The sequence below is a fragment of the Ruegeria sp. CH8 genome (genome assembly GCF_056536985.1).
On sequence record NZ_JBQFQR010000020.1, the window covers coordinates 1 to 57,069 of the forward strand.

Below are 57,069 nucleotides of genomic sequence, written 5' to 3' on the forward strand. Positions count from 1 at the left end.
ATTTGGGAGCGCGTTTGCCAAGGCGCCGGTCACCCAAACAGTGGACGACTTTTGCTCCGCCCAATGGCAGACTTTCTCACCGCCGTTGACAACTCAGTAGACCCTAAATAACACTTTATGCAGTTTTTAAGAACGTTAGTTCAGGTGGCTCACTAAATTCAAACTTCTAATCCAGAGACTTACGCTCAAAAAATTGTCTTCATCTTTTCGAAAATGGCCGTCGATAGTACGTTAGTGGCCTGTTCTACGAAGCACGACACCGGCGGTTTTCACGAGAATAGTTAGATCTTTGCGCAAACTCATAGTCTCATGGTATTCTTTGTCGAGACGAACGCGTTCGGCGTACTGCACATCGTTTCGACCCGAAATCTGCCACAATCCAGTTATTCCCGGGCGTAAGGCGGTGTACGCAATCTGGTTCTCACCATAAAGTTCAAGCTCGCTTTCGACGATGGGTCTTGGGCCAACAAAGCTCATGTCACCTCTTGCGACATTCCAAATTTGAGGAAGTTCATCTAGGCTTGTCTGTCTTAGAAATGATCCTGTAAACGTAATCCGGGGATCTGATCGCAACTTTCTTGCTTCATGCCACTCAGCTTTGGCTTCAGCGTTATCTTCAAGATAGGCTGCCAGCTTAGTTTCGGCGTCTGGCACCATTGTGCGAATCTTCCAACACATGAATGGTTTTCCGTCACGACCAACCCTTGCATGACCAAAAAATGCCGGGCCTCCATCAAATCGAACAATAAGTGCCAGCATGAGAATTAAAGGTACAAAAACTGGAGCTAGTATTAAGGTAAGGAGAATGTCCAGCGCCCTTTTGTTGTTCGCCGAATTGGCGTGATACAATCTCAATCGACCATGGTATGGGCAATCGATGGTTTGGGGCGATTTTTCTTCGCGAATAGTCTGGTACTCCGGCATCCGGTCAATCCATATAGCTATTCAGAATTGAATTTTCACAGCAACAATTCCCTAGAAGTTATTTCTTTTATTGCCCTCGACAACCCACCTCGCCAACAACGATTGCTTGAATCTTCGGTCATGCTACTTGATTCTGCGTTCAACGCTTGAAACATAAGGCAATTTTGGAATATTTGTACGAAAATTGAGCAATCTTATGATGCTTCGTGAAGGTGAATTCCAAATTCACTATTAATGTTAGTGGCTTGCTTGCAATTTACATGGTGGCAATTTTTTGCCGATTGCTTAACTTCTTTATCACGATACAAAAAAGGTCACGTTTGTTGGTCTTGTCAGAAGAACTTGGGTTAAGGTGGGCAGGGTGCTCTCGTATCCTTCGCGAATGAGTAAGCAATCGCAATTCAAGTGCTTCGCACCGCTGCTCTCGCCGAGTGGCGCAAGCCCGGTGCGGCATAAAGGGCAGCGATCTTGGCCTAGCTGAGACTGGTTCGAATTTGTCTGACAGTACCCAAAATCTATCCTGTCTTTGATGTCGTTTACTTCTGCGGTGTCCACGAAGAATTTCATGAGCTTCCCTAATCGAATATGGAGTGGTTTTGGTCACACCTGAACCCGTTCGGAGTAGCTGCTTTGACGGATGGGTGTATCCAAAGCATGGCTTCAGAAGACGTAGCGCATCCCGAATTCGGTGTAATTCTGGTTCAGTGTGATATCCGCTTTTCTGCTATCACGGATGACGTGTTCCGCGTTGGGCAGATCGTTCGTTTTCGCGCGTTGCAGCGCGGTTTGCGGGTCAAAGCCATGATTGATCCACCGATGCTGTAGCCGGTTTTCGAGTTCCTCCAATGTGGGGCTGACAAAAACCGTTGCGGCGTAAACATCTGCCAACGTCCTCCACGGGTCGCTATTCATCAAAAGGTAGTTCCCTTCCACAACCACAATCGGAGTTTCAGGGTGAACCGCAATCGCATTGGCGATGGCCAAGTCCATTTGGCGGTCGAATTTAGGATGAAAGGATTCATGCTGCGCGGATTGAAGCACTCTGATTGCAGCACAGAACCCAACTGCGTCGAAGGTTTCCGGCGCGCCTTTGCGGGCCAGCAAGCCTCGTGCTTCCAGCACGCGATTGTCCAGATGATAACCGTCCATGGGTACCAACGTGGCTAAAGGAACCGCAGAGCTTTGTTGCACGTTCAGCGATTGAACGACGGTTTCTGCCAAAGTCGACTTTCCGGATGCAGGGGGGCCGGCGATTGCGACAATCGTCCGAACCCCAACCTGCCTCCGGGAGGAAATCAGGTCACAAACGCGCTTTGCATCCTGATCAATCACGCGGCGTCCTCTTTTGGGGGTTCCTTGGCGCCGGTCATGAAGGCCACCGCATCGGACATCGTGTAATCCTTGGGGTCGATCGTGCACAGGCGTTTGCCCAACCGATGTACGTGGATGCGATCGGCGACTTCAAAGACATGCGGCATGTTGTGGCTAATCAGAATGATCGGAATACCACGCGCCCGCACATCTTGGATAAGCTCAAGCACTTTGCGGCTTTCCTTGACCCCCAAAGCAGCCGTGGGTTCGTCCATGATGATGAACTTCGTCGCAAATGCAGCAGCACGCGCAACGGCTACGCCTTGGCGCTGGCCGCCAGAGAGAGTTTCGACCGCCTGATTGATCGACTGTACAGTCATCAGCCCAAGCTCGGTCAGTTTTTCACGGGCGAACTTCTCCATCGCGGGGCGGTCGAGCTGGCGCAGGTATTTGCCCATGAACCCTTGTTTGCGGATCTCGCGCCCCATGAACATGTTGTCAGCAATCGACAGGGCAGGGGACATGGCAAGCTGCTGATAGACGATTTCGATCCCCATGTTCCGGGCGTCGATCGGCGAAGTGAAGTTGACCTTTTGCCCTTCGATCAGAATCTCGCCCTCATCCGGGATCGTGGCGCCGCAGATCGCCTTGACGATGGAGGATTTGCCCGCGCCGTTATCCCCGATCACCGCCAAGATTTCGCCCTGGCGCAGTTCAAAGTCGGAATGGTCGATGGCGGTGACGTGGCCATAGCGCTTTACGATCCCGCGGCCCTGGACGACTGGAGTTGTGTCTGACATCAGCCCGATACCTTTCTGATCCACTGGTCGACGGCGACCGCCGCGATGATGAGAAGTCCGATGAGCAGGAAGGTCCACTGCGCATCTGCGCCCAGCAGCCTCAGACCCAGAGTAAACACGCCGACGATCAAAGCTCCGAACAACGATCCCAGAATGGAGCCTCGCCCGCCGAACAACGAGATACCCCCGATCACAACAGCGGTAATGCTCTCAATATTGGCCAATTGGCCGGAGGTCGGCGAGACCGATCCGATGCGCCCGATTAAAGCCCAGCCCGCAAAGGCACAGATCAAACCGGACAGCATGTAAACGGACATCAGGGTTTTGTGGACGTTTACGCCGGAAAGTTCGGCAGCCTCCGGGTCGTCTCCGACTGCATAGACGTGCCGGCCCCAAGCCGTGTGTTTTAGCGCGTAAGCCAGCACGAAAATTAGAACGAGCATAAACATCACGCCAACTGTGAAGGTCGCGCCGCCGATGCTGAATTTTGTGCCAAAGAATTGCAGGAACGGGGCGTTGGCCTCGATATCCTGACTGCGAATTGTTTCGTTTGCGGAGTACAGGAAGTTTGTCGCCAGTACGATCTGCCACATGCCGAGCGTGACAATAAACGGCGGTAGCTTTACGCGACTGACCAGCCATCCATTGAGAGCCCCGATCAGGGTTCCCATTGCCAGCCCGCACATCACTGCAATGGGCACGGGGATGCCGTAGCGGAAGGTGAACTGACCCATAATGACGGATGAAAACACCATGATCGCACCGACGCTTAGGTCGATGCCGGCGGTCAGAATCACAAGGCTTTGTGCCGCGGCCACGATGCCCACGATCTGAACCTGTTGCAGGATCAGCGTCATCGCAAAGGGTGAGAAGAACTTTGAGCCCAGTAGCAGGCCGAAAATTACGATAGCGCCAACCAGAACGATCAATGGCACAAAGGATGGATTGACGTGGAGAAGATGCTGCAACTTCCCCAGAACACCACGCCGGTGATCTTCAAACTCCGCAACTGTCTCTGACGCGTTGGCGGCGGTTTCGAATTCCTGGGCGTTTTGGTTTGCTTCGGACATATCTCCCCCTTTTCGTGGCTGGCATCGCGTCCACGAAATCAGTTTACAGGAAGTTTCGGTTTGCTGGTGAAAGGATTGATGAGGCGCTGCTGCGCGCCTCACCCAATAGAGCTGTATTTAGCCCCAGCAGAGATTCAGGCCTTCTGCGACCGACAGCGACTCAACCCCATCAACCGGCTGGTCGGTGATGAGCGCCACGCCCGTGTCATAGAAATCTTTGCCGGGTGTGTTTTCGGGCTTCACGCCCTCTTCGGCCCATTTCTTCACGGCCTCAACACCAAGCGAGGCCATCAACAGCGGGTACTGCTGGCTTGTCGCCCCGATCACACCAGCTTCGACGTTTTGGACACCGGGACACCCGCCGTCGACCGAAACGATCAGTACGTCGCTTTCACGCCCGATAGATTTCAGCGCCTCATATGCGCCCGCAGCGGCCGGTTCGTTGATCGTGTGAACAACGTTGATGGATGGATCCTTTGCCAGAAGGTTTTCCATCGCGCGGCGCCCGCCTTCTTCGTTGCCGTCGGTCACGTCACTACCGACCAGACGCGCATCGGTTTCGTCGCCGATGACGTTCGGGTCCGCCAGGTCCACGCCGAACCCGTCGAGGAAACCCTGATTACGCAGAACGTCCACTGTCGGCTGGCTGACGTTAAGATCCAGCGTCGCGATCTTGGCATCGGCTGCGGCGTCGCCCATTTTGGCCTTTGCCCATTGACCGATCAGTAGCCCGGCCTTGTAGTTGTCCGTCGCAAATGTCGCGTCCGCCGAGTCAATCGGGCTAAGCGGCGTATCCAGAGCAATGACCAAAACCCCCGCATCCCGTGCCTGTTTGACCGCAGGAACGATCGAGCTGGTGTCGGATGCCGTCAACAGAATGCCTTTTGCGCCGTCGAGTATGCAGGTTTCAATGGCCTGAACCTGAGTTTCATGGTCGCCATCAACTTTACCGGCAAACGCCTTGAGCGTCATGCCAAGCTCTTCTGCCTTGGCAGTTGCGCCTTCCTTCATCTTTACAAAGAACGGGTTGGTGTCGGTCTTCGTGATCAGGCAGACGGTTTCCCCCGCCGCTTGAGCGGTTGCCGCAGCCATTGTGAGCGCGGTCGCAGATACGGCAACCTTGAATAGATTTTTCATATTGTCCTCCCAGTAAAATGTTGTTGCCCCGCGTGGCGTTCCTGCGGGACGCGCCTCCATCCTCCAATGAAGGTCGTATTCAAGAAACTGTGATTCTAGCCCTTCTGTCAATTAATAAATAAAGTTTATTTATTAATTTGCATCGATATCTTTCCATAAGAAAACAAGGTGTTTATGTTCAGGGTTATGGAGAAAGAGGCTCTTAAGGTACTGACCGGAGGCGTAAGTCAAAGCGGCGTACGCGATCATAACGAACGCCTGATTCTGACAGTTTTACAACGTCATGGACCCGCGGCAGGCGCGGACGTCGCGCGTCTGACGGGCCTCTCTCCTCAGACCGTATCCATCATTTTGCGCAAGCTCGAAAAAGATGCGATTCTCAAGCGTGGAACGCCACTGCGCGGGAAAGTGGGAAAGCCATCAATCCCAATGGAGCTAAACCCGGAAGGCATCTTGTCGGTGGGTATGAAGATCGGCCGGCGCAGTGCTGACCTGCTTTTGATCGACTTTACGGGCAAACCACGTCGCCAGCTCTCTACGACATATGACTATCCTCTGCCCGAGGCCGTTTTCGGGTTTCTGGAAACTGGCTTGGAAACGTTGCTGTCCCATGAGCCTCACAGGCTACGCGACCGGGTTTGCGGCATTGGGATCGGGACTCCGTTCGAACTGTGGAAATGGCACGACCTGTCTGGGCTTGCGGCCAAGAAATTCAGGTCCTGGAAAAACGTGAGTTTCTTTTCCGAGGTCGCCAAGTTCAGCGACCTGCCAGTTTTTGTGGTCAACGATGCGACGGCTGCCTGTCACGCCGAGCATCTTTATGGGCGCGGGGCCGAATATCGCGACTATTTTTATTTCTTCATCGGGTCAATGATCGGCGGCGGGGTCGCGCTGAACAGCACCGTGTTTGAGGGCAACCAGGGAAATGCAGGTGCCTTGGGCGCGATGCGAACGACCGGGCCTTTAGGCGAAAGCCAACAACTGATCGATACTGCCTCTCTGTTCCTGCTCGAAGACAGGTTGATCGAAGCCGGTGTCGATCCCCAAATCCTCTGGAAGAAGCCACAGGATTGGAGCAGCATTTCACGATTTGTCGAGCCCTGGATTGGGACCACGGCACAGGAACTTGCTAAGGCTGCCTTGTCTATTTGCGCGGTCATCGACTTTGAGGCGATTTTCATAGACGGCGCGTTCCCATCAGAAGTGCGCGAAGAGTTGGTTGCCCGGGTTCGTCGTTACCTCCTCAACCAAGACAAGCGCGGATTGATTCCTCCGGTCGTAGAAGCCGCAGCAGTTGGGGAAAACGCCCGAGGCATTGGAGCGGCAAGCAGCCCGATCTTCCGCCAGTTTCTATTGAACACCAATGCGGGGCTTTCTGGGATGTAGCCTAAGCTCATAGGGGTTAAGTCCTAGTCAAAAAGGAACCGCTCCTACTCAACGTGGAGGCTTTAGAACGGTCGCTTTGACGCAGCTGTAGTATTGCATCCAATTTGGCACCATAGGACCGTTAAGGGCCGAAATCTGCTTGTGGAATGCAAATAGTTGTTTCGGCATGTTCGTTCATTGCTTTGCGTTCTCAAACCACTCGGTCATTTTTGTTTGGCCTGAACATCCAAATGTCGGATTAGAACTCTTGGGATGGACGGATAAAACCTACTGTGATCCTATGCTGTCGCAGTTCATGGGCACTCAATGCGATCAACTTCGTATATTGTAGGTACTTTGGTAGCCATTGCCGCCAGCATTGGCCTTTATTTGGTTTCTTACCAGTACTTTGTTTCGGAGGAGCTTTCGAAAGCTCAGGGCCGGCTCTCTCTCTATCAAAGCTCGGTAAACAGCGAACTCGAACGATTTTCCCACCTCACATACGTGCTGTCACAGGATTCCTTTGTAATTGGAACAGCAGAAGGAGCCGGCACCGGTACTCTAAACCGACGCCTCGAGGATTTTGCAGATCAGGCGGGGCTGGATGCGATCTACCTGATGGACGAAGACGGGATCACGATTTCCGCATCGAACTACCGCGACACTGGGAGCTTTGTTGGCCAAAACTACGCTTTCCGTCCGTATTTCCAAACTGCCGTTTCTGGTGAACAGAGCCGCTTTTATGCCATCGGGGCAACGACCGGTCTGCCGGGTTACTTCATTGCAAATGCGGTTCTCGACAACCGGGGATCTTCTACTGGTGTCATAGCGATTAAGATCGATTTCTCTGATCTTCAGGTCAGTTGGAAAAACTCGGGCGAACAGGTACTTCTGGCCAATGAAGACGGTGTCGTTTTGCTTTCATCGAACTCGGATTGGCTGTACCGCGTCCTGACGCCATTGTCTGAACAGCAAAAAGAGAGGATCCGAAACGCCAGACAGTTTCCGGGACAAGATTTGGGTCCGTTGGATTGGGCTGAATTGCCGGGGGATCAGGCCAGAATTGCAGGGACGAAACGCCTGCATCTTGCAGCTGCGGATTTACCCCATGGCTGGTCGCTTCATTATTTTGCAAGTGACGATCAGGCCGTTGCACGCAGTTGGCTTGTAACAGCAGTTTTTGTCCTTTTGGCGGGGCTCACATTTATCTTTTTCCAGATACAACGCGCAAAGCGGGTAAGCGCGGCCTTGGTGCGGTCCGAAGAGGAAGAAGCAAAGCTGCGCGAGGCAAATCAAAGGCTCGCCATCGAAATCGACGACCGCAAGACAGCCGAGCGGAGCCTCAAACGCACCCAAGGCGAGTTGGAGCGCGCAAGCCGACTGGCGGCTCTGGGACAACTATCCGCGTCGGTCACGCATGAACTGGGCCAGCCCATCGCTGCGATGCGCAATCACCTGGTGGCAGAAGAGATCTCATCTTCCAGTGAGTCCAAGCTGCCGCAAAAAATCGGAAGCCTCGTGGACAGGATGGAAGGGATCACGCGCCAATTGCGTTTTTTTGCACGGTCAGAGAGTGAAGCGTTCGACGACGTAGACTTATGCACTTCGGTTGACGCAGCGTTGGCTTTGGTTGCGCCAAACATCGAGCAGGGCAAGGTGAAAATCTCAATTGATGCGTCGACTGGACCGGCCATTATCCGGGGCAGTGCCCTGCGGATCGAACAGGTCATCACTAATCTTTTGCGCAATGCCATAGATGCTATGGATGAAGCGGATGGGCCTGAAATCCATATCGCCGTCATGACTTCTGATGATGAGGTCGTGTTGGAAATTCAAGACAACGGTCACGGGTTGGGCGAGGCAACGCTGGCTGAGTTGCAAGAGCCATTTGTAACCACAAGAGAGAGCGGGAGAGGCATGGGCTTGGGACTGGCTATCTCCACCAGCATTGTCAAAGATCACGACGGCACAATGACGGCCCGAAATCGTAATGGCGGCGGAACAATTTTCCGTGTCACCTTCCCGATTGCCCCAATTACGGAAGAAACGGACGAATGACTCAGCAGCAACCCTTCAAAGTTCTGGTCGTTGATGATGACAAATCGATGCGACAATCTCTTATCGAGTTGCTCGAAGCCGCTGGCTGGACTGTTAGCGCCCTGTCGCGCGCGACCCACGTGACTGAGTATCTGGCCAGCGCGTCGCCCGATGTCATTCTGTCCGATGTGCGTATGCCGGGTATGTCGGGGCTTGAATTGCTGGCCAGTCTGGACAGGCATGTAGCGCCTCCGGTGGTATTGATTTCGGCACATGGTGACATCCCGATGGCGGTTCAAGCCATACAGGAAGGGGCGTACGGGTTTATCGAGAAGCCATATGAACCACGGCGATTGCTGACGGTGCTGAGGCACGCGGCTGAACAAAACCGAATGCGGAAAAGCAATGCCCGCCTCAAAGACCGGCTGTTCAAACTGTCAGGCCTTGACCGCATCCTGCTGGGCCAAACAGGCGCCATTACAGACTTGCGACAAGAAATACTTGATCTTGCTGATACCTCGGTTGCGGTTTTGTTGCAGGGGGATACGGGCACTGGGAAGGAACTGGTTGCCCATGCTTTGCATGATTTGGGCCGCTCGCCGGAGGCACCGTTTCTGGCGCTGAATTGCGCCGCATTGTCGGCCGATACGTTTGAAGCGGAAATGTTCGGCGTCGCAGGTGAATCCGACGGAAGGCTTGTGGCGGCATCGGGTGGGACCTTGTTTCTGGATGAGATCTGCTCGTGCCCACCAGCGGCGCAGGCCAAGCTACTGAGGGTCATCGAAGATCAGCAGGTGCTGCCGGTGGGGGCTGTGTCGCCAGTGCCAGTAAGCTTCAGGGTCGTGTCAGCGACCAACGAGGACGTTGCACTGGCAGCCGAGGAAGGTCGCCTGCGTCAGGACCTTTTGTTTCGACTGAATACTGTTGTCCTGTCTTTACCTCCGCTACGTCAAAGACGGGATGATCTGGTTCTGTTGGCAACGCATTTCTTGAACGAATACGCGCAGGTTTATGAGATAGACGCGCCAGAACTCGATCAGGACGATTTGGCCGCGCTGCTTGCACATGACTGGCCCGGTAATGTGCGTGAATTGCGCCATGTCTGCGAACGGCGCATTTTGGCGGCCCGGCGTGGAGGAGGGTCGGTGGCGCAGGCCATCCAGAGCGATCAGCACTTCGACGAAGTGCCGGATACGCTGCGCGAAGCGGTTGCTGCTTTTGAACGCGAGCTCGTCGGCAAAGCCATCAAAGCGCATAAAGGCCGCATGGATGCCGCCGCCGAAGCGCTTGGGATTGGCCGCCGGACGCTCAACGAAAAGATCGTCAAACTCGGCCTCGATAAAGAGGCACTGTTATAGCTGAGACAACTCTGCGGATATCCGCAGGGAAACAGAAATTCCACGCGCATTTTCCTTCATAGGCAGGCTGCCGCGCATCCTGAATACTCCACCCAAGCGAATTGCGTGATCTGGGAGGAGCCATTATGCGCAAACATCTTAACCGGGCGGCCATTGCTGCCCTGTCGCTAACCGTTGCATCCGAAGCACTGGCCGTCGAATGGAACGTTTCCCTGTGGGGCAAGCGGCGTGCCTTCACCGAACATGTCGAGAAACTTGCCGAACTGGTGAACGAAAAGACGGGCGGTGAGTTCACACTCAACATCAGCTATGGTGGCCTTTCGAAGAACAAGGAAAACCTCGATGGGATTTCAATTGGCGCGTTTGAAATGGCCCAGTTCTGTGCTGGCTATCACCGCGACAAGAACCCCTCGATCACTGTCTTGGAGCTGCCGTTTCTGGGTGTGACATCACTGGAGCAAGAGGTCGACTTGTCAATGGCCGTTTATCAACACCCGGCCGTTGTCGAGGATCTGGCCCGCTGGGACGCAACTCTGCTGATGCCGTCGCCGCTGCCGCAGTACAACCTTGTTGGTGTCGGTGAAGCACCCAAATCCCTAACCGATTTTGAAGGTCTGAGCGTTCGGGCAACAGGTGGTATCGGCAAGGCGATGGAGACGGTCGGGGCAGTTCCGACCTCGATGTCTGCATCCGAGGTGCGTCAGGCAATGGACAGCGGCATCGTCAAAGCGGTCAGCTTTGCGCCACACGCGCATATGTCCTTTGGTACCATTGAAAATGGTACGTGGTGGACGACGAACCTCAACCCCGGCACCGTCAACTGCCCTGTCGTGGTGAACACGCTGGCGCTGGAAGATCTATCTGACGAACACCGCGAAGCTCTGCTGGGATCGGTGGATGAGGCACTGGATCACTACGTGAGCCACTACCAGACCAAAACGATGGAAGCGTGGGGCCCTGAGTTGGATCAGCGCGGCATCGAACGGGTCACTTTCAGCGATGAAGAAATCGCAGCGTTCAAAGAAGCCGCTGCCGCACCCGCGGCCGAGGCCTGGATTGCAGAAAACACCGAGCGTGGCCTACCAGCACAAGAGCTCTATGACCTTGTGACTGGGAAGATCGCAAACGGCAGCTAATCCACTCACAACCCGGCGTCGGCCAAGCTGGCGTCGGGTGCCCTTTCCCCTGACAGCGGAGTATAACGATGGCCGGGTCATCCCTGGTGCTGTCCGACGACAGCCGTCTCAGCATTCTCGATCAACGCCTCTACAAATTGGAAAGCTTTCTGGCTCTGATCAGCGGTCTTGCAGTTTTCTCGCTGATGGTCATGGCCGTGGTCTCCGTTGGTGGTCGGAATTTCGCCAATGCGCCACTTCCCGGTTACGTGGACTGGATCGAGCAGGCCATGCCGTTGATCGCCTTCATGGGGATTTCCTATGCGCAGCGTGATGGCGGCCATATCCGAATGGACATGGTTGTTGGAGCGCTTAGAGGCCGGACACTCTATATCGTTGAGTTCATCACCACCGCTGTCATTCTGGCGCTCATCGTTTTGCTGATCTGGGGGAGTTGGGCGCATTTCGCACGCAGCTTTGACTTTGGTGCTCCCCTCTGGAGCCGCGACAGCTCCATCGACATAGGTATCCCGTTGTGGCCCGCAAAGCTGTTGGCCCCCGTCGCCTTCAGCGTGCTTTGCCTGAGGCTTGTTCTACAGCTCTGGGCTTACGGTCGCGCGATCCGGCACCCCGATCAGGCACCTATTGCCGTCCCACTAATAGCCGATGCAGCCACTCAAGCTGCAATGGAAGCCGAGCATGTCTCGGGCCACGACAACTGAGGTTAAATCTGATGGAACCCATTGATATTGGTCTGATCGTCTCAGGCGGTATGCTTGTTCTTGTGGTGTTGGGGATGCGTGTGGCGTTTGCCGCCGCGACAGCTGGCATGGTTGGTCTAATCTGGATCTTTTGGGCCAAGTTTGGGTACGACCCGGCGCGGTTCGGCAAGGCTGTGACTGTGGCCGTCAAAACAGCGGGGCAGGTGCCGCACTCCAAGATTTCAAGTCAGGCGTTGAGCCTTATCCCGACTTTCATCCTGATTGGCTACCTTGCCTATTACGCGGGCCTGACCAAGGCACTGTTCGAGGCGGCTAAGCGATGGCTGGCTTGGGTTCCGGGCGGCCTGGCGGTTTCGACCGTTTTCGCAACCGCTGGGTTTGCGGCAGTATCCGGGGCCTCGGTCGCCACTTCCGCTGTGTTCGCCCGTATCGCCATCCCCGAGATGCTGAAGATCGGCTATGACAAGCGCTTTGCTGCAGGTGTCGTCGCTGCAGGCGGTACGCTCGCCTCGCTCATTCCGCCTTCGGCCATTCTGGTCATCTACGCGATTATTGTCGAACAGGACGTGGGCAAACTGCTGTTGGCCGGATTCATCCCGGGCATGTTCTCGGCGGTAATCTATGGCTTGCTGATCATTGGCATGGCTGTCGTGATCAAAGGATTTGGCCCCGCAGTCACGGGATTTACGTGGAAAGAACGTTTCCTTTCGTTGCCGCCCGCATTGCCCATCGTGATTGTCGTCGTCACCATCATCTTCTTTGTCTATAACCCGTTCGGAGGTGATGCTTGGGGAACGCCAACCGAAGGCGGCGCAATTGGAGCATTCGTGGTGTTCCTGATGGCGCTGTATCAGGGTATGCGCTGGTCCGAACTCAAAGACGCCCTTTTGGAAACCGCCAAGCTGAGCGTCATGATTTTCACGATCATCTGGGGCGTTTTGGTCTACGTTCGTTTCCTTGGTTTCGCTGAACTGCCAAGTGCATTCTCCGACTGGATTACCTCGCTTGAGATGTCTCCGATGCTAATCCTGATCTGTATTCTTCTGGCTTACGCTGTACTGGGCATGTTCATGGATGCGATAGGTATGCTGCTGCTGACGTTGCCGGTAGTTTACCCCGCCGTCATGGCGTTGAATGGTGGTGAAGCCGTAAGCGCAGCTGAGAGTACCTTCGGTATGTCCGGGCCTATGTGCGCTATCTGGTTTGGCATACTGGTTGTCAAAATGGCTGAGTTTTGCCTGATCACCCCACCTATCGGGCTGAATTGCTTTGTAGTGGCTGGTGTGCGTGATGACTTAAGCGTTCAGGATGTTTTTAAAGGTGTAACGCCTTTCTTTCTGGCGGATGCTGCAACCATAGCGATGCTCGTTGCTTTCCCTGCTATCGTTCTGTGGCTTCCCGGACAGGTTTGAATCGCATGGGATGATTTTGGAGTGCGGTTTGCCGGAGCAGCTAAGCCCTGCATCAATCAGCTGCGCTGCAGAATACATGACGGTCTTGTCAGAAGAACTTTGCTTGAGCGGGGCAGGGCGGTTGCGTAGCTTTTGCCCATGACCAGACCTGCCTCTTTCAAATACTTTAAAACCAGTCCTGAGATCATTCGTCTGGCAGTGATGTTGTACGTTCGGTTCCCATTGTCGCTTCGAAACATGGAAGACCTATTGCACGAACGCGGAATTGAGGTGAGCCACTAAACCGTCTGATATTGGTGGAACAGGTTTGGCCCGATGTTTGCTGGTGAGATCAGACGGAAGCGTGTTCAGCAACTGCGCGCGTTCTCCAAATGGAAGTGGCACGTGGACGAGGTTTTCGTGAAGGTGAATGGCAAACGGCATTATCTGTGGCGGGCTGTTGATCACGAAGGCGAGGTTCTGGAAGCCATTGTCACCAAACGCCGAAACAAAGCTGCAGCACTGAAATTTCTCAAGAAATTGATGAAGCGACACGGTGAAGCGGAAAACGTCGTCACCGATCGCTTCGCATCGTATCGGGCCGCTCTCAGAGAGCTTGGTGCACCCGAAAAACAGCAGACGGGCAGGTGGCTCAACAACCGCGTTGAGAATTCACACCTTCCTTTCCGACGAAGCGAACGCGCCATGCAACGTTTCAGGCGCATGCGAAGTTTGCAGAAGTTCGCCGCCGTCCATTCCTCCGTCTACAACCACTTCAACCAGGAAAGATCTCTCACCAGCCGAGACACATTCAAGCTGACGTGCACCGCCGCTCTTGCCGAGTGGCGTTAGCTTTGTTCCGAATAGGTTTGCGGTTTCCGCGGCAAACTGAGACTGGTTCGAATTTGTCTGACAGCACCCAGGTGAGACCAAAACGGGCTTATGTCTGGGACGGTAGTCAGTCAAACGGGCGGAATCCAGTAATTCTCTGCACTCGCGAGACAAATGAAACCCGATTTTGGATGCTGACATTCAAAATACCGGAATTCCGAGCCGCTTGTCGACCTTGAGTCCAGGGTTGCCAATGTTCCACATTCCGCAATTGTCTGCACTTCGCTGATCGCTCTCACTTTAGACAAGCAGATGTTTGGTCCACGACTTACGTCGTAGCTCAATCATTCTGCTGGTTTGCCAACCTGTCCAAGACCAGCGGGTCAAATTCGGGAACGCGTACACGTCGCCGGCCTGGTTCCACGGCGCGCAAGGGATCTACGGCGATAACTTCATCTGCTGCTCTGCGCGCAAGCTCCTGATAAACGCCAGTCCCGCGGGTCTTCCAGTCGATTTCGGACTCTGTCAATGAGCGTAAGACCCGCGCTGGAGCACCCGCGATCATCTGCTTAGGTTCAAAGATGGATTTTGCTTTTACAAAGCTGAGCGCGCCAACAATGCACGACTGCCCGATCCGCACCTCATCCATGATGACGCTGTTCATTCCAATCAGAACGTTCTCTTCCAGATGGCATCCGTGCAGAACAGCGCCGTGGCCGACATGACCGAACCGTTCAACAACGGCGTCCTGCCCTGGGAAGCTGTGTAATACGCAGGTCTCTTGAATATTGGCGCCTTCTCCGATGACAATTCGCCCAAAGTCACCGCGCAGTACGGCCGCCGGACCAACATAGCAGCCCTCTCCAATGATTACGTCCCCAATTACAACGGCATCCGGATGCACAAATGCCGACGGAGAAACAACAGGAACGACACCGTCGAATGCATAAAAACCACCCATGCTTCTAGCCCTCTGACCCGCCTGCTGACGCTGCTTCGAACCGTTCCGCGAACTCTCGACGCAAGCAACGGCGTAGCCTTGCGGCTTGCTGTCTGCGCTTGCCTTGTTCTGTTTCCGGTTCGAGTGTCGGCACCGGTGCAGGGTTGCCATCATCATCCACGGCAACCATGGTAAAGTAGCAAGAGTTCGTGTGACGACGCATCCCACTGCGGATGTTTTCCGCCTCGACCCGAATTCCAACCTCCATAGAAGTTCGGCCGGTGTCATTTACATTGGCCTTAAACGTCACCAATTGCCCGACACGCACCGGCTCTTGAAAGGTGACCTGATCAACACTCAACGTAACACAATACAAGCCCGAAAACCGCGATGCGCAGGAAAAAGCGATGCGATCCAGAAGGTTAAGAAGCGCCCCACCATGTACTTTCCCACTGAAATTCGCCATGTCGGGGGTCATCAAAACAGTCATTTCTAGTGTCGGATTACCCGGCATCTGATTGTCTCCTCAATCGATATGGCAGTCGTCTAGAACTAGGCCTCACCGTGGAAACCAATGATAAACTGTTCAGCGAAAGAAGTGTGCTTGACGCCTACAGCTTTCGAATGCCGTGGACCGTCAGCGTGCAGACCAGATCAGCGTAGTCTTCGCGAGCCTTGGTTCCGGCTCCCGTATTCCACATGTAATACCAGTTCAGCATTCCGAAGACTGACATTGTGGCCCCGCGCAACTTGGCCTTGTCATCACCCAATGTCTCTGGAGACAGTTCCCGCAGGATATTGTTGATGAAGTTGACCATATCGCGCTGGTACTCGCGCAGTTTCTTTTGCTGGTCGTCGGCGAGGGCGTTCATACCGCTGATCTGAACCCGGTGCTCGTCATCGGCACCCTGATAGGCGTACAGGATTTCGCGTACGGCTTTTCGCAGTTTCTCTTCAGGTTCAAGCCCGTCGAAATCAACGTTGCAAATGCGGTCGCGCAGATCACGAAGATAGGTCTCAAGGATGTCATACAAGATGGCATCCTTACTGTCGTAATAGTGGTATATGTTCGCCTTGGAGATCCCGCACTCCTTTGCCAATAGGGTCATCGAGGCGCGATCAAACCCCTGATCCGCAAAAATTTTCGCAGCTCTTTTGAGAATCTGTTCCCGCTTCTGGTCGTGGTCTTTGGCGATTGTCCGGGCCACGGCTTATTCCTTGTCGCGGTTGTCGATGATGCGCTTCGCCTTGCCCTGAGAGCGTTCGACGTCACCTGGATCACCTACAACAATTTCTGTAGAAACGCCAACAATGTCCTTGATGCGCTTGGTTAGCATTCGGGCCGCAGCCGTTCTGGACATCTCGTCGGTCGAGTCTGCTGACGCTTCGACAAACACCCGCATCGCGTCCATTCGGCCGGATTTGTACAGTTCGATCTGATAGTAGGGGGCCAGACCGCCCGTTGCCATGACTTGCTCTTCGATCTGGCTTGGGAAGACGTTAACGCCCCGCAGGATCATCATGTCGTCGCTGCGGCCAGTAATCTTTGCCATCCGGCGCATCGAACGCGCCGTTCCGGGCAACAGACAAGTCAGATCGCGCGTGCGGTAGCGGATCATTGGCAAACCTTCTTTGGTCAAAGTGGTGAACACCAACTCGCCGGTTTCGCCGTCTGGCAGAACTTCACCTGTGGTCGGATCAATGATCTCTGGGAGGAAGTGATCCTCCCAGATCACGGGACCATCTTTTGTTTCGACGCACTCGCTCGCGACGCCGGGGCCCATGATTTCGGACAGGCCATAGATATCGACCGCGTGCATATCGAACGCGGCTTCGACTTCTGCGCGCATCGCGTCTGTCCAGGGCTCTGCGCCGAAAACACCGACCTTGAGAGAGCTTTTCTTGGGGTCGAGCCCGGATTTGTGAAACTGTTCAAGAATGTTGAGCATGTACGACGGGGTCACCATGATCCCGTCGGGCTGGAAATCGGTAATTAAGCCAACTTGCTTTTCAGTTTGCCCGCCGCTCATTGGTACAACGGTCGCACCCAAGCGCTCGATCCCGTAATGTGCGCCCAGACCGCCGGTGAACAGGCCATAGCCATAGGCGTTATGCACCATATCGCCTTTACGCAAACCGGCTGCCCGCAGCGACCGCGCGCCAAGATCCGCCCAGTTGTCGATATCACCCTTAGTATATCCCACCACTGTCGGTTTGCCCGTCGTGCCAGATGACGCATGCAATCGGATCAACTCACTGCGTGGCACCGCGAAAAGGCCGAAGGGGTAGTTGTCGCGCAGATCGTTTTTGTAAGTGAACGGGAACTTCGAAAGATCCGAAAGCTGTTGCAAATCATCCGGATGGACACCAGCCTCATCAAAGCGCTGCTTGTACATCGGAACGTTTTCATAGGCATGTCGAACCGACCATTTGAGGCGTTCAAGCTGTGTCGCTCGGATTTCGTCAATCGAGGCGATTTCGATCGGGTCCAATTCAGCTGTGTTGGGGGACAGGTCGTCCATTGCGTTGCTCCTCCAGCGTATTTCTATTCGTCAAAATTCTGACCACCGATCGCGCGGGACATACCCCGGAATTCGGCGACAATGCTGTCATCTTGATTGGTTATGCGTACGTCATAGACACCGCTACGACCTGCAACGACGGTTTCTGTGGCAGCAGCAGTCAGGCGGTCCCCCAATCGCCCGGGCGCTAGATAGCTCATCATTGTATGTTGGCCGACGGTTGCCACGTTGCGACTGTTGCAGGCAAAGGCAAACGCGCTGTCTGCAAGAGCGTGGGTGACGCCGCCATGGCAAATGCCATGCCCGTTGCAGTGATGAGCCGCGACGGTCAGTGCCAGAACGGCGCGACCTTCGTCGACTTCGACAAGTTCCATGCCGAACCATTTGCTGGCCTGATCATTCGCCCACATCGCAGCGGCAGATTTGGCGGCGCGCTCTTTCGGGGTCATTGTCATTTGCCCTGAAAATTTGGCGCGCGTTTTTCAAGAAAGCTGGATACGCCTTCAGCATAATCCGCGCTTTCCCCGCAGATTTTCATAGCGTCCGCCTCGATTTCTAGGTGATCAGAAAGGGCGGTGGTCGCAGCGGTTTGGATGCACTGCTTGGTTTTGCCCAGCCCAACGGTCGGACCATTGGCGAATTGGTTTGCCATTGCGCGGGCTTCGGTCATCAACTGCTCATCGGGCAGGGCTTTCCAGATCAGGCCCCAGTCTTCTGCTTGTTTTGCTGGCAAAGGTTGTGCCGTAAGCGCCAATCCTTTGGCTCTGGCCTCTCCCAACAGGCGGGGCAGATGCCAACTGCCGCCAGTATCAGGGATCAGACCGACCTTGGCGAAACTCTGAATGAACTTGACGCTTTCGCCTGCCAAAACCATGTCGCATGCCAGTGCCAAATTGGCCCCGGCCCCGGCAGCGACTCCATTTACCGCGCAAATGACCGGGAAGTTCAGCGATCGGATCAAACGCACCAAAGGCGCATAAAAGGTCCGCACGGTTTTGCTCAGATCAGGCGGGCCGTCCATTTTTGATGGATCACGGTCGCCAAGATCCTGTCCGGCGCAAAAGCCGCGCCCGGCACCCGTCAAAAGGATGGCGCGTGCGCCGTTATCTCTGGCGGATTTCAGCGCGTCCTGTAGCGCGTTATGCATCTCATCATTGAAGGAGTTCAGCTTGTCGGGACGATTCAGGGTAATCTCAACCCAGTTCCCGTGATCTTCTACAAGAATCGTATCGCTCATGACTGTCCTGCCAGCTGCCGTTTCAACTTTATCATTGCATTAACCGAACGGTTGGTCAATATATAAACACGTCTCGAATCTGGAACGCTTAAAGGGCACATCCATGTCTCACACGTCACTTGTGAATGTTGAACTCAAAGGCGATGTTGCTTGGGTCACCGTTGATAATCCGCCCGTGAACGCGACTTCGAATGGTGTAAGGCAGGGGCTTGCGGATGCCGTAGTTGCGGTCAAAGACGCGCGTGTGGCAGTGCTGCGATGCGCTGGCAGGACCTTTATCGCGGGCGGCGACATGTCCGAATTCGACAAGCCGCCGGTCGAACCGCATTTGCCCGACGTTGTTCAGATGATCGAAGAAAGTGAGGTTCCCTTCGTCGCGTGTATGCACGGTAATGTTCTGGGTGGCGGGTTCGAAGTTGCCATGGCGTGCGCATGGCGGATAGCGGCACCGGGCACGGGATTTGGACTGCCAGAAGTCAATGTTGGATTGATCCCCGGTGCGGGTGGCACGCTACGTCTGCCGCGCCTTGTGGGGATGGAGGCGGCGATTGACCTGGCTTGCACGGGCAAGGTGCTGAAGGCTGAGGATATGTTGCATCTTGGTGCTGTGGATTTGGTGGCTGACAACCTTGAAGATGCGGTTAATAGATTTGTGGCCGAACTACCGGACCGCCCTGTGCCCGTCAGTCAACGCACTGTCTCTGATTTCGCACCTGATTTGATCGATACTTCTCGGGAATCGCTGAAAAAACGCGCCAAAGGACAGCAATCACCGCTGGAAAGCTTGACAGCGCTAAGCTGGGCGAAAATGCCTTTTTCCGAAGCGCAGCCAATGGAGCGCGCGCGTCATTTGGCGCTTCGCCAAAGCGCGGAAAGCCGCGCTCTCCGTCACGCGTTCTTTGCGGAACGAGGCGTGTCCAAGCCCATGTTGATCAAAGATGCCAAAGCGCGCGACATTAGCCGCATCGCGGTTGTTGGCGGCGGCTTGATGGGTGCCGGGATCGCAACCGCAGCTTTAAACGGTGGGCTATCGGTCACGCTGATCGAGCGGGATCCTGAGGCCGCATCAGGGGCTCGCGACCGAGTTGAGGGCTTGTTGAATGGCGCCGTCAAACGCGGAAAGATGACCGAGACACAATTCCAGAATTGCCTGTCTAGATTTCGCTCCGTCGACGGCTATGCCGAGGCAGCGGACGCGGAATTGGCCGTCGAAGCGGTGTTTGAGGACTTATCGGTAAAACAGCAGGTCTTTGCCGAATTGGCACAGAACATGGATGCCAACGCAATACTTGCCACCAACACGTCTTACCTGGACCCGATTGAAATCTTCTCGGGCATCGAAAATCAAGCGCGGTGCATCGGGCTGCATTTCTTCAGCCCGGCCCATGTCATGAAATTGCTAGAGATTGTGCACACAACCCATACGGCACCCGAAGTGGTGGCAACGGGATTTGCGCTGGGGAAAAAGCTGCGCAAGGTTTCGGTCCTGTCGGGTATTTGCGACGGGTTCATTGGTAACCGAATGCTGGCCGCCTATCGCCGCGAGGCTGATTACCTGCTGGCCGACGGGGCGTTGCCCTATCAGATTGATAAGGCGATGCGAGACTTTGGAATGCCCATGGGGCCGTATGAGTTGCAGGATCTGACTGGGCTGCAGATCGCTTGGGCAAACCGAAAACGCAATGCTGCCACGCGTGACCCAAACGAACGCTATGTCACCATCGCGGACCAACTGTGTGAGAAGGAGCGGTTCGGACAGCGCGCTGGCAAAGGCTGGTACCAGTACGAAGAGGGAAATCGCAAGCCGATCCGAGACCCCGAGGTTGAGGCTTTGATCGAGGGCTATTCTTCAGCGCAGGGTATTGCCCGCCGGGTCTTTTCGGCCGAGGAGATATCGTCTCGCCTACTGGCCGTATTGGCTAATGAGGGTGCTCTGATCATCGAGGAAGGCGTCGCCGAAAACTCTGAAGCGGTCGATATGGTTCAGATTCACGGCTATGGTTTTCCGCGTTGGCGAGGAGGGCCAATGAACTATAGCAACGAAATCGGAATCAGCGTGTCGCGGGCGGTTATGTTGTCTGTGGCGGAGGAAAGCCCTTCATCCTGGATCGTCGCGGCTCAAGCAAAAAATCTTTCACATGTTGATGGTTGCAAAAGTAACCATTAGCGCTTTCGGAATGCATGTTTCACAGGGAGGAGACAAAACATGAAACTCACTAACTTGAGCACTTTGTTGGCTTCGGCTGCTTTGGCCATTTCGGGCACCGTGGCGCTGGCGGCGGACTATACGCTGACTATTTCCAGCTGGGCGCCGCCAACCCACGGCATCAACGCCAAGATGTGGCCGAAATTCGTCGAGATGGTAGAGGAAGCCACAGACGGGCAAGTCACCGCCGAGCTGAAACTGGGCATTGCACCGCCGCCGGCGCAGATGGACTTGATTATGGATGGCGCTGCAGATGCCTCGATCATTTTCCACGGCTACCAGCCAGGTCGCTTCATCACCACCAAGATGATTGAACTGCCCGGATATGAGGGTTCGGCCGAGGCAGCGTCGGTTGCCTATTGGCGTGCCTATGACAAGCACTTGAAAGCTGCCGATGAACATCGCGGAGTCAAAGTGATCGCGCTGCACACGCACGGACCGGCACAACTGCATTCCAGCAGCCCTGTGACCACGCTGGACGAAGTGTCTGGCCTCAAGGTTCGTATCCCCGGCGGTGTGGGCGGTGATGTCGGAACGGCGCTTGGTGCAACCGGTATCCAGGTACCCGCGCCGAAAGTGTACGAAACGCTGGCCTCAAAAGCAGCGGATGGTGTTGTGATGCCATTTGAATCGCGCAAGGGGTTCAAGCTGACTGAAGTGGCCCAGAACGTCTACGAAGTTCCCGGTGGCCTGTATCGCGGATCCTTCGCGTTCATTATGAATGAGGACACATTTGCAGATCTGCCTGCCGAACTGCAGCAGGCGCTGGACGAAAAGGTTTTCGGAGAACCATTGAGCCGCGAAATCGGAAAAATCTGGGATGAGATTGATGCGATCGGCCGTGAAGCGACCGAGGGCACCGAGGGCAATGCGATCAACGAAGCGTCTGCTGAAGACCTAGAAAAGTTCAATGCGATCGCAGTTGATGTGCGCGCCAAGGTCATTGACGAGGTCAACGGAACTGGCGTCGACGCTCAGGCCGCATATGACATGATCGTAACCGAAATGGTTGCGCAATAACGTCACCCGGATGGCGGTGTCTAACCGCCGTCCGTTTCGACCCGACGGGTACCTAACATGCAATCTCTCGTAACATTCGCGCGCCGCATCAGTGTTTTTCCTACGCTGATCGCGTGTGTGGCGCTCTTTATCCTCATGGTTATGACGTTCTGCGACGTTGTCCTTCGATCCGTGTTCAACGCACCGATTGAGGCGGCGACCGAACTAACGCGCATTCTGATGGCGATCCTCGTTTTCTCGGTTCTTCCGATGATCTCCGCCGGCAAGGGCCAAATTGCCGTTGATCTGACGGACGGATTGTTTTCGCGCTTCCGTCTAAGCCGTGCACGGGATGCAATTGTCTATCTGACCTCAGGCATCATCCTCTTCTGGCCAATTCAACGGGTTTGGGTTCTGGCCGAGCGGGCGCGAGACTATGGTGATGTTACCGAATATCTGTCGATCCCGGTTTTCTATGTCGGCTGGTTCATTGCCGCATCCACTGCCATCACTGCTGTCGCGATGATCACGACCGGCCTTCTGTACATCTTTGCCCCCCATACTTTGTCGGAGCACACTCAATGACCGCTGCGCTGATCGGTTTTGCCCTAGTTCTTATTCTGGTACTCCTGCGCTTGCCGATTGTATTCGCAATGGGCCTCGTCGGGACGCTGGGTTTTGCATTTGAACGCGGGGGCAGTATTTTTTCGGAACGCGGCCTTAAGGCGGCAATGTCAATGGTCGGCCGCCAGATCACGGACACTGCTCAGGACTACGGCCTTTCGGTTATCCCGCTGTTTATCCTAATGGGATTGTTCGTGAACAAGGGCGGGCTTGCGCGCGAACTTTACGCCGTATCGAATGCTTTTCTGGGGCATTTCAAAGGTGGGATCGCGATGGCTACGGTTGCCGCCTGTGGTGGGTTTTCGGCCATTTGCGGCTCGTCTTTGGCGACGGCGGCAACGATGTCCAAGGTCGCCATGCCGGAAATGCGCCGCTACCAGTATTCGGATGATTTGTCGACCGCGTCGATTGCGGCAGGTGGTACGCTGGGTATTCTGATCCCTCCATCCGTGATCCTTGTTATCTACGGTTTGCTGACCGAAACATCTATCGGCAAGCTGTTTGTCGCCGGTATCCTTCCCGGTGTGCTTGGCATCCTTCTGTACCTGTTTGCAGTTCGCTGGACCGTCTGGCGCAACCCGGAATCTGGACCTGCTGGTGAGAAACACGGTTGGGGCGAAAAATTGACAGCGCTGCGTTCAGTCTGGGCGGTGTTGCTGTTGTTCTTTCTGGTTATCGGCGGGCTTTATGGTGCGTTTGACTTCCACCCGCTGAACCTGACGTTCAGCCCGACGGAAGCAGCTGGCATGGGCGCTATGGGAGCTTTTCTGATCGCCCTGTCGCGCGGTGGATTGACTCTGAGTTCGACCTTCGAGGTGCTGAAAGAGACGACATATACGGCCGCGGCCTTGTTCTCGGTTCTGATCGGCGCTCAGATCTTTTCGAACTTCATCAACCTCGCTGGCCTGCCTGAGGCGCTGATCGGATTGGTCACGGCCTATGACGTGGAGCCTTTCGTAGTGATCCTGATGATCCTGGGTATCTACATCATCCTGGGTTGCGTGTTTGAATCGTTGTCGATGCTTTTGCTGACCGTGCCGATCTTTTTCCCTCTGGTGACGTCAATGGGCTATGACCCGATCTGGTTTGGTATCGTGGTTGTTGTCGTGACGGAAATCAGTCTGATCACCCCGCCGGTCGGTTTGAACGTGTTCATTCTGAAAGGTGTGGTGGGGGATGTTTCGACGGCAACGATCTTCAAGGGTGTTACTCCATTTTGGATTGCCGACATCTTCCGTCTGGCCCTGATCGTTTTGGTGCCGTGGTTGGTGCTGGTTCTGCCCGAGCATATGGGGGCGATGGGTCACTGATGTTCTCACTGACCGCGCTTCCTGACGGGTTTCACGAGAATCCCTATCCAGCTTATGCGGCACTACGCGAGGATACACCGGTTTGCCCTCAGTCTGACGGCTCGGTGATCCTGTCGCGGTACGAGGATCTGGACCTAGTCTATCGAGATACGGCCCGGTTTATCTCGGACAAAAAACCGGTGTTTGGTCCGAAATACGGGGTCGACAGCCCGCTGTATGAACACCACACCACCAGTCTGGTGTTCAACGACCCGCCTCTGCATACGCGAGTCCGAAAGGTGATGGTCGGGGCGATGAACCCTCGTGCCTTGGCCCAGATGGAGCCGGGTTTGATCCAGCTTGTCGATGACTTGCTGGACCAAATGCAGGCCAAGGGCACGGTCGAGTTGATCGAGGATTTTGCCGGGGCGATCCCGATCGAAGTCATCGGCAACCTGTTGGGCATTCCCAGATCCGAACGCGGACCGTTGCGGGACTGGTCTCTGGCCATTCTTGGCGCCCTGGAGCCGCAATTGACGCCTGAGCAGGAAGAGTGGGGCAATCGCGCAGTCTTGGAGTTCAAGGCCTTCTTGGGGCAAATCGTCGATGATCGAAGAGCTAACCCAAGCAATCCGGAAACGGACGTCCTGACACGGTTGATGCAAGACGACCCGGACGGCGGCCTGACTGAGGTTGAGCTGTACCAGAATTGCATCTTCATTCTGAACGCGGGGCACGAGACCACGACAAACCTGATTGGCAATGCGCTGGACTTGCTGGATCGGCATCGAGACAAACGGGCCGAATTGCTGAACAGGCCCGATCAAATTGCCACGGCGGTGGACGAGTTCCTACGTATGGAAAGCCCGAACCAGTTTGGTAATCGCCTGACCACCGAAGATGTAACACTGCATGGGCACACTATTCCGGCGGGCACGGATGTTCATCTGTGCATTGGTGCCGCCAACCGCGACCCAAGGCAGTTTGACCGTCCAGACGACATGCTTCTGGACCGCCGACCCAACAAGCACCACGCATTTGCCGGTGGTCCGCACACCTGCATCGGTCTGACTCTTGCTCGGATGGAGGGCAAGATAGCGGTCAGTCGGTTTCTGAATCGCTTTCCAAACTATCAGATTGCAGATGGCGCAAAACGCGGGGGGCGGATTCGCTTTCGCGGCTTCGCTGCGTTACCGGCACAGGTTTGACGTGACTCAACAAGAAAATGAATCGGTCTTTTTATTGACCGACCGTACGGTAAATATTATAACTGCCATAACCGCGCGCATAGGGCCGCGTAGATCATCTCAGGACTGAGGAGAGACTCATGACGATCCAACAGATTTCAAGTTTCGCGGCCGGTGAGTGGATCGCGCCGGGCGAAGGGGCCCGCAACATTGCCAGTGCTGTGACCGGTGAGGTGATCGCGACCGCAGGCAACAATAGGTTGGATGCGCAGAGCATGTTGGACTATGCGCGCAACGTTGGTGGTCCGGCGTTGCGTCAGATGACCTTTCACGAGCGCGCCAAGATGCTCAAGGCATTGTCGGTGCACTTGGGGCAGCACAAGCAGGTCATGTATGACCTGTCTTTCAACACGGGGGCGACGCAGTCGGATCATCTGATCGATATCGATGGTGGGATCGGTACGATGTTCGTGTTTGCATCGAAAGGTCGCCGCGAAATGCCCGACGGTCACGTGTATCTGGATGGTGACGTCGAACAGCTGTCGCGTAATGGTACGTTTGTAGGTCAACACATCTGCACGCCGCTGCAGGGTGTGGCGGTTCATATCAACGCATTCAACTTTCCAGTTTGGGGTATGTTGGAAAAGCTGGCTCCGACATTGCTGGCTGGTGTTCCAGCCATCGTCAAACCGGCGACGAATTCCTGCTACGTGACCGAACTGTGCGTGCGGCTGATGCTGGAGTCAGGTATTTTGCCTGCCGGAGCGCTGCAGCTTGTGTCGGGTGGTCTGGGTAACATGTTGGATCGCCTGACCATGCAGGACGTGGTCAGCTTTACCGGCTCTGCCGATACTGCGCTGAAACTACGTTCTAACCCTGTCATTCTGGAGAACTCCGTTCGTTTCGTTGCGGAGCAGGACAGTCTGAATTGTTCGGTGCTGGGCAGTGACGCCGAACCGGGGACGCCGGAATTTGACCTGTTCATCAAAGAAGTTCAGCGCGAGATGACCGCAAAAGCAGGTCAGAAATGTACCGCAGTCCGCCGGATAATTGCGCCCGAGCCTCATGTGCAGGCCGTGATTGAAGCACTTTCCGCACGGCTGGCAAAAACAGTTATAGGCGACCCGAAACTTGAAACCACACGCATGGGCGCGCTGGTCTCGAATGGCCAGAAACAGGATGTTTTGGAAAAGGCAGCGATCATCGGCCAAGAAGCGGAGCGTGTATTTGGGAACCCGGACGACTTTGCCGTGCATGGAGCGGATGCTGAAAAGGGGGCTTTCCTGCCACCGATGCTGTTCCATTGCGCCAAGCCGGATGCAGCAAAGCGTGTTCATGACACCGAAGCCTTCGGCCCGGTCAGCACGATCATGGGGTACCGCGACACTGACCACGCAATTGAGCTGGCGAACAAGGGGCAGGGGTCTCTGGTCGCTTCGGTTATTACCCACGACCCTAATGTAGCGCGCAAATTCGCCATGGGTGCCGGGGCGTATCACGGGCGGCTTTATTTCAACAACCGCGACTCTATGAAAGAGTCCACGGGCCACGGCTCGCCCTTGCCGCATATGGTCCACGGCGGTCCGGGCCGCGCAGGTGGTGGAGAGGAAATGGGCGGCGTGCGGGGCGTAATGCACTATATGCAGCGCACGGCCATTCAAGGATCGCCCGATCTGTTGACCGCGATTGGGTCGAAATGGGTCACGGGCGCGACAGAGATCGAAGGTCCGGCTCACCCCTTCACGCGTCGCTACCACGATCTGGGAATCGGTGAGACAATCCACACGGAGCCGCGGACCGTCACGATCGAAGACATCGAACACTTTGCGGAATTCACTGGCGATACGTTCTATGCGCACACGGATGAGGCCGCCGCGAAACGCAACCCGTTCTTCCCGGGCCGTGTCGCGCATGGATACCTGCTGTTGTCCTTCGCTGCCGGATTGTTCGTCGAACCGAACGAGGGGCCGGTTCTGGCCAATACGGGTCTGGACGGGCTGCGCTTCATGAAGCCGGTCGTGGCAGGGGACAGCATCAAGGTGCGCCTGACCGTCAAGTCAAAGACCAAACGCAACGATCAGTATGGCGAGGTTCGCTGGCACGTCACGATGACACAACAGGATGATGACCTTGTTGCAGAATACGAGCTGCTGACAATGGTAGCCTACTGAACGTGCCGGGCCGGATGGTAATCCGATCCGGCCCGCCTATACTGCGATCATGAAAGACGCTTCTTCAGACTGGTTCGAATGTTGTGTTGGTCATTTGACCTCCGAGGGTTCTCTGCGGGTGTGGTCGGTGCTTGTCACGATCTTTGGCGATCTGGCGCAAAGCAAATCGGATCAAATAAGCGGATCATTGATTACTGCGTTGACGAGCCTTGTCGGCATCAAGGCAGAAGCGACCCGAGTGGCTTTGCACCGATTGCGCAAAGAGGGATGGATCGAAAGTACTCGTGTCGGACGCGCGAGCGTCCATCGGCTTACAGAATATGGTCGAAATCAAAGCGCAGCTGCTGCGCCGCGCATTTATGCTCGCGAAACGTCCAAGCCAGACATCTGGCATGTGCTGATTTCAAGCAACTCGGAACCATCCCGAAAGGAATTGGCAGATCAGTTGCTGGCCGGGGAATATATTTCAGTGAACCCGTCTACAGCGATGGCAGCAGGGCCGATGCCAGGCGATCTGGAAGAATTGCTTGGTTTTGAGACCAACGCGATTTCGGTGCCCGATTGGCTGCGTGAGTTGTTGGGACCGGAGCCGCTGAAAACCGCGTATGGTGAATTTTGGAAATCAGTCCAGGCCATCGACGAATTGTTGCCGCCGACCGGCGTGGATGATCCGATGAAAACGGCGGCGCTGCGTGTTCTCATTGTCCACAATTGGCGCCGCATCATTCTGCGACACCCGGTCTTGCCGGCAGATTTTCTACCAAGTGACTGGAAGGGTCCCGCCTGCCGCGAGGCAGTTTCCAAGCTTTTGGACAGGTTGCCTCGACCGCTACTCGCAATTCTGGAAGCAGAGCTGACTACTTAGGGTCTGGTCCAAATTCCTTTCTGACATTGCGAAGAACGCAGGTTTGGTTTTCTCGGCAAGCTTACTATTTATATGTTACGAAGTAGGTCGGATGGATCAATTTTTGGTAACATGATACTTGCCTCGAATCGGCGAAAACATTATAAACCGACCATACGGTCTATAAATGGACGCGAACGTACAGGAGAATTCACTGATGGATGCATTCATTTGCGACGCGACGCGCACTCCGATTGGTCGGTATGGTGGTGCGTTGTCGTCGGTCCGCACGGATGATCTGGCGGCCATCCCGCTGGCTGCCCTGAAAGAGCGGAACCCTCAGGTCGATTGGTCTAGCGTCGATGATGTCATCTATGGGGATGCCAACCAGGCCGGTGAAAGCAACCGGAACGTGGCGCGGATGGCGGCATTGTTGGCCGGATTGCCGATTGAAGTTCCGGGAACCACCATTAACCGCCTGTGCGCCAGCGGCATGGATGCAGTTGGAATGGCTTCCCGAGGTATCAAAGCGGGTGACTATGATCTGGCTATCGCAGGTGGGGTCGAAAGCATGTCCCGCGCACCCTTTGTGATGCCCAAGGCGACATCTGCCTTTACGCGTAGCAATGCGGTTTACGACACCACCATTGGCTGGCGATTTGTGAACCCGAAGATGAAGCAGGACTATGGTGTCGACTCGATGCCGCAAACCGCAGACAACGTTGCCGACGACTATGGCATCAGCCGAGCGGACCAGGACAGTTTTGCCGCGCGCAGTCAGGCCCGATGGGCAGCCGCGCATGAGGCGGGTCTGTTCGCGGATGAAATCACTCCGGTCTCGGTCCCACAGCGCAAGGGTGACCCGATAGTGCTCGATACTGACGAGCATCCCCGCCCGGGAACAACGGCTGAAAAGCTGTCGGGCCTCAAGGGTGTGAATGGCCCGGACAAAACGGTTACGGCGGGCAATGCATCCGGTGTCAACGACGGCGCCGCAGCCATATTGATGGCCAATGAGGCGGCTGCTGCAAAGAACGGACTTACTCCCATTGCACGGGTTGTGGGCATGTCCGTTGCCGGCGTCGCGCCGCGCATCATGGGTATTGGCCCTGTTCCGGCCAGCCGCAAGGTTTTGGCGCGTGCCGGGCTGACCATCGATCAGATGGATGTGGTAGAGTTGAACGAAGCCTTCGCATCGCAAGGGTTGGCAACACTTCGCGAATTGGGCCTGGCTGACGACGCGCCGCATGTGAACCCGAATGGCGGTGCCATTGCCATGGGGCACCCGTTGGGCATGTCCGGAGCACGGCTGGTGTTGACCGCTGCCTATCAACTGCGCCGGACAGGGGGGCGGTTCGCGCTCTGCACTATGTGTGTGGGTGTCGGCCAGGGCGCAGCCTTGATCCTGGAACGGGTTTGATAGGGAGAGAACTGTTTTGACTGAGGCGATCCAGATAATCGATCACAGCGAACGGGTCGAGCGGCTGTTCGAGCCGTATCAAGATGTTCTCGGAGACGACTACAAGGCTTACCGAGGTCATGTTTATCGCGTGATTACCTACGCCATGCACTTCCTCGGCGGTGATGACACGCATCGTGCGTTGGTCGAGACGGCCTTCGTCTATCACGATATCGGACTGTGGACCAAACACGACCTGGCTTACCTGGAGCCCTCCGAAGAACTGGCGCTTCGGGACAACGCCGAAAATGGTTGGGGATTGGATCCAGAGTTGCTCCGCAACGCCATTCATTGGCACCACAAGGTTACACCCTACCGCGGGCCGCATGCCGACGTAGTCAACGCCTGCAGAAAAGGTGACTGGATAGATGCGACAGGGGGCAAGGTGCGCAAAGGTCTGTCGCGCGATCAAGTAGCCCAAGTCGAGGTCGCTATTCCCAGCTATGGATTTGCTGACGTTTTACAGCGTTTGGCAAAGGACCTTGGTGGTACTGCATTCAAAGGAAACATGCGGGTGTTAAGCCACGTATTCAAAATCTGATCCCATCCGACAGGAGGAAATACGATGTACGCACAAATGGTTAAGTCTGAGGCCACAAACGATGATCCTGAAAAGCTAGCCGAATTCCAGGCAAAGATTGACGCGGACATCAAGATTGAGCCGAAGGACTGGATGCCGCAAGGGTATCGCAAAACCCTGATCCGCCAAATTGGTCAGCACGCCCATTCTGAGATTGTTGGACAACTGCCTGAGGGCAACTGGATCACGCGCGCGCCCACATTGGAACGCAAGGCTATCCTGCTGGCCAAGGTGCAAGATGAGGCTGGACACGGGCTTTACCTTTATTGCGCGGCGGAAACACTGGGCGTCAGCCGGGACGAGTTGACCGAGATGCTGCTGGACGGTCGGATGAAATACTCGTCGATCTTCAACTATCCCACACTGAACTGGGCCGATATCGGCGCGGTCGGCTGGTTGGTAGACGGTGCCGCGATCATGAACCAGGTGCCGCTACAGCGTACATCCTACGGGCCCTACTCACGTGCCATGATCCGGATTTGCAAGGAAGAAAGCTTTCATCAGCGTCAGGGGTACGATGCCATTCGCAAGATGGCAGAAGGGACACCCCAGCAGAAGAAGATGGCACAGGATGCCTTGAATCGCTTTTGGTATCCGTCGCTGATGATGTTTGGCCCCTCGGACAAGGACTCGGTGCATTCGACCCAATCCATGGCCTGGAAAATCAAGATGAATACCAATGACGAACTTCGTCAGAAATTCGTCGATCAGACGGTGCCGCAGGCTGAATTCCTTGGGCTGACCGTCCCTGATCCGGACCTGAAATGGAACGAAGAACGCGGCCACTACGACTTCTCGGAACCGGACTGGTCCGAGTTCTTTGATGTCATCAAAGGCAACGGGCCTTGCAATACAGATCGCCTGGCCGCGCGAAACAAAGCCTGGGACGATGGACAATGGGTGCGTGATGGTTTGCTGGCCCACGCAAAGAAGAAACGCGCTGGTCAAGTGGCCGCTGAATAAGCCTGACCTGAGGAGGAAACCCGATGAAAAACGAATGGCCCCTGTGGGAAATCTTTATCCGCGGTCAGCACGGTATGAGCCACCGCCATGTTGGCTCGCTGCACGCTCCGGATGCGGAAATGGCGATTAAGAACGCCCGCGACGTCTATACGCGCCGCAATGAAGGCGTCTCGATCTGGGTGGTCGAAGCGAACAATATCTCGGCCTCGTCACCCAGTGACAAAGGCCCGCTTTATGAACCCAGCGAAAGCAAGGTGTATCGTCACCCGACATTTTTTGACATCCCAGATGAAGTGGGGGCGATGTAATGACCCGCGACGAAGCTTTCCTGCAGTTTCTGCTAAGAATGGGTGACAACACACTCATCCTTGGTCACCGCGTGAGCGAGTGGTGCGGCCATGCGCCTGTGCTTGAAGAAGATATTGCACTGGCCAATACCGCGCTGGATCTTATCGGCCAGACCCAGATGTGGTTGGGTCTTGCCGGCGAGATCGACGGCAATAAGAGCGCTGATGACCTGGCGTTCCTGCGCGATGCCTGGGATTTCCGCAACGTTCTGATGGTCGAAGTTCCGAATGAAGACTTCGGCCGGACCCTGATGCGCCAGTTCCTGTTTGATGCGTGGCATTCGATCATGCTGGGGCGTCTGATCAAATCGTCAGACGAACGTGTTGCAGCAATTGCAGCCAAAGCCAGTAAAGAGGTTGCCTATCATCTGGAACGCTCAAGTGACACGGTTGTCGGATTGGGCGACGGAACGGCTGAAAGCCACGACCGGATGCAAGCGGCACTGGACTATCTGTGGCCTTACGTTGGTGAGATGTTCGTCGGTGACGAGGTGGATGCCGAGATGGCATCGGCTGACATAGCGCCCAATCCCGCCGAATTGCGCGCTGAGTTTAACGCTTTGGTCCAGCGGGTTTTGGCAGACGCGACACTCACAATCCCTGAAAGCGATTTCGCGCATAAGGGCGGGCGGACCGGGCAGATGCATACTGAACATCTGGGGCACTTGCTGACTCAGATGCAATGGCTGCAACGCGCCTATCCCGGCGCAAGCTGGTAACCTGACCATGAATCAGGTGCCGACAGACCAGATTTGGGAATGGCTGGATGCCGTTCCCGACCCTGAAATACCCGTCATTTCAGTGGTCGATCTTGGTATTGTGCGCGATGTACGCTGGGATGCCGGAACACTGAAGGTGAAGGTTACACCAACCTATTCCGGTTGTCCGGCGACGTCCGTCATTAGCATGGATATCGAAACAGCGTTGCGGGATCACGGGATTGAGGATCTGCGGATCGAAACCACCATCTCGCCCGCCTGGACTACCGATTGGCTCAGCGACAAGGGCCGCGCACGGCTTGAAGAATATGGCATCGCCCCGCCGCAACCGGCGGGCGGCCCGGAACGTTGCCCGCATTGTGGCAGCAAGGCGGTTGAGAAGGTCAGCCAGTTTGGCTCGACCCCATGCAAGGCGCACTGGCGCTGCACCGACTGTCTGGAACCTTTCGATTATTTTAAGTGCATCTGAGGAGGAGCACCGGATGGCACGTTTCCACGACCTGAAGGTCACCGATATCCACAAAACGATCCGTGATGCGGTGGTTTTGACGCTGGAGCCCGTAAACGGCGCAGCGGAAGAGTTTGACTTCACTGCGGGTCAATACCTGACGTTCCGCCGCGAATTTGAAGGCGAAGAGCTGCGCCGGTCCTACTCGATCTGCGCAGGCAAAGACGACGGCGTATTGCAGGTTGGTATCAAGCGTGTCGATGGCGGGGCGTTCTCTGGCTGGGCCAACACAGAGCTAAATGTCGGGGACATAGTCCAGGCCATGCCGCCGATGGGCAGTTTTCATGCTCCGATCGATGCGAATGCCGAAAAGCAATATCTCGGTTTTGCCGGAGGGTCGGGCGTTACACCCGTTCTGTCGATCCTCAAAACAACGCTCTCACGTGAACCCCAATCGCGGTTTACGCTGATCTATGCCAACAAGGGTATCAACACGATCATGTTCCGCGAAGAACTGGAGGACCTCAAGAACCTCTACATGGGTCGCCTCAACGTGATTCATATTCTCGAGACGGATTCCCAGGAAATCGACCTGTTCACAGGATTGGTGACACAGGAAAAATGCGCCGAGTTGTTCAAGCACTGGGTCGACATCGAAAACGTCGATACGGCGTTTATTTGTGGACCTGAACCAATGATGCTTGGCATTGCGGCTGCCCTGCGCGAACACGGGCTAGACGACAGCCAGATTAAATTCGAACTGTTCGCCAGCGCGCAGCCAGGCCGTGCAAAGCGTAAGGCAAGTTCTGAGGATGCCAACCGGACGGACAATCAGACCAGCGCGTCCATTACGCTGGATGGCTCTACCCAGACTCTCACGGTTCCCAAGGACTTGTCCATTCTCGATGCAGCTTTGGAGAATGCAATGGACGCCCCATACGCGTGCAAAGCCGGTGTATGTTCGACCTGTCGCTGCAAGGTGCTGGAAGGAGAGGTTGAGATGCTCGCGAACCACGCGCTTGAGGACTACGAGGTTGCGAAGGGCTATGTGCTGAGCTGCCAAGCCTATCCCGTAACAGACCGTGTGGTCGTGGATTTCGATCAGTAAAGGAGAGGTAGACATGACCGACACTATGACTCTTGACAGCTATCTTGCCGCGGGCGGCGTGCTGACCAACCCTTCAAATGTCCCACCGCGCTATCGCGCTGAGTTGCTGAAACTGATGGCAACCTTTGTGGACAGTGAACTGGCAGGCGCTGCCGGTTTCGCTGACGTAATAAACCTCGGGCCGGGAATTAAAGAACGCATTGCTGCCGCTAAGATCGTGCTTGAAAAAACGGATCATGCAAATCGTGTTCTTAACATTATGGGAGAGTTCGGAGCCGACACGGAACGCTACGTCAATCATCATCCGTGGACGGCCCGGTTAAGCCGGGATGCGGATATCGGAGCAACGCGTTCCGAACATGATATGCGCTTGGCTGTGTTCAACTATCCCTTCTCGGGTTGGACGGACGCTGTGATCATGAATTTGCTCATGAGCCGCGCCGTCGCCGAACAACTGGCTGAGTATTCTACGATTTCCTACCAACCTCTGGCCGAAGCGTTCCGTTCAATCGCACCGATCGAAGCTCATCATGGCGAATTGGCGATGGAAGGCGCAATTAAGTTGATCGAACGAGGCGAAGCTGAGCATATGCAGGTCTCGGTCGACTATTGGTGGCCTCGCGTCGCGGTGTCTTTCGGGGGCGACGATCCGAAACGGTTCGAGTTGTTAAAATCGCTTGGTCTGCGGCGGAATAAAAACAGTTCCCTGAGGGAGCGCTGGAGCCAGACGATGGATGACACGCTGAAGACTTTGGGACTGAAAACGCCTTTGTAGATCATTTGATTGGACTGAATTTGGGCCTGTCCTCTAGTCTGAGGCGAGGCCCACGTTTTTGGGGTAACAAGAAAGATTAGCAACGTAGGGGGCTTTATCAAACAGGGGTCCGGCGACTGATCATGATGTGCCATTCGGTAGCATTTCAGATTGTCGACTATCCGGGGGCTCAGAAATCCGCTCAATGGGGAATGAAAGACCTGTTGGATTATGCGAATACACAGGCCGAAAATCTTCGATCCTCGCTGTTCACAACTGAGATCGCGCCGCAACCAATTGGCCGACCTGGGGTTATCGTCTTTCCCCCTGCATTGTCTTCAGACCCACCCAAACTCCCGAGTGGGTGGCAGGATCGACTAGTAGAGCTTCACCGGCCCGGTACCGTTTTGGCGTCAGTTTGCTCTGGGGCTTTCCTGCTGGCAGAGACCGGATTGCTTGATGGTCGGCGCGTAACCACGCATTGGCGTCACTCGGCCGTGTTCCATCGGACCCATCCAAGCGCAATAATCGATACGGACCGTCTCTTGGTAGACTTGGGAAGCATTGTGACAGCAGGCGGTGTAATGGCATGGACCGATCTGACTTTGCATATGATTGAACGAATAGCTGGGCGTAAACTCATGCTGGATGTGGCCAGTACGGCCAAGTTGTCTGACCTTCGGTCAAGACCGATGCCAGAGCCTCGGACATGTTGACAGAGGTCAGACCCAGAACAGTGGCAAACAGAACAGCCAATGCTATCGGCGCCACCTTTATATCGCGAGAAGCGGCGTAGAACAGGCCGACATAGCTGATCACGGCGAACGAGATGATCTTGTCCTGATACGCATAGAAAGGCGTGTCATAGTAGACGAACAGAATAGGCAGCTTGATTCCAAAGAAATGAGCTGTGGCCATTGCGATGAAGTAGGCCACACAGGCCAGCAGGTCGAGGCATAGAAGGTTGGGCATCATGATATCCTAATCTTGGTTATGCTCCCTACATGCCCTGCAACGCACAATGAAATCAGAGGCGATATTGCCATCAATTGGGCTGATTCCGCTAAACCCGCCGAGCTTGCAGAATACAAAACGCTTTGCTGAAAACTCACATCACGGATACTCTTTAAGCTAATTCTGTCACAGCAAGCACGACACCCATGAAGCCACAGCCAGACAGCGCATATTTTAAACCGCTTGTGCGGACGAATTTACGTTCACGATCTGTAGAGGGGTTTTCTAGGGATCTGGAAAAGATCTGTGGGCAGTTTGCTGTCGAGTCCGGTATTGCCACGCGTGGACGCATTGACGGGGATATCTCCACTTTGCCGGTCTCACGTTTTGAGACGGCAATCGTATCGCTTGACGCTCAAAGGGTTTTTCGGGACGAGCGTATGATCCGAAAAGATCCCGGTGAGCACTTGTTTCTGCTCATCCAGGACAAGGGAAACTGCCGCATCCACCAAAATGATACATCAGTTTTGCTAGGCCCGGGCGACATGTATCTGGTCGACAGCGCGAAACGGTCCGAGTTTGTTTATGACGGGATAAACTCGCGTCAGGTCTCGATCCATTTACCACGTGACGAGATGGTCCATAGATTCGGTGAGATTTGCACCGGTGGTATCGCAGTAGACCGTAACGACCCCCTGTTTTTCGCCATACGTGCCGTGTTGGCCAAGATATTTACCGAGGAAGCCGCTGTAGCCCCGCAATTGGGCGAAGCCTTTCTGAGCTTGTTAGGTGCGTATTTCCGCTGTGTCAGCCATCAGGAAGACCAACGCGGGCGAGAAGCAAACGCGGTCCTCTCGCGCGCTCTTCAACTGATTGAACGGAACGCGACAGACCCTGCATTTGGGCCTCAGGCTTTGGCCGACGCGTTGCAGGTTTCCCCCCGGACACTTCAGCGTCATTTCGGAACTATTGGGGAAACCGCCAGCAAACGCCTTATGTCCGTGCGGCTTGAAACAGCGAAAGCCCGGCTAAAAGAGGTGAACTCTGACGTAGGGCGCGACACGATCGCTGCAGTTGCTTACGATTCCGGTTTCAACGACCTGTCGCATTTCTACAAGGTCTTTCGGGAACGATTTGGTGTCTCACCGGGAGCGGTGCGGAAGAATATGTCGTCCTAAACCATAATATTTGGCGCAAAACCCCAAGACTCGACCGACCGGTCGGATAATAATTCTCCCCAGCCTTGTTGCGTTCGCGCACGGGCATCGCGATTTAGGGAGGACAAGCCGTGATCGAATACGATCTGACTATCGGGGGTCAACCGGTATCTACCGCCGCCAGCTTTGACGTATTGAACCCGTCAACCGGTGAAGTTGCAGGGCGTGCGCCCAACGCAACAATCGCCGATCTGGACACTGCTGTTGCAGCTGCGAAAGCTGCTTTCCAAAGTTGGTCAGCCAAAACGGACGAAGAACTGCAAGCCGCATGCGAGGCTGTTGCGCAGAAGATTGGAGAACATTCCGAGGAGCTTGCACAGATCATCACAGCTGAGCAGGGAAAGCCGCTGAATGGCCTCGGGTCGCGCTGGGAAATGGGCGGGGCAGGGGCCTGGGCAGGATATACTGCCGGGCTGTCCCTGCCAATGAAAGTGCTGCAGGACAACAACGAAGGCCGCGTTGAATTGCACCGCAAGCCGCTGGGCGTTGTGGGTTCGATCACGCCTTGGAATTTCCCGGTGATGATTGCGATCTGGCACATCATGCCAGCGTTGCGTACCGGCAATACCGTTGTCGTCAAACCCTCGCCACTGACACCGCTTTCAACGCTGCGCCTTGTTCAGATCATGAACGAAGTACTGCCTGCGGGCGTCGTGAACGTGATCACCAGCGATGACAAGGGTGACAATATCGGCGGGGCCATGTCAGCTCATCCCGATATCCGCAAGATCGTCTTTACCGGCTCCTGTGCGACGGGGCAGAAGGTTATGGCCTCGGCAGCGGAAACCATGAAACGCCTGACGCTGGAACTGGGCGGCAACGACGCAGGTATCGTTCTGCCCGACGCAGACCCGCAAGCGACTGCCGAGGGTCTGTTCTGGGGTGGTTTCATCAATAACGGCCAGACCTGCGCTGCGATGAAGCGCCTCTATATCCACGAAAGCATCCATGATGAAGTTTGTGAAGCGCTTGTCGCCTTTGCGCGAAGCATCCCGGTGGGCGATGGGATGGATGACAGCGCAATCTTGGGCCCGGTTCAGAATAAGTTGCAGTTTGACAAAGTCAGCCGCCTGGTTGCCGACGCAAAAGACCGCGGCCAGGTACTGCTGGGAGGCGCGCCGGGCGACGGGTTGTTCTTCCCTCCCACGATCATAGCAGGGCTAAAAAATGGCGATCCGCTAGTCGATGAAGAACAGTTTGGCCCGGCGGTGCCAATCATCAAATATTCGGATGTGGAAGACGCGATTACCGCAGCCAATGATAGCCCAAATGGGCTGGGCGGCTCGGTCTGGTCGTCCAATATCGACGCCGCCAAGGCCATTGCCAGCCGCATGGAATGTGGCTCTGTCTGGATCAACAAGCATGGTGCCATTCAACCCAACGCCCCGTTTGGCGGGGTCAAATCATCTGGGGTTGGCGTTGAATTCGCCGACGAAGGTCTGGCGGAATACACTGACATTCAAGTCGTATTCAGCTGAAACACGTGAACAGGAGAGGAAATATGAAAATCAGGAATATCCTTGCCACGACAGCGTTGGGGGCCGTTTTCGCCGGCGGGGCCCTTGCGCATCCATTGGACGGGTTGACGCCCAATGAACTCCAACAGATCAACACGATCCTCAAGGAAAGCGGTACCGTCACGGACGAGACGCTGTTCCCTTTGATCGACTTGCACGAGCCATCAAAAGCTGAAGTTCTGGCTTGGAACGAAGGCGACGCACTGGATCGTAAAGCAATGGTGCACTACACCACTGACCAAGGTTTTAGTGAGGCGATCGTAAACATTACGCAAGGCACGGTTGAAGAGAACTTTACCATCGAAGGCTCGGGTCAGCCGATGGTTTTGTTCGCCGAATTCATCGGCGCGCTGGAAGGTGCTCTTGGCCATCCCGACATGATTGCAGGGCTGGAAGCGCGCGGGCTAACAAATGAAGACGCCTTTTGCTTACCTTTGACGGCGGGTAACTTCTTCACCCCTGATTTTGAGGGCACTCGCTTGATGAAAGTGCCGTGCTATCAGAACCCGGCCGGTTCAAACTTCTATGCAAAACCGATCGAAGGACTGTTTGCGGTCTATGACATTGGCAAGCAAGAAGTCATTGAGGTCATCGACAAAGGTGCTATTCCGCTGCCCGAGGATCCTTGGGGTTACACGGTAGAAGAGGTTGCCGAACGCGCCGAGCTGCGCCCGGAAACCAACAAGGTTCTGCTGACACAGGAAGGTGGTCCGAACTACACGCTGGACGGCGGCCATTTGGAATGGGACATCTGGCGCATGAACCTACGTGCGGAAAAGCGTGCCGGTCTGGTTGTTTCGAACATCGACGTGAACGATCAAGGCAACTGGCGTTCGGTCATCTATCAAACCCACCTGTCTGAAGTGTTTGTGCCATACATGGACCCGACCGACGGCTGGTACTGGCGGACCTATATGGACAGTGGCGAATACGGGTTCGGTCTGTTCCTGACCCCGCTGCGCGCGGGTGTTGACTGTCCCGAGTATGCAACCTTCCTGCCCGCTGTAATCGCGGACGATGCGGGTATGCCGCTGGAAATCCCGGATGCGATCTGCATTTTCGAGCGTAACATCGGCGATCCGGCCTGGCGCCATTTTGAGATTTTTGCTCAGACGCCCGACAACTTCGTTCCGGCAGAAGGTCGCTCGGAAACAGAACTGGTTGTCCGCACCGCGTCGGAGGTCGGCAACTACGATTATCTGATCGACTACCGCTTCAAGCAGGACGGTCAGATGTTCATCAAGATCGGCGCGACTGGTCTGGATGCGGTCAAGGGCGTAGTGTCGACTTCGATGGACGACCCGACGGCTGCGGAAGATACGAAGTACGGCACATTGATTGCACCGCATCTGGTTGCGGCCAACCATGATCATTACTTCAACTTCCGTATCGACTTTGACATCGACCAGCCGGTCAACCACATGGGTTTGATGGAAATCATCCCGGCCGAAGTGCCTGCGGACAGCCCGCGCAAGTCGATGTGGACATGGCAGCACGTGATGCCCGACAGTGAGCTGGACGCACGCTATCGCTTCAGTGCATCCAAGCCTCGTCACGTCCATATCTCGAACCCGCAGGCTGAAGGGTATCTGGGCCATACGCCGGGCTGGATGATCCACCACGGCTCGATCGCTTACGGTCCGTTCGACTTCGAAAACGACCCGCCGTTCAAACGCAACGCCTATATCGAGTATTCCTCGTGGACGACTGTGTATGACCAAGAGCAGCGCTATGCGGGTGGTAAATACGCGATGCAAAGCGACGGTTCGGACACACTGGCGGAATGGGTCAAAGAGGACAAACCGCTGATGGGTCAGGATATCGTGTCCTGGTTCACCGCAGGGTTCCACCACATCCCTCGAATGGAAGACTGGCCGGTCATGTCGACCGAGTGAAAGACGGTTCACATCATGCCGTTCAATTTCTTTGCCCATAACCCGGCACTGACGATCCGCGAGTGATAACGGGAAAATGAAACCAAAAAGGGCGGCCTATTGTAGGTCGCCCTTATTACGTTTTTGGATGAGCAGATATTTTACTGATAGCGTAGTAGCACTGAACGCAAGCTCCCCAGAATCTGATCGGCCTGTTGCATTTTCAGGATAAGCGGCGGTGAAAGAATGATGTTGTTTGCGTTGATCCGTACCAAAACGCCGTCATCGCAGAGCTCCTGATAGATGCGGCGCATCTCAGGCGCGAGTTCGGGCTCTTTCGTTGCCCGATCCCTCACCAATCCAATTGCCAACATCAACCCTTGGCCACGAATGTCTCCAATCCGGGGGCAGGTCTTGTCAGAAGAACTTTGCTTGAGCGGAGCAGGGCGGTTGCGTAGCTTTTGCCCATGACCAGACCTGCCTGTTTCAAATTCTTTAAAACCAGCCCCGAGATCATTCGCCTTGCGGTGATGCTGTACATCCGTTTCCCGCTCTCGCTTCGGAATGTCGAAGATCTACTGCATGAGCGAGGCATCGACGTGAGCCACGAAGCTGTCCGATGTTGGTGGAGCAGGTCCGCCCGATGTTTACCGCTGAGATAAGGCGGAAGCGTGTTCAGCAGCTGCGCGCGTTCTCCAAATGGCAGTGGCACGTGGAAGAGGTTTTCGTGAAGGTGAATGGCAAGCGGCATTATCTTTGGAGGGCCGTTGACCACGAAGGCGAGGTGCTGGAAACCATTGTTGCCAAACGCCGAAAAAAAGCTGCAGCACTGAAATTCCTCAAGAAATTGTTGAAGAGGCACGGTAGAGCGGGAAACGTCCTCCCTGATCGCTTTGCGTAATACAGGGCCGCGCTCAGAGAGCTTGGTGCACCCGAAAAACAGCAGAAGGGCGGGTGGCTCAACAACCGCGTCGAGAATTCGCATCTGCCGTTTCGACGACGCGAACGCGCGATGCAGCGTTTCAGGCGCACGCGAAGTTTATAGAAATTCACCTCCGTACATTCTTCCGTATACAACCACTTCAACTAGGAAAGATCGCTCGCCAGCCGAGACACCTTCAAGCTGACCCGCGCCACCGCTCTTGCCGAGTGGCGCTAACTTGGTGCGTCATAAAAGGCAGCTATACTGGCCTGCCAGAGACTGGTTCGAGTTTGTCTGACAGCACCTGAGCATCTTTTTGTGCGTAGCAACGCGGCGTCAATAGCCGCCATCCCTACCTGATGCAGTGAGAATTTGTCAGGGAATTCAACAGTACTTTGCCAGTGCTACCCTTGCAAACTGCCGCCAGTCAGTGAAGTTCGCCCGGTTAGTGCCATGGCGACACTTAACTCTTCACTAAGAGCATCCCACAGTTGGTCCAGGCCTTGCTCCCCAGCAGCCGCGATCGCATATTGCAGAATTCGTCCGATGAAAACGAAGTTTGCGCCAAGTGAAAGAGCTTTGAGAACGTCTTCGCCCGATCGGATGCCACTATCGTAGAAGAGAGGAAAATCCGGCCCGAGATCGGCGCGGATTTTTGCAAGAATCTCAATCGGGGCTGGCGCAGCCTCCAGCTGCCGCGCACCGTGGCTGGAGACCTGAATGGCATCAACACCCGCAGACACCAGCGCGCGGGCGTCTTCGATATCAAGCACTCCCTTTACCACGAGTTTGCCGGGCCAGAGATCGCGCAGCCGGGCAAGCGTGTCCCAAGTTGCCCGTGCCCGGCTTTCGGTGCGGTTGAAGTCATAGCCCTCCATCTTAAAATTCGCCATCACCGGCTTGCCCTTAATCAGGGCCGCCAGCGACCAGCGCGGATGCAGGGCAAAGTCGATGAACTGCCGCGGGCCGATGCGAAACGGCATTTTGAAGCCATGGCGCAGTTCGCGCGGGCGGCGGCCGACCTCAGGCACATCAACCGTCAGCACCAACGTCTGGTAACCGGCTGCTCGGGCGCGCTCAGCCAGCTTGAAGGTGCCGCTGCCGTCGCCGCTGAAATAGAGCTGGAACCAGGCGTGGCCCTCAGCCGCCTCGAGAATGGTCTCCAGCGGGGTTGAGGCGACGGTGGAGACCCCGTGCGGCACGCTGTAGCGCGCCGCCAGCCGGGCCAGCATCAGGTCGGCGCCGGGGGCTGCTAGGTTGCACATGCCCATCGGCGCGATGCCAAAGGGTCGACCGGCCTCGGCGCCAAAGAGCCTTACGGCCAGCGAACGCTCGCTGACATCGCGAAGGATACGGGGCCGCAGGGTAATGGCATCCAGCGCAGCGCGGTTGAGCGCCGGCCCGGTTTCCTGCCCGGCGGCCCCGTCGATGTAGTCAAACACCATCCAGGGCAGCCGACGCCGCGCCAGGCGGCGGGCGTCCTCTGCCGAATGGATGGCACCTGCGCCCATCAGCCGGCCACGGCCTTCATGAAGCGGTCGCGGATCACCACCGGGTCCATGGTGATCACCGGCATCTTGGCATTACCGCTGTCGCATTTGACCACCAGCACCGTTGCCTCGCCGCTGGCCAGCGCCTCCTCCAGCGCAGGTCCGGTCTCCTTGTCCTGCACCTCCACCACGCGGGCACAGCCGGCAGCGCGGGCCATGCCGGCCAGATCGGTGCGTTGGCTGGTATAGGTCGGCTGGTCACCGGTGGAGCCATAGGAGCCGTTGTCGATGATCATCAGGATGTAATTCCCGGGCGCGTTGTTGCCGATAGTGGGCAGCGTGCCGAGGTTGGTGAGGATCGAGCCGTCGCCGTCGATCACGATCACCGATTTCGGCTGCGCCAGCGCCAGACCCAGCCCGATGGAGGAGGCAAGCCCCATGGTGCCCAGCATGTAGAAATTGGTGGGCTGGTCGTCGATCGCGTGCAGTTCTTGTGACGGAATGCCGATATTGCAGACCACCAGCTGGTCGCGCAGGATGGGCGCGATCTCTTTCAGGATGTCGGAACGGATCATTGGTCGCCATAGCCTCCCCAGAAATTGGCGTCGGTCAGGATGGCAACGGGCTTGTTGCACATGAAGGTGTATTTCAGGATGTTGTCCAGCTCTTCGACGTCCTTCTGCCAGTGGAAGTGGTAGGTCGGGATGTTGAGCTGGGCCAGGAGCGCCTTGGTATGCACCGCCATTTCCACCTGGCAGGCCACCGGCTCGCGCAGCTCTCCACGGTACGAAATCAACATGGGCAGCGGCATCCGGTAGTACTGGATCAGCGTCGCCAGCGTGTTGATGGTGACCCCGATGGCGGTGTTCTGCATGATGATTGCCGGGCGCTTGCCGCCCATCCAGGCGCCGGCGCAGAGCCCCATGCCCTCATCCTCCTTGTTGGAGGGGATGTGAAAGATGTCGTCGCGCTGGTCGATCTCCTCGATCACGCCGGCCAGCTGCTTACAGGGCACGGTCGTGACGAAGGAGACGCCGTTGGCGGCCAGATCGTCAGCGATCCTCTTGTCTATGTTCATGGTAGGTAGCCTTTACTTCGGGTGTCGTGTTTCGTTGTCATGCGGTTCGGCAGACGTGGACTGCGCACGGGGCGTGGCGGACCACGCGCGCAGCTGTCGAGCCGAGGAAAAAGTCGCTGAGGCCGGGTTTGTGAGAGCCGACGACGATGCAGTCTATGCCGTGTTTCTCAGCGTATTCGACAATGGCGCGGTAGGACCGGCCCTTGACGATCTCTGCGGTCACATTGCCATGGTCTGCGGTCTTCTTGGCAAGCAGCTGGCGGGCCTTGTCGAGGCCTTCGCGCACGGTGTCTTCATCCAGATACGCGGTGACTGAACTGTGCGGTGCTTCGTAGACATGCAGCGCAGTGATCTGCCCGCCCGAATTGCATAGGGTGGCAGCAGTCTTGAGCGTAGTGCTGGAAACCCCGTGATCCAGGGCCATGGGAACCAGGATTTTGTCATACATGGTTGCTCTCCGTTTGATTGGCGCGTGGGCTCAGGCCCAGGGGTCGAGGATGATCTTAGGCGCGGCTACCGCTCCGGACCGCAGGTCGCGAAAGGCGGCGGCGCCTTCCGACAGCGGCCGCTGTTCTGGCCAGTCCAACGGGCCGAGGCGGCCGTCAAAGATTGCCCGCGCGGTGTCGCGGAAGTCCTGCGCGGTATAGGTGTAGGTGCCGATGAAGGTGATTTCCTGCAGGGTCATACGCCTGATATCCAGGCCGCCGGCGTCCTCGCCCAGACCGACATGGGCAATCACCCCACCGGGCGCCGCGGCCACCGAAGCGGCCGCGCGGGTGGCGGCATAGCCGACGGCGTCGACTACCAGCGGCACCATGCCTTTGAACTCGGGAACGACTTGCTGGCTGCAACAGTCCACCAGAAAGGCCCTGCGCGCGTCGTTGGGTTCCTGGATGCTCACGTCCTCAATTCCCATCGCTCGCAGCGCCAACGCAGCCGCCAGCCCGATAGCGCCGCCGCCAATAACCAGCGCGGAGCGTTCCATTTCCGGCCGCAACGCCTCTAGTGCCAACCGGGCGGCGTGCCAGCTTACGGCCAGCGGTTCTGCCAGTGCGGCTTTTTCCAGCGGCACCTCGTCCGGCACGTTCACCAGGTTGCTCCCCGGCATTGCCACGAACTGGGCAAACGCCCCCTCGCGCGGCGGCATCGAGATGATCTGGCGGCTGGAGCAGAGGTTCTCGCGCCCGGCGGTGCATGCGGCGCAACTGCCGCATGTCACCAACGGGTTGATCGTGATCCGGCGGCCCGCCTGCGGTCCATCCTCGATCACTCCCGCGGCTTCATGCCCCAGGATCAGCGGCGCAGGCCTGCGATTGTCATGGCCCAGATAGGCGTGCATGTCCGAACCGCAGATGCCGGAGGCTTGGATGCGGATAAGATATTCGCCGGCCCGGACCGACGCCATCGGCACATCGCGGAACGCAAGCCTCTCAACCCCTTCATAAACCAAGGCTTTCATTTTGCAGTGAACCCTCCGTCGACCATCAGGACCTGCCCGGTTACATAGGAAGAGGCCTCTGAGCACAGGAACAGCAGCGGCCCGTCGATATCCTCCAGCCGGCCATTGCGGCCGATGCAGGTCTGCGCCGCGTTGCGGCTGGCACGGGCCTCATCGCCGAACACCGCCTGGGTCAGCTCGGTTGGGAAGAACCCCGGTCCGATCGCATTGGCGGTGATGCCGAAGGGCGACCAAGCCTCTGCCATGGCACGGGTCAGCTGGCCGATACCGCCCTTGCTGGCGCCATAGGCGATGCCGCCGGGAAAGGCGCGGGTGGTCTGGAGGGAGGCGAAATTGACGATCCGCCCCCAGCCCCGCTCCTTCATCGCAGGCACCAGCGCCTGGCTGAGGAAGAAAGGCACCGAGAGGTTCAGCGCCAGGGTCTGGTCCCAGCCCTCCGCCGTGACTTCATCTGCGGGTTGCCGCGTGTTGACACCCGCTGCGTGGATCAGGATGTCCGGCGCTCCGAAGGAAGCTGCAACAGCCTCCCGCAGCGCATCCAGCGCGCTACGATCCGCCACATCCGCCGCCACATAAACCGCACCGGAGCCGATCTCCGCACAGAGGCTTTCCAAAGCCTCCGTCCGACGGGCCACTGCGACCACCTGCGCCCCTGCAGCGGCCAGCGCGATCGCCGCCCGCCGTCCCAAGCCGGAACTGGCGCCGGTGATGCAGGCGGTTCGGCCTTCCAGGCTGAAAAGGGCGCGTGGATCAGCCATTTGCGGTGAGGTCGAAGGTTTCGTCCGGGAAATACTTGGCCAGCCGCACGTCGGCGGCACGGGCGTGGCCCTCCATTCCCTCCAGCCTTGCGATCCGCGCAGTGGCCTCTGCCACCGGTTTGGAGCCCTCGCGGGTGGCGCGCTGCCAGGTGACGATCTTCATGTATTTGTGAACCGACAACCCACCAGTGTAGCTTGCCGCGCGCGAGGTCGGCAGCACATGGTTGGTGCCGGCTGCCTTGTCGCCGTAAGAAACTGTGGTCTCTTCACCTAGGAACAGCGAGCCGTAGCAGGTAAGCCGCTCCAGCCACCAGTCCAGATCCTTTGCCTGCACGGTCAGGTGCTCGGGCGCGTATTCGTCGGAACAGGCCGCCATGTCCTCGCGGTCCGCACAGAGGATCACCTCGGCATAATCGCGCCAGGCGGCTGCGGCGTTCTCACGGTTCACCTCGGGCAGGTCGTTGATGTAATCCGGCACCAGTCGCATCACGTCTTCCGCCAGAGCGCGGTTGTCTGTAACCAGCCAGACCGGAGAGTTGTAGCCGTGCTCTGCCTGACTCACTAGATCGGTGGCGACGATGTGGGAATCCGCCGTTGCGTCGGCAAGGATCAGGCTGTCTGTCGGGCCTGCGATCATGTCGATGCCCACGCGGCCAAACAGAATACGCTTGGCCTCGGCGACAAACTGGTTTCCTGGACCCACCAGGATGTTTGCCTTGGGCAAGCCAAACAAACCGAAGGTCATTGCCGCTACTCCCTGCACGCCACCCAATGCCATGATTTTGTCCGCGCCGCAGATATGGGCGGCATAGATGATAGCCGGGGCCACACCCACGCCGGGGCGCGGCGGAGAACATGCGGTGATATGCTTGCACCCCGCCACCTTGGCGGTTGTCACAGTCATGATAGCGCTGGCGATATGGCTGTAGCGACCGCCCGGCACATAGCATCCGGCCGCATCCACCGGGATCGCCTTTTGTCCGGTGACAAAACCGGGCGAGATTTCCATTTCCACATCATGCACTGTGCCTTTTTGCAGTTGGGCAAAGCGGCGAACATTGTCGTGGGAAAATCGAATATCGGCCTTTAGTTTTTCCGGCACAAGTGCACAAGCGGCCTCGATCTCTTCCGGCGTCAGCAGTACGTTGCCCTCGTACTGATCGAACTTTGCAGCATATTCCAACGCCTTTGCGTCACCGCCGACTTCAATGTCGTCAAGAATACCCTGCACGATCTTATGGGTCTCAGAGGCATCCGACTTGGGGGTCAGAGCAGCTTTTTTCAGATATTCGCGGGTCATTACCAGAGAGTCCTATTTATAGATATCAGGAAGCAGCGTGGTCGAGATCGCCGGAATGTAGGCGATCAGCAGCACGACGATCAGCATTGTCAGAACAAAGGGCACGGCACGGGCGGCAATCTTCAGGATGGACTCGCCGGTAATGCCGGAGACGACAAAGAGGTTTAGCCCCAAAGGTGGTGTGATAAAGCCAACGCCCAGTGCGGTGATCATCATGATGCAGAACTGGATCTCGTTCATGCCAATGTTGTCGGCCAGGGGCTTTAGGATTGGTGCCAGGATCACGATGTTGGGCGTTGTCTCCATGACGCAGCCCGCTGCGATCAGTATGCAGATCATCAACAGGATCAGCAGAGATGGATCATCGGTCAGCCCAGTTACAGCGGTTACAAAGCCCTGCGGCACGCCCATGATTGCCAGTGCCTCAGCCAGCGGCGCCGAGAAGGCGATGATCGGCAGGATCACCCCATTCACCTTGGCAGAACTGACAAGCATGGCCGGAAAGTCCGACAGTTTTAAAGTGCCCAGGATGAAGCCCATCATGATAGTGACGACAACCGCCGTAGCACCGGCTTCGGTCGGGGTCAGACGGCCGGAAAAGATGCCATAGAAGATGATCCCCGGCACGATGAAAGCATACCAGCCGGACTTCAGCGCGTGGCCCAGGTTGCCCAGCCACTCCAGCAAGCCCATGTTGCCGCCTGTCTCGTAGGTATAGAGCCGGTTCATGATGATATTAGTGATCAGAATCGACACCAGGATCGCCAGGCCCGGGATCAGCGCCGCAAGGAACAGGGTGGAGGCGGAAATGCCCAGCACCAGGCCGATGATGATATAGGCGATAGAGGGCGGGATCAGGATGCCGGTACAGGCGCCCGCCGCCACCAGCGCGCAGGCGTAGGGGCGCGGATAGCCGCTTTCGACCAACCGGTTGATGGTCATCCGCCCGACCGCTGCCGCACCGGCTGCGTCAGAGCCGGAGATCGCAGCGAACATGCCGCAGACCAGCACTGTGGCGGAGCCGAAGCCGCCCCGCGTCCAGCAGGTCAGTGCCTCCGCCACGTCCAGGAATTTCTTGCTGAGACCGGTCCGCACAAGCACGTCTCCTGTCAGGATGAACAGCGGAACCGCGGTCAGCGCAAAGGCGTCGATGCCGGTGAACAGGCTTTCGCCGATGGCGCTGAGCGGCAGGTCGCCCGACATCACCAGCATGGTAATCGCTGCCGCGCCAATGGCAGCCCAGACCGGTACCGCCAGCGCAATCAGCGCCACGAACATGATCACCGGTAGGTAGAAATCCCAGCCGAGCTCAACAGTTTGATTGAGTGAATTCCACAGCATTGCTCAGGCTCCTCAATCAAACAGCTTGTCGCCTTCAAAAACGGGCGTGCCGTCGCGAAGGCTGCGCAAATCGCGCCGGAAAGACTGGAGCAATCGCCAGATCATCAAGGTGAATCCCAGCGGTACTGCCGCAAGAAACCAGACCATCGAAATCCGTAGGCCATGGCTGACGGATCCGAACTTGGCTGAGACATGCACCGTTTCGAAGGACCAATAAAGCGCTACCAACGCGACTACGAACATCACCAGATCACCGAAGATGTAGATCAGCGCCTTGGTCCGCGGGCCAAGGTAATGCAGGATCACGTCGATCCGGATATGAGCGCGCTCTTTGACCGCCGCCGCAGCGCCGATCCAGGCCAGGTAAATGAAGGAATAACGGACGATTTCCTCGCCCCAGATCGAGGAATAGGCAAACAGCTCGCGCCGTATCACTTCAATCGCCATCGTGACGACCAGCATTGTGTAGAACACCAGAAGCAGCCAACGTTCTGCGTTCTGGTCGATGGTTCGCAGGATGTTCATTGCCATTCCCGGTGTTCAGGCACACCCTTTCGTCCAGCCTAGCGAGCTGCAGCGAAGGCGGCTGTTGAAGAATAGGGCGGGCGCTTATGCGCCCGGGCCCGGTAATGCTCAGGCGTCGTGCACGTAGTATTTTCCTTGCGTGCCTGCGGCCTCCTCGAGCTTGGCGAAATTGTCCATGGAGCCTGCAAGTTCAGTCTTGAAGGAATCCCATTCGCTAAGCTGATAACCGCCAGCTTCTTTCCACTCGCCCAGTTGGTCATCGCTAAGGGCATGGAATTCGACACCGGCCTTCGCCAGTTCCGCCATTGCATAGGCTCGGGCCGAAGGCACTTTGGCCAGGTTCTGATGCGCCGTCAGCTCGGATCCCCACATCACACCTTCCTGAACATCGGCAGGCAGCGAATTGAACCACTCGAGGTTACAGGAATAGACTTGGCTGTCCGGCACTGCCTGAGTGAATGTCACGTGGCTCAGGATGTCTTTGAAGCCAAAGACATAGAGTGCCCCGACAGATGGATCGAGCGCATCCGCGACGCCCTGTTTGATCGCCGAAGGCGTCTCACCCCAGGCCACAGGTGTCGGGTTGGCGCCAACCATGCGGTAATACTGCTGCAGCATTTTCGATCCCGGTACACGGAACTTCACTCCAGCCATGTCACCGGGTGACATCACGGCATTGCCACCTTTGCGCACTGCGACAACGCGGGGATCGATGTTCACATAGAACAGAGCTTTGAACCCGTTGGCTTCAACGTTGGGGTGTACCTCGGACTTCCAGAAGTCTGAATTCACCAGGTTGGTGAACCGCTGGTTGGAGCCGCAAAGATAAGGCATGTTGATCAGGTCAACGGTGGAAGCAAAAGGCGCGAAATTCGACAGCGAATGCTGCGCTGCCTGAATAGTGCCGCCCTGAACCTTTTGCACCAATGCACCACCGGCACCCAGCTGGCCTCCCGGCGCCAGTTTGACATAGATTTTCCCGTTGGTGGCGTTCTGGATGTTTTCCTTCAGATCCAACTGCATAATCGGATAGCTGCGCGACGCCCCCAATACATAGGCAGTGGCAACGGTCATGACATGATCTGCTGCACTCTCGCGCTCTTTCTCTTCCTTGGCGGTTTGAGCAGCGGCTTCTGAGGACCACAGCACACCGCCAGCACCGGCCACCACAGCCGCAGTGAATGAACCGGTTGAGGCCAGTTTCAGAAAATTCCGGCGCTCAGCAGATTTGAGGCCATCCTTGGCATTCGTCATTGTCTTCCTCCCTATTGATCCGTCAGCTGCCGTTTTTGTTCTTGTGGTCAGCTTCGCGTTTGAGAATGGCCGCTACGAACAGGATCGAGGCGGCAAACAGCACCAGCATCTCTCCGACATCCCCCAGAAAGCCACCGCCGCCGAATGCGCCCAAAGCGACATTGGCAAAGAACACGGCAAATACGGCGGCAGAAGACCAGAGAAACATCGCGAGATCCCGATTTGTTATCCCGATCCTATTTGTAAGCGCTTACATTGTAAATGCAAGCGCTTACATCTTTGGATGGCAAGTGCTGCGTTTTGTGCTATGACGAGGGGCAAAGGAATGGCAGGCGTCACATGGGAAAAAGCCCCTCAGCTCCGACACTTAACGATGTTGCCAAGGCGGCGGGTGTTTCCACCGCCACGGTATCGCGCTGCTTAAATTCCCCGGACCGGGTGATTGCTTCGACCCGCCAGCGGGTGATGAAGGCAGTCGAATCGCTGGGTTACACGCCGAATTTTGCGGCCCGGGCGATGGCGGCCAAGCGCAGCTTCACCATAGGCGCCATAATTCCGACCATGGACAACGCCATATTTGCCCGCGGGCTGCAGGAGTTTCAGAACCAGCTTCGCGAGAATGGCTACACGCTCTTAGTATCCAGTTCAGCCTATGATCCCGAGGTAGAGCGCGAACAGATCCGCACGCTTGTCGCCCGCGGCGCCGACGGGCTGCTGCTGATAGGGCATGCGCGTGATGCGGAAATCTACGAGTATCTGGAGCGCCATAAGGTTCCGTCAGTGGTTGCTTGGTCTTATGACCCGGAGGCGAAGCGACCGTCTGTCGGTTTCAGCAACGCGGATGCCATGCGCGAACTGGCGCGCAGTGTGATTTCCGTCGGTCACCGGCGGATTGCCATGATCTCGGGCATCACACAGGGCAACGACCGGGCGCAAGGCCGGGTGGAGGGCGTTCAGCAGGCGATGGCCGAATTCGGGCTTGAGGCCAGCGCCTTGACACTGATCGAAACGGCTTACGAGATTGACAAGGGCGCTGAAGCCTTCCGGCGGTTGATGGCACTGGCACCACGCCCGACAGTGGTCATGTGCGGCAACGATGTTCTGGCCGCTGGTGCTCTGCACGAGGCGCGCAGACTGGATATTCAGGTGCCTGAGCAGGTTTCAGTAACGGGGTTCGATGACATCGAACTGGCAGAAATCGTCAGCCCCGCTCTGACCACCGTTCATGTTCCGCACCGTGAAATGGGACGCAAGGCAGCCTGCGAACTGACAGCAATGGTGGAAGGCAAATCGGAAGGGCGGTCGATCTGCATTAATATCAGAGTTGTTAACCGTCACTCTTTGGCAAAGCCGCCTTACCAGTCATAAGGAAATTGGTTGCTGTTGCTGCTGGTGCATCATGTAGCTTTGGAAGCTTTTTCCTCTCGAGTGTGAAAGGCTGCACGTTTCCAGTTCGAAAGGGTTGGCCCCGCGGATGCAGCAAACTGTCAATTTGTCCCGCTTCTAGGCTGCAGGGGCAGGTCCTGGTGAGTGGGTGGATTGGAAATCGCGCTTGAGCTTGGCTTTCAGCGTCCGCTATGGCGGCACCGGAAGGCATTTCATCAATAGGTTTTCCGCAACAGCTAGCAAATGCTGCGCAAGCAATAGCTGCAAGTGCAAACGGCAGGCTTGTCCGGAGGTCGTGTGGAAACTATCTTAGGTTAGACTATGGTTTGGTGTTGGGGCGCTTGGAGCATATTTGGCTGAATCTTCGACTAAGGGCCGAGGTGAAGGGCAGCAGAACGAAGGTCACAAGCCCTGCTGCAAGGAGCCCAGTTAGCAACTTTGGCAACATGCCAGACGAGCGGCTTGCGCCACGTTTCTTTTGCTTAGGTGGAGTGCGCAGAGCCGGATCGATCTGATCCGACTTCACGGACTTGATTTTGGAGTAGAAAGCATCTCAGCCCCCTTGAATTGTTAAATATGAGAAGAACCAGCAAGCCGCGTGTTATTGGGAATCTGGTAAGCTGGAACGGGGTTTCTTTCAGCGCTTGGACTAATGTTGGCGCGAGCTGGACATGCCGACGCGCGAGCATTGGTATCTTTGCCATTTCAGGTGATGAACAACCTGATTACGTTAGCGACAGTGGCAAGGCACAAGACGCCGCCGAACCAGATCGCGGCGAACCAGAAAACTTGCTTTAGCAGTTTCAATGGTAGCTCTCCTCTGGATCGATCTTCCCGCGGAAAACCCAGTACGTGTAGGCGGTGTAAGCCAGGATCACAGGCAGCAGAATCACGGCTCCGACCAGAGCGAAAGCCAAACTGCTGTCCGGCGCTGCGGCTTCAGCAATCGTGACGCTTGGGGGTAGCATATAGGGATAGAAGCTGATCCCAATGCCGGTGAAGCATACGACGAACAAGGCAATGGCGCAGAAGAAGGGTTGATAGTCTCGCTGTTCCCTCAATCCGCGATCAAGCATCCATGCAATGACAGCAACGATTGCCGGCACTAGTACAGAGAAAACAACACCGGGCCACGAAAACCATCTGAGCAGATAGATCGGGTCTTCGAATGGGGTCATAAGACTGACCAGACCGATCAACGCAAGCGTCATCAGCATCAGCAGGCGGGCATAAGAACGCATCTGGCGCTGTATCTCGCCCGTGGTTTTCACATTGAGCCAGGTTGCTCCCAGCAAGGCATACCCGATCACCAAGGCCACGCCCGTCATGACAGAGAAGGGCGTCAACCAATCCCATTGTCCGCCTGCGTAGAGCCGATCCTCGACCGGGATACCCTGGACCAGCGCGCCAAGCGTGATGCCTTGGCAGAGGGCGGCTACGGTTGATCCACCATGAAACGCAACATCCCACAGCCAGCGCCCGCGCACCGTTCGCCACCGGTATTCGAAGGCGACACCGCGGAAGACAAGCGCAAGAAGCATGATGATGACGGGAATATAGATCGCAGGCATCACCACAGAATAGGCCAGAGGGAAAACGGCGAACAAACCTCCGCCCCCCATGACCAGCCAGGTCTCGTTCCCGTCCCATACAGGCGTGACCGAGTTCATCATGACATCGCGATCTTTGTCGGTTTTCGCGAATGGAAAGAGGACTCCAATTCCAAGATCGAAACCGTCCAGGATCACATAAGTCAGAACGGCAAAGGCAATGATACCTGCCCAGACTGTCGAAAGTTCAAGCATTACGCTGCCTCCGCCAAAATAGAGATTTCAATGGGTTTGTGACTTTTCTGGAAACCTTCGACAGGTGGTTTCCCCATGAGGCGTAGCATGTAGAACGTGCCCGCTCCAAACACGGCGAAATACACTATGATGAAGGCTGTCAGAGACGCTGCAACTGTAGGTGCATCCACTTGTGAGAGTGAGTCCGATGTTCGCATCAGCCCATACACCGTGTACGGTTGGCGCCCCACTTCGGTGGTGATCCAACCGGCCAGTACCGCCACAAACCCGCTGGGCGCCAACAGAACGGAAGCCCGGTGCAGCCAGCGATCTTCGTTGAGGTGACCCCGAACCCGCTGTACAAGCGACCATAAGCCGACGCCCAGCTGGCAAAGCCGATGGCGAGCATGATGCGAAAGCTGTAGAACACGATCGCGATCGGGGGTTCTTCGTCGTCTGGGATAGTGTCCAGCCCGTCAAGCGGCGCGTTCAGGTCATGTTTCAGGATCAGGGATGAAAGTTTCGGGATTTCGATGGCAAAGTCCACGCGCTTTTCATCCTCGTTTGGAAGGCCAAACAGGATCAGCGGTGCACCTTCGGGATGGCTGTCAAAGTGACCTTCCATCGCCATCACTTTCTGTGGCTGATGCTCCAGCGTGTTCAAACCATGAAGGTCGCCGGCAACGATCTGGAGAGGGGTGACCAAAACGGCCATCCACATTGCCATCGAGAACATTCGGGTGACCTCAGTCGTGCGATTGCGGTGTAGCAAGTGCCAGGCCGCAACCCCGGCCACCACGAAAGCAGTGGTGAGGTAAGCGGCAAGAACCATGTGTATCAGGCGGTAGGGGAAGGACGGGTTGAAGATGATCGCCCGCCAGTTAACGGGAATGAATTGCCCCAGCTCGTTGATATCGAACCCAGCCGGGGTTTGCATCCAAGAATTGACCGACAAAATCCACGTAGCCGATATCAGAGTGCCAAGAGCGACCATCGCAGTTGCCATCATGTGCAAACTTGAGCCGACGCGTTCGCGACCGAATAGCATAATCCCGAGGAAGCCTGCCTCGAGGAAGAAAGCTGTCATGACTTCGTAAGCCATCAAGGGCCCGATTACAGGGCCTGCGGTATCCGAGAATGTGCTCCAGTTCGTGCCGAATTGGTATGACATCACGATGCCGGACACGACACCCATTGCAAAACCAACTGCAAAAATCTTTTTCCAGTAGTCGAACAGGTTTAGGTAAGTCCTGTCCTTGCGCCATAGCCAGAGGCCATTGAGAACGGCCAAGAAGCTTGCCAAGCCGATTGAGAAGGCTGGGAAGATGATGTGAAACGACACAGTAAAGGCAAACTGAATGCGTGCCAGGGTCTCTGCGTCGAAGTTTGCAAGTAGGTTCATTGCCGTTTCCTTTGGCGTTGGATTGCAAAGCGCGGCATTCACCAGAGTTGCGTCTGTTGCCGGCCCGTCGATGTCATTCGGATGAGCCAGATTTGGGGGCGGTGCCTGTTTCAGTCGTTTGTGTTCTGGACGGTTGTTTTTGGGTTTTGGACAAAACCCGGGTCGCGTTGGATGGGATTGAGGCTGAAATTTGAACCCGCGCCTTCAGGAAACGCGTTATGTTCAGGGCTCAAAACAAAGTTGCCGCCCGGCTCGCTTGTGAGCTGGATGGCGACCTATCAGAAACTGTGCGAGTTCTGTGCGGGGGTGGTCAGTCAAGTTGCGTCTGGATGCTAACGGTGCATATTCAGGTAACCTTATTCTAACCAGCCAGGTTTGTTGGGCTTCGCTTCCTCCTTTTATGTTAAGCTGGCGGTCGAGTTTCAGTCTTTCCAATTCCTGCAGTCTTCTTTGAAGTCGTCACGGCGCTCTTGCGCTTCGTCCTGCGCGTCTTCGAAACTATCCTTCTGGATCGCACCGCCCACGGCGCCAACTGCAGCGGCGGCGGCCACGTCACCAACGAGGCTTTCGCCAGCAATGCCCGCGACCGTTGCACCGACAACTGCGCCTTTGATGGCTTTGTCTGTGACGTAGTCAGGGTGTTGTCAGAAGAACTTGGGTTGAGCGGGGCAGGGTGGTTGCGTAGCTTTTGCCCATGACCAGGTCTGCCTCTTTCAAATACTTCAAAACCAGTCCCGAGATCATCCGCCTTGCGGTGATGCTGTAGATCCGATTCCCTCTCTCGCTTCGGAATGTTGAAGATCTGCTGCATGAGCGAGGCATCGACGTGAGCCACGAAACTGTCCGATATTGGTGGAACAGGTTTGGCCCGATGTTTGCTGCTGAGATAAGACGGAAGCGTGTTCAGCAGCTGCGCGCGTTCTCCAAATGGCAGTGGCACGTGGACGAGGTTTTCGTGAAGGAGAATGGCAAGAGGCACTACCTCTAGCGGGCTGTAGATCATGAGGGCGACGTGCTGGAAGCCGTTGTCACCAAGAGCCGAAACAAGCAGGCCGCATTGAAATTCCTCAGGAAATTGATGAAGCGGCACGGCAAAGCTGAAGAAGTATTCACCGATCGCTTCGCTTCTTACAGGGCGGCGCTCAGAGATTTGGGTGCACTCGAAAAACAAAGAACGGGCGGGTGGCTCAATAACCGCGTCGAGAATTCGCATCTTCCATTTCGACGACGCGAACGCGCCATGCTGCGTTTCATGCGTATGCGAAGTTTGCGGAAATTCGCCTCAGTCCACTCCTCTGTCTGCAATCACTTCAACTAGGAAAGATCGCTCGCCAGCCGAGACACCTTCAAGGTGGCACGCACCGCCTCTCTTTCCGAGTGGCATGGTCTTTGTGCCGAATAAAGGACAGCTCTATTGGTCTAGCTGAGATTGGTTCGAATGTGTCTAACAGCACCGATCAGGTAACGTCCTAGATCTTATTGTTGTTTGAAATCACATTCGAATGCGGACTCTGACCGAACGCCTAGGCTACTGCACGATCATACACGAAAGGCGACTTTCGGCATGCTGCACTGCGTCATGCTAACGCTCTGCCAATGTCCGCATTGGGCCGTCGTTGTTTGCGAAGGATCAGCTCGGCATATGGATGCTGGAACGCAGCCGATGGCAGGAGTGAGCCCAAATTGACCAATACTGCGGTCTGCACGAGCGGGCTACGCACCGACGTCAGGAACATCCGAGTAAACTGTCGGATGTCCGGATAGAAGGTGACCAGCCTAATCAAGATTGAACTTGGCGATGTCAAATCAACGCGTCGTTAGCTTAGCGCCGCATGTTTCCGCTATGTGTTTGCGCCAGCCTTTAACGAAGTCCCGGGCGATGCTGAGTTTCGCGTTGCTCGCCGAGTGGATCGCGAAGAAGCCCCTCTGGCCTGCATCCCAGCCCGGCAGAATATTCAGCAGATCGCCCTGCTCCAACGCCTGTAAAACAGCGAAATCGGGAAACACCGCAAACCCAATGCCCTTGTCCAATAGTTCCCGAATAAGTTGTCCGCTGTTAACGGCGATGCTTTTGGCTGGGGTAATCCGCTCACTCCTACCGTCCAACCGGGGGTACAGTAGCAAATCAGAGGTCAACGTTGGAGGCCGAAGCCAGCAAAGATTCTTCAGATCCATCGGAGCCGACATCTGTCGAAAGAACCTTGGTGATGCGCAGAGAATACCGGTGGTCTGGAACATGAGCTGCGCCCCCTTGGCTGGGGTATCCAGATCCGAAATCCGCAGTAGCAGATCGTAATGCTCTTCAATCGGGTCCCGTAGTTCATCGGACAGATCTATCTCCAGTTCGACA

General features: G+C 56.1%; 53 protein-coding genes and 4 pseudogenes (1 of these 57 only partly in view). 29 read left to right on the plus strand and 28 right to left on the minus strand.

Translation table 11 applies throughout. The features are described 5' to 3' along the window. Window positions 1–231 precede the first annotated feature (231 nt). From ACR0ER_RS19570 to ACR0ER_RS19590, 5 genes are all read right to left on the minus strand, one after another. Window positions 232–924: a sugar transferase gene (locus ACR0ER_RS19570; protein WP_480770368.1), complete on the minus strand. Its 693-nt coding sequence runs from the start codon at window positions 922–924 to the stop codon at window positions 232–234. A gap of 660 nt (window positions 925–1,584) precedes the next feature. Further along, on the minus strand, window positions 1,585–2,145 hold the full coding sequence (locus ACR0ER_RS19575; RefSeq protein ID WP_480770369.1) for a nucleoside/nucleotide kinase family protein: 561 nt from the start codon (window positions 2,143–2,145) through the stop codon (window positions 1,585–1,587). A 107-nt stretch (window positions 2,146–2,252) separates the two neighbouring features. Beyond that, window positions 2,253–3,035, minus strand: coding sequence for an ATP-binding cassette domain-containing protein (locus ACR0ER_RS19580; RefSeq protein ID WP_352990097.1), 783 nt, complete (start codon window positions 3,033–3,035; stop codon window positions 2,253–2,255). Further along, window positions 3,035–4,105, minus strand: coding sequence for an ABC transporter permease (locus ACR0ER_RS19585; RefSeq protein ID WP_170336080.1), 1,071 nt, complete (start codon window positions 4,103–4,105; stop codon window positions 3,035–3,037). The genes ACR0ER_RS19580 and ACR0ER_RS19585 overlap by 1 nt, the downstream gene beginning before the upstream one ends. Window positions 4,106–4,222: 117 nt before the next feature. Then, complete coding sequence (locus ACR0ER_RS19590; RefSeq protein ID WP_480770370.1) at window positions 4,223–5,242, minus strand: substrate-binding domain-containing protein; 1,020 nt, start codon at window positions 5,240–5,242, stop codon at window positions 4,223–4,225. Between the two features lie 186 nt (window positions 5,243–5,428). Here ACR0ER_RS19590 and ACR0ER_RS19595 point away from each other — a divergent pair, with 186 nt between their 5' ends. The 7 genes and pseudogenes from ACR0ER_RS19595 (at window position 5,429) to ACR0ER_RS19625 (ending at window position 14,082) form a co-directional block, all read left to right on the plus strand. Next, window positions 5,429–6,628: an ROK family transcriptional regulator gene (locus ACR0ER_RS19595; protein WP_480770420.1), complete on the plus strand. Its 1,200-nt coding sequence runs from the start codon at window positions 5,429–5,431 to the stop codon at window positions 6,626–6,628. A 306-nt stretch (window positions 6,629–6,934) separates the two neighbouring features. Next, window positions 6,935–8,665: a sensor histidine kinase gene (locus ACR0ER_RS19600; protein ID WP_480770371.1), complete on the plus strand. Its 1,731-nt coding sequence runs from the start codon at window positions 6,935–6,937 to the stop codon at window positions 8,663–8,665. After that, window positions 8,662–10,002: a sigma-54-dependent transcriptional regulator gene (locus ACR0ER_RS19605; protein WP_480770372.1), complete on the plus strand. Its 1,341-nt coding sequence runs from the start codon at window positions 8,662–8,664 to the stop codon at window positions 10,000–10,002. The genes ACR0ER_RS19600 and ACR0ER_RS19605 overlap by 4 nt, the downstream gene beginning before the upstream one ends. A 125-nt stretch (window positions 10,003–10,127) precedes the next feature. Then, entirely contained in the window at window positions 10,128–11,138 is a 1,011-nt protein-coding gene (dctP, locus tag ACR0ER_RS19610; RefSeq protein ID WP_480770373.1) for a TRAP transporter substrate-binding protein DctP, read from the plus strand. Between the two features lie 68 nt (window positions 11,139–11,206). Then, a complete protein-coding gene (locus ACR0ER_RS19615) occupies window positions 11,207–11,839 on the plus strand; it encodes a TRAP transporter small permease subunit (RefSeq protein WP_480770374.1) in 633 nt (210 codons plus the stop codon). A gap of 11 nt (window positions 11,840–11,850) precedes the next feature. Beyond that, window positions 11,851–13,251, plus strand: a complete 1,401-nt coding sequence (locus tag ACR0ER_RS19620; protein ID WP_480770375.1) for a TRAP transporter large permease — start codon at window positions 11,851–11,853, stop codon at window positions 13,249–13,251. Window positions 13,252–13,389: 138 nt separating this feature from the next. Further along, window positions 13,390–14,082 (plus strand): annotated as a pseudogene (locus tag ACR0ER_RS19625) (IS6 family transposase). A 319-nt stretch (window positions 14,083–14,401) separates the two neighbouring features. Here the strand turns inward: ACR0ER_RS19625 and ACR0ER_RS19630 are convergent. The 6 genes from ACR0ER_RS19630 to paaG all read right to left on the minus strand — a co-directional run bounded on the left by ACR0ER_RS19630 (window position 14,402) and on the right by paaG (window position 18,760). Next, on the minus strand, window positions 14,402–15,022 hold the full coding sequence (locus ACR0ER_RS19630; RefSeq protein WP_480770376.1) for an acyltransferase: 621 nt from the start codon (window positions 15,020–15,022) through the stop codon (window positions 14,402–14,404). Between the two features lie 4 nt (window positions 15,023–15,026). Further along, window positions 15,027–15,515: an acyl-CoA thioesterase gene (locus ACR0ER_RS19635; protein WP_480770377.1), complete on the minus strand. Its 489-nt coding sequence runs from the start codon at window positions 15,513–15,515 to the stop codon at window positions 15,027–15,029. Window positions 15,516–15,612: 97 nt separating this feature from the next. Next, the gene (locus ACR0ER_RS19640) at window positions 15,613–16,209 is read right to left on the minus strand and encodes a TetR/AcrR family transcriptional regulator (RefSeq protein ID WP_480770378.1); all 597 of its coding nucleotides are present in this window, start codon (window positions 16,207–16,209) and stop codon (window positions 15,613–15,615) included. A 3-nt stretch (window positions 16,210–16,212) separates the two neighbouring features. Further along, on the minus strand, window positions 16,213–17,523 hold the full coding sequence (gene paaK, locus ACR0ER_RS19645; RefSeq protein ID WP_480770379.1) for a phenylacetate--CoA ligase PaaK: 1,311 nt from the start codon (window positions 17,521–17,523) through the stop codon (window positions 16,213–16,215). A 23-nt stretch (window positions 17,524–17,546) separates the two neighbouring features. Beyond that, window positions 17,547–17,972: a hydroxyphenylacetyl-CoA thioesterase PaaI gene (paaI, locus tag ACR0ER_RS19650; RefSeq protein ID WP_480770380.1), complete on the minus strand. Its 426-nt coding sequence runs from the start codon at window positions 17,970–17,972 to the stop codon at window positions 17,547–17,549. Window positions 17,973–17,974: 2 nt separating this feature from the next. Beyond that, complete coding sequence (gene paaG, locus ACR0ER_RS19655) at window positions 17,975–18,760, minus strand: 2-(1,2-epoxy-1,2-dihydrophenyl)acetyl-CoA isomerase PaaG (protein WP_480770381.1); 786 nt, start codon at window positions 18,758–18,760, stop codon at window positions 17,975–17,977. Window positions 18,761–18,863: 103 nt separating this feature from the next. On the opposite strand from paaG, the gene ACR0ER_RS19660 reads away from it, so the two are divergent. From ACR0ER_RS19660 to ACR0ER_RS19735, 16 genes are all read left to right on the plus strand, one after another. Continuing rightward, window positions 18,864–20,927, plus strand: coding sequence for an FAD-dependent oxidoreductase (locus ACR0ER_RS19660; protein WP_480770382.1), 2,064 nt, complete (start codon window positions 18,864–18,866; stop codon window positions 20,925–20,927). Window positions 20,928–20,966: 39 nt separating this feature from the next. Further along, window positions 20,967–21,986, plus strand: coding sequence for a TRAP transporter substrate-binding protein (locus ACR0ER_RS19665; RefSeq protein WP_480770383.1), 1,020 nt, complete (start codon window positions 20,967–20,969; stop codon window positions 21,984–21,986). A gap of 57 nt (window positions 21,987–22,043) precedes the next feature. Beyond that, entirely contained in the window at window positions 22,044–22,550 is a 507-nt protein-coding gene (locus ACR0ER_RS19670; protein WP_480770384.1) for a TRAP transporter small permease, read from the plus strand. Continuing rightward, a complete protein-coding gene (locus ACR0ER_RS19675; protein WP_480770385.1) occupies window positions 22,547–23,899 on the plus strand; it encodes a TRAP transporter large permease in 1,353 nt (450 codons plus the stop codon). The genes ACR0ER_RS19670 and ACR0ER_RS19675 overlap by 4 nt, the downstream gene beginning before the upstream one ends. Beyond that, complete coding sequence (locus ACR0ER_RS19680) at window positions 23,899–25,086, plus strand: cytochrome P450 (RefSeq protein WP_480770386.1); 1,188 nt, start codon at window positions 23,899–23,901, stop codon at window positions 25,084–25,086. The genes ACR0ER_RS19675 and ACR0ER_RS19680 overlap by 1 nt, the downstream gene beginning before the upstream one ends. A gap of 119 nt (window positions 25,087–25,205) precedes the next feature. Continuing rightward, window positions 25,206–27,236, plus strand: coding sequence for a phenylacetic acid degradation bifunctional protein PaaZ (gene paaZ / locus ACR0ER_RS19685; RefSeq protein ID WP_480770387.1), 2,031 nt, complete (start codon window positions 25,206–25,208; stop codon window positions 27,234–27,236). 127 nt (window positions 27,237–27,363) lie between these two features. Continuing rightward, window positions 27,364–28,101: a PaaX family transcriptional regulator C-terminal domain-containing protein gene (locus ACR0ER_RS19690; protein ID WP_480770388.1), complete on the plus strand. Its 738-nt coding sequence runs from the start codon at window positions 27,364–27,366 to the stop codon at window positions 28,099–28,101. Window positions 28,102–28,297: 196 nt separating this feature from the next. Continuing rightward, window positions 28,298–29,500 carry a 3-oxoadipyl-CoA thiolase gene (gene pcaF / locus ACR0ER_RS19695; protein WP_480770389.1) on the plus strand — a complete coding sequence of 401 codons (1,203 nt, stop codon included), beginning with the start codon at window positions 28,298–28,300 and terminating at the stop codon, window positions 29,498–29,500. Window positions 29,501–29,516: 16 nt separating this feature from the next. After that, on the plus strand, window positions 29,517–30,080 hold the full coding sequence (locus ACR0ER_RS19700) for a hypothetical protein (protein ID WP_480770390.1): 564 nt from the start codon (window positions 29,517–29,519) through the stop codon (window positions 30,078–30,080). 24 nt (window positions 30,081–30,104) lie between these two features. Beyond that, window positions 30,105–31,082 (plus strand): 1,2-phenylacetyl-CoA epoxidase subunit PaaA, encoded by a 978-nt coding sequence (gene paaA, locus ACR0ER_RS19705; protein ID WP_480770391.1) that lies wholly within the window; start codon window positions 30,105–30,107, stop codon window positions 31,080–31,082. A gap of 23 nt (window positions 31,083–31,105) precedes the next feature. After that, window positions 31,106–31,390, plus strand: coding sequence for a 1,2-phenylacetyl-CoA epoxidase subunit PaaB (gene paaB, locus ACR0ER_RS19710; protein WP_039130972.1), 285 nt, complete (start codon window positions 31,106–31,108; stop codon window positions 31,388–31,390). After that, a complete protein-coding gene (paaC, locus tag ACR0ER_RS19715) occupies window positions 31,390–32,148 on the plus strand; it encodes a 1,2-phenylacetyl-CoA epoxidase subunit PaaC (RefSeq protein WP_480770392.1) in 759 nt (252 codons plus the stop codon). The genes paaB and paaC overlap by 1 nt, the downstream gene beginning before the upstream one ends. A gap of 7 nt (window positions 32,149–32,155) precedes the next feature. Continuing rightward, window positions 32,156–32,617 (plus strand): 1,2-phenylacetyl-CoA epoxidase subunit PaaD, encoded by a 462-nt coding sequence (paaD, locus tag ACR0ER_RS19720; RefSeq protein ID WP_480770393.1) that lies wholly within the window; start codon window positions 32,156–32,158, stop codon window positions 32,615–32,617. Window positions 32,618–32,630: 13 nt separating this feature from the next. Further along, window positions 32,631–33,704, plus strand: coding sequence for a 2Fe-2S iron-sulfur cluster-binding protein (locus ACR0ER_RS19725; protein WP_480770394.1), 1,074 nt, complete (start codon window positions 32,631–32,633; stop codon window positions 33,702–33,704). Between the two features lie 13 nt (window positions 33,705–33,717). Further along, the gene (locus tag ACR0ER_RS19730; RefSeq protein WP_480770395.1) at window positions 33,718–34,479 is read left to right on the plus strand and encodes a Phenylacetic acid catabolic protein; all 762 of its coding nucleotides are present in this window, start codon (window positions 33,718–33,720) and stop codon (window positions 34,477–34,479) included. Between the two features lie 191 nt (window positions 34,480–34,670). Further along, window positions 34,671–35,174 (plus strand): DJ-1/PfpI family protein, encoded by a 504-nt coding sequence (locus ACR0ER_RS19735; RefSeq protein WP_480770421.1) that lies wholly within the window; start codon window positions 34,671–34,673, stop codon window positions 35,172–35,174. Here the strand turns inward: ACR0ER_RS19735 and ACR0ER_RS19740 are convergent. Further along, entirely contained in the window at window positions 35,098–35,430 is a 333-nt protein-coding gene (locus tag ACR0ER_RS19740) for a hypothetical protein (protein WP_480770396.1), read from the minus strand. The genes ACR0ER_RS19735 and ACR0ER_RS19740 overlap by 77 nt on opposite strands. 188 nt (window positions 35,431–35,618) lie before the next feature. Between ACR0ER_RS19740 and ACR0ER_RS19745 the strand changes: the two genes are divergently transcribed. The 3 genes from ACR0ER_RS19745 to ACR0ER_RS19755 all read left to right on the plus strand — a co-directional run bounded on the left by ACR0ER_RS19745 (window position 35,619) and on the right by ACR0ER_RS19755 (window position 40,041). Continuing rightward, a complete protein-coding gene (locus ACR0ER_RS19745; RefSeq protein WP_480770397.1) occupies window positions 35,619–36,590 on the plus strand; it encodes a helix-turn-helix domain-containing protein in 972 nt (323 codons plus the stop codon). A gap of 110 nt (window positions 36,591–36,700) precedes the next feature. Beyond that, the gene (locus ACR0ER_RS19750) at window positions 36,701–38,107 is read left to right on the plus strand and encodes an aldehyde dehydrogenase family protein (RefSeq protein WP_480770398.1); all 1,407 of its coding nucleotides are present in this window, start codon (window positions 36,701–36,703) and stop codon (window positions 38,105–38,107) included. Between the two features lie 23 nt (window positions 38,108–38,130). Continuing rightward, complete coding sequence (locus ACR0ER_RS19755; RefSeq protein ID WP_480770399.1) at window positions 38,131–40,041, plus strand: copper amine oxidase; 1,911 nt, start codon at window positions 38,131–38,133, stop codon at window positions 40,039–40,041. A 140-nt stretch (window positions 40,042–40,181) separates the two neighbouring features. On the opposite strand, the gene ACR0ER_RS19760 is transcribed toward ACR0ER_RS19755, so the two are convergent. Next, a complete protein-coding gene (locus ACR0ER_RS19760; RefSeq protein ID WP_480770422.1) occupies window positions 40,182–40,595 on the minus strand; it encodes an aminotransferase class III-fold pyridoxal phosphate-dependent enzyme in 414 nt (137 codons plus the stop codon). On the opposite strand from ACR0ER_RS19760, the pseudogene ACR0ER_RS19765 reads away from it, so the two are divergent. Next, window positions 40,488–41,179, plus strand: a pseudogene (locus ACR0ER_RS19765) (IS6 family transposase). The gene ACR0ER_RS19760 and the pseudogene ACR0ER_RS19765 sit on opposite strands and share 108 nt — an antisense overlap. A gap of 167 nt (window positions 41,180–41,346) precedes the next feature. Here ACR0ER_RS19765 and ACR0ER_RS19770 read toward each other — a convergent pair. The 11 genes from ACR0ER_RS19770 to ACR0ER_RS19820 form a co-directional block, all read right to left on the minus strand. Next, window positions 41,347–42,453 (minus strand): alpha-hydroxy acid oxidase, encoded by a 1,107-nt coding sequence (locus ACR0ER_RS19770; RefSeq protein WP_480770400.1) that lies wholly within the window; start codon window positions 42,451–42,453, stop codon window positions 41,347–41,349. Next, window positions 42,453–43,007: a sulfopyruvate decarboxylase subunit beta gene (gene comE / locus ACR0ER_RS19775; protein ID WP_480770401.1), complete on the minus strand. Its 555-nt coding sequence runs from the start codon at window positions 43,005–43,007 to the stop codon at window positions 42,453–42,455. The genes ACR0ER_RS19770 and comE overlap by 1 nt, the downstream gene beginning before the upstream one ends. Then, window positions 43,004–43,510: a sulfopyruvate decarboxylase subunit alpha gene (comD, locus tag ACR0ER_RS19780; RefSeq protein WP_027256510.1), complete on the minus strand. Its 507-nt coding sequence runs from the start codon at window positions 43,508–43,510 to the stop codon at window positions 43,004–43,006. Before comD ends, comE begins: the two co-directional genes overlap by 4 nt. Before the next feature lie 37 nt (window positions 43,511–43,547). Continuing rightward, a complete protein-coding gene (locus ACR0ER_RS19785) occupies window positions 43,548–43,958 on the minus strand; it encodes a universal stress protein (RefSeq protein WP_480770402.1) in 411 nt (136 codons plus the stop codon). Window positions 43,959–43,988: 30 nt separating this feature from the next. Further along, on the minus strand, window positions 43,989–44,969 hold the full coding sequence (locus ACR0ER_RS19790) for an alcohol dehydrogenase catalytic domain-containing protein (protein WP_480770403.1): 981 nt from the start codon (window positions 44,967–44,969) through the stop codon (window positions 43,989–43,991). Further along, on the minus strand, window positions 44,966–45,727 hold the full coding sequence (locus ACR0ER_RS19795; protein ID WP_480770423.1) for an SDR family NAD(P)-dependent oxidoreductase: 762 nt from the start codon (window positions 45,725–45,727) through the stop codon (window positions 44,966–44,968). The genes ACR0ER_RS19790 and ACR0ER_RS19795 overlap by 4 nt, the downstream gene beginning before the upstream one ends. Beyond that, complete coding sequence (gene hisD / locus ACR0ER_RS19800) at window positions 45,720–47,027, minus strand: histidinol dehydrogenase (RefSeq protein ID WP_480770404.1); 1,308 nt, start codon at window positions 47,025–47,027, stop codon at window positions 45,720–45,722. Before hisD ends, ACR0ER_RS19795 begins: the two co-directional genes overlap by 8 nt. Window positions 47,028–47,039: 12 nt before the next feature. After that, window positions 47,040–48,368, minus strand: a complete 1,329-nt coding sequence (locus ACR0ER_RS19805; RefSeq protein WP_480770405.1) for a TRAP transporter large permease — start codon at window positions 48,366–48,368, stop codon at window positions 47,040–47,042. Window positions 48,369–48,380: 12 nt separating this feature from the next. Next, window positions 48,381–48,893 carry a TRAP transporter small permease gene (locus ACR0ER_RS19810; RefSeq protein ID WP_170332094.1) on the minus strand — a complete coding sequence of 171 codons (513 nt, stop codon included), beginning with the start codon at window positions 48,891–48,893 and terminating at the stop codon, window positions 48,381–48,383. Window positions 48,894–49,001: 108 nt separating this feature from the next. After that, a complete protein-coding gene (locus ACR0ER_RS19815) occupies window positions 49,002–50,147 on the minus strand; it encodes a TRAP transporter substrate-binding protein (protein ID WP_170332096.1) in 1,146 nt (381 codons plus the stop codon). 22 nt (window positions 50,148–50,169) lie between these two features. After that, the gene (locus ACR0ER_RS19820) at window positions 50,170–50,355 is read right to left on the minus strand and encodes a hypothetical protein (RefSeq protein ID WP_480770406.1); all 186 of its coding nucleotides are present in this window, start codon (window positions 50,353–50,355) and stop codon (window positions 50,170–50,172) included. Between the two features lie 131 nt (window positions 50,356–50,486). Between ACR0ER_RS19820 and ACR0ER_RS19825 the strand changes: the two genes are divergently transcribed. Then, window positions 50,487–51,515 carry a LacI family DNA-binding transcriptional regulator gene (locus ACR0ER_RS19825; protein ID WP_480770407.1) on the plus strand — a complete coding sequence of 343 codons (1,029 nt, stop codon included), beginning with the start codon at window positions 50,487–50,489 and terminating at the stop codon, window positions 51,513–51,515. 821 nt (window positions 51,516–52,336) lie between these two features. Here ACR0ER_RS19825 and cydB read toward each other — a convergent pair. From cydB to ACR0ER_RS19840, 3 genes and pseudogenes are all read right to left on the minus strand, one after another. Further along, a complete protein-coding gene (gene cydB / locus ACR0ER_RS19830; RefSeq protein ID WP_480770408.1) occupies window positions 52,337–53,338 on the minus strand; it encodes a cytochrome d ubiquinol oxidase subunit II in 1,002 nt (333 codons plus the stop codon). Then, a pseudogene (locus ACR0ER_RS19835) lies at window positions 53,338–54,719 on the minus strand (cytochrome ubiquinol oxidase subunit I). The gene cydB and the pseudogene ACR0ER_RS19835 overlap by 1 nt, the downstream one beginning before the upstream one ends. Window positions 54,720–55,141: 422 nt before the next feature. Further along, the gene (locus ACR0ER_RS19840) at window positions 55,142–55,270 is read right to left on the minus strand and encodes a hypothetical protein (protein WP_480770409.1); all 129 of its coding nucleotides are present in this window, start codon (window positions 55,268–55,270) and stop codon (window positions 55,142–55,144) included. 143 nt (window positions 55,271–55,413) lie between these two features. Here ACR0ER_RS19840 and ACR0ER_RS19845 point away from each other — a divergent pair. Next, window positions 55,414–56,121 (plus strand): annotated as a pseudogene (locus tag ACR0ER_RS19845) (IS6 family transposase). 404 nt (window positions 56,122–56,525) lie between these two features. On the opposite strand, the gene ACR0ER_RS19850 reads toward ACR0ER_RS19845, so the two are convergent. Further along, on the minus strand, window positions 56,526–57,069 hold the 3' portion of the coding sequence (locus ACR0ER_RS19850) for a LysR family transcriptional regulator (RefSeq protein WP_480770410.1). 395 nt of this gene lie beyond the right edge of the window; 544 of the gene's 939 nt are visible here — the last part of the coding sequence; its start codon lies off the right edge, out of view — the gene reads right to left on this strand; its stop codon occupies window positions 56,526–56,528.

Excerpts from the sequence above, each read along its gene's own strand:
- ACR0ER_RS19570 (WP_480770368.1), bottom strand. The coding sequence starts at position 924 with ATGCCGGAGTACCAGACTATTCGCGAAGAAAAATCGCCCCAAACCATC.
- ACR0ER_RS19580 (WP_352990097.1), bottom strand. The coding sequence starts at position 3,035 with ATGTCAGACACAACTCCAGTCGTCCAGGGCCGCGGGATCGTAAAGCGC.
- ACR0ER_RS19585 (WP_170336080.1), bottom strand. The coding sequence starts at position 4,105 with ATGTCCGAAGCAAACCAAAACGCCCAGGAATTCGAAACCGCCGCCAAC.
- ACR0ER_RS19590 (WP_480770370.1), bottom strand. The coding sequence starts at position 5,242 with ATGAAAAATCTATTCAAGGTTGCCGTATCTGCGACCGCGCTCACAATG.
- ACR0ER_RS19595 (WP_480770420.1), top strand. The coding sequence starts at position 5,429 with ATGGAGAAAGAGGCTCTTAAGGTACTGACCGGAGGCGTAAGTCAAAGC.
- ACR0ER_RS19600 (WP_480770371.1), top strand. The coding sequence starts at position 6,935 with ATGCGATCAACTTCGTATATTGTAGGTACTTTGGTAGCCATTGCCGCC.
- ACR0ER_RS19605 (WP_480770372.1), top strand. The coding sequence starts at position 8,662 with ATGACTCAGCAGCAACCCTTCAAAGTTCTGGTCGTTGATGATGACAAA.
- dctP (WP_480770373.1), top strand. The coding sequence starts at position 10,128 with ATGCGCAAACATCTTAACCGGGCGGCCATTGCTGCCCTGTCGCTAACC.
- ACR0ER_RS19615 (WP_480770374.1), top strand. The coding sequence starts at position 11,207 with ATGGCCGGGTCATCCCTGGTGCTGTCCGACGACAGCCGTCTCAGCATT.
- ACR0ER_RS19620 (WP_480770375.1), top strand. The coding sequence starts at position 11,851 with ATGGAACCCATTGATATTGGTCTGATCGTCTCAGGCGGTATGCTTGTT.
- ACR0ER_RS19630 (WP_480770376.1), bottom strand. The coding sequence starts at position 15,022 with ATGGGTGGTTTTTATGCATTCGACGGTGTCGTTCCTGTTGTTTCTCCG.
- ACR0ER_RS19635 (WP_480770377.1), bottom strand. The coding sequence starts at position 15,515 with ATGCCGGGTAATCCGACACTAGAAATGACTGTTTTGATGACCCCCGAC.
- paaK (WP_480770379.1), bottom strand. The coding sequence starts at position 17,523 with ATGGACGACCTGTCCCCCAACACAGCTGAATTGGACCCGATCGAAATC.
- paaI (WP_480770380.1), bottom strand. The coding sequence starts at position 17,972 with ATGACCCCGAAAGAGCGCGCCGCCAAATCTGCCGCTGCGATGTGGGCG.
- paaG (WP_480770381.1), bottom strand. The coding sequence starts at position 18,760 with ATGAGCGATACGATTCTTGTAGAAGATCACGGGAACTGGGTTGAGATT.
- ACR0ER_RS19660 (WP_480770382.1), top strand. The coding sequence starts at position 18,864 with ATGTCTCACACGTCACTTGTGAATGTTGAACTCAAAGGCGATGTTGCT.
- ACR0ER_RS19665 (WP_480770383.1), top strand. The coding sequence starts at position 20,967 with ATGAAACTCACTAACTTGAGCACTTTGTTGGCTTCGGCTGCTTTGGCC.
- ACR0ER_RS19670 (WP_480770384.1), top strand. The coding sequence starts at position 22,044 with ATGCAATCTCTCGTAACATTCGCGCGCCGCATCAGTGTTTTTCCTACG.
- ACR0ER_RS19675 (WP_480770385.1), top strand. The coding sequence starts at position 22,547 with ATGACCGCTGCGCTGATCGGTTTTGCCCTAGTTCTTATTCTGGTACTC.
- ACR0ER_RS19680 (WP_480770386.1), top strand. The coding sequence starts at position 23,899 with ATGTTCTCACTGACCGCGCTTCCTGACGGGTTTCACGAGAATCCCTAT.
- paaZ (WP_480770387.1), top strand. The coding sequence starts at position 25,206 with ATGACGATCCAACAGATTTCAAGTTTCGCGGCCGGTGAGTGGATCGCG.
- pcaF (WP_480770389.1), top strand. The coding sequence starts at position 28,298 with ATGGATGCATTCATTTGCGACGCGACGCGCACTCCGATTGGTCGGTAT.
- paaA (WP_480770391.1), top strand. The coding sequence starts at position 30,105 with ATGTACGCACAAATGGTTAAGTCTGAGGCCACAAACGATGATCCTGAA.
- paaB (WP_039130972.1), top strand. The coding sequence starts at position 31,106 with ATGAAAAACGAATGGCCCCTGTGGGAAATCTTTATCCGCGGTCAGCAC.
- paaC (WP_480770392.1), top strand. The coding sequence starts at position 31,390 with ATGACCCGCGACGAAGCTTTCCTGCAGTTTCTGCTAAGAATGGGTGAC.
- paaD (WP_480770393.1), top strand. The coding sequence starts at position 32,156 with ATGAATCAGGTGCCGACAGACCAGATTTGGGAATGGCTGGATGCCGTT.
- ACR0ER_RS19725 (WP_480770394.1), top strand. The coding sequence starts at position 32,631 with ATGGCACGTTTCCACGACCTGAAGGTCACCGATATCCACAAAACGATC.
- ACR0ER_RS19730 (WP_480770395.1), top strand. The coding sequence starts at position 33,718 with ATGACCGACACTATGACTCTTGACAGCTATCTTGCCGCGGGCGGCGTG.
- ACR0ER_RS19735 (WP_480770421.1), top strand. The coding sequence starts at position 34,671 with ATGAAAGACCTGTTGGATTATGCGAATACACAGGCCGAAAATCTTCGA.
- ACR0ER_RS19740 (WP_480770396.1), bottom strand. The coding sequence starts at position 35,430 with ATGCCCAACCTTCTATGCCTCGACCTGCTGGCCTGTGTGGCCTACTTC.
- ACR0ER_RS19745 (WP_480770397.1), top strand. The coding sequence starts at position 35,619 with ATGAAGCCACAGCCAGACAGCGCATATTTTAAACCGCTTGTGCGGACG.
- ACR0ER_RS19755 (WP_480770399.1), top strand. The coding sequence starts at position 38,131 with ATGAAAATCAGGAATATCCTTGCCACGACAGCGTTGGGGGCCGTTTTC.
- ACR0ER_RS19770 (WP_480770400.1), bottom strand. The coding sequence starts at position 42,453 with ATGGGCGCAGGTGCCATCCATTCGGCAGAGGACGCCCGCCGCCTGGCG.
- comE (WP_480770401.1), bottom strand. The coding sequence starts at position 43,007 with ATGATCCGTTCCGACATCCTGAAAGAGATCGCGCCCATCCTGCGCGAC.
- comD (WP_027256510.1), bottom strand. The coding sequence starts at position 43,510 with ATGAACATAGACAAGAGGATCGCTGACGATCTGGCCGCCAACGGCGTC.
- ACR0ER_RS19785 (WP_480770402.1), bottom strand. The coding sequence starts at position 43,958 with ATGTATGACAAAATCCTGGTTCCCATGGCCCTGGATCACGGGGTTTCC.
- ACR0ER_RS19790 (WP_480770403.1), bottom strand. The coding sequence starts at position 44,969 with ATGAAAGCCTTGGTTTATGAAGGGGTTGAGAGGCTTGCGTTCCGCGAT.
- ACR0ER_RS19795 (WP_480770423.1), bottom strand. The coding sequence starts at position 45,727 with ATGGCTGATCCACGCGCCCTTTTCAGCCTGGAAGGCCGAACCGCCTGC.
- hisD (WP_480770404.1), bottom strand. The coding sequence starts at position 47,027 with ATGACCCGCGAATATCTGAAAAAAGCTGCTCTGACCCCCAAGTCGGAT.
- ACR0ER_RS19805 (WP_480770405.1), bottom strand. The coding sequence starts at position 48,368 with ATGCTGTGGAATTCACTCAATCAAACTGTTGAGCTCGGCTGGGATTTC.
- ACR0ER_RS19810 (WP_170332094.1), bottom strand. The coding sequence starts at position 48,893 with ATGAACATCCTGCGAACCATCGACCAGAACGCAGAACGTTGGCTGCTT.
- ACR0ER_RS19815 (WP_170332096.1), bottom strand. The coding sequence starts at position 50,147 with ATGACGAATGCCAAGGATGGCCTCAAATCTGCTGAGCGCCGGAATTTT.
- ACR0ER_RS19820 (WP_480770406.1), bottom strand. The coding sequence starts at position 50,355 with ATGTTTCTCTGGTCTTCTGCCGCCGTATTTGCCGTGTTCTTTGCCAAT.
- ACR0ER_RS19825 (WP_480770407.1), top strand. The coding sequence starts at position 50,487 with ATGGGAAAAAGCCCCTCAGCTCCGACACTTAACGATGTTGCCAAGGCG.
- cydB (WP_480770408.1), bottom strand. The coding sequence starts at position 53,338 with ATGCTTGAACTTTCGACAGTCTGGGCAGGTATCATTGCCTTTGCCGTT.